The organism is Nocardia sp. NPDC051030, assembly GCF_040683015.1.
Taxonomy (GTDB): Bacteria; Actinomycetota; Actinomycetes; order Mycobacteriales; family Mycobacteriaceae; genus Nocardia.
On record NZ_JBFBCD010000010.1, the window covers coordinates 1 to 57,100 of the forward strand.

Genomic DNA, 57,100 nt, shown 5'->3' on the forward strand with positions numbered 1-57,100 from the left:
ACCGGTCAACAAATCAAAAGCAGGACAGTCGAAGACGTCAGTCTCTAAGCGGGTCAGACCACTCGGATGCCATCAACATCATCCTCACAGTCTCTAAAACGATCGTTTCTGGGAACCATCCCAAGCTCGCCGGATCGCGTAGCGCACTCGCTCTCGAATCTTGGTCTTGGTCTTGGTATCAGCATCTCCGGGAGCGAGAAAAAGCAGCCCTCAGCCATGATTCGTGATCGTCACATAATCGGCATGACAGTGCGTTCGTCGGTTAGCACAGTGGACCCGCGCTGCGGCGGGCCGCGCAACGCGGCGACGGCTGGATGCACGCCGGCGGCGACCCCGCCGAATTGGACCGGCCGCTCACGAAACTGGCTGCGCTGCGGGCCAACGTCACTGACGTAATCGTCGGCTTCCGCAACCTCTGCACCACCGAGCAGGATACTCAGTCGCTGGAGACCAAGATCGAACACTTGGAGGGGTTCGCCGAACGAGTCATCGCTCGAAGCTAGCGATGGACCGCAGCAATAGAGATGGGCAGACGCCTACGTCCCCAACGTCATTGGTGCTCTTGCAGCGGTGGAGCGTTCGCGAGCTGCGGTTCAGCCGCCCAGCTCGACCGCACGACGTAGGTCGTCGACGTAGATCTCGGGCTGTTCCCAGGCCGAGAAGTGGCCGCCGACAGGGTGTTCCAGGTAGTCGCAAACATTCAGGAATACCTCGGCGTAGCTTCGCGGCTCGGGCTTGGTGTCGTGCGCGAACACCGAAAGTACGGTCGGCGTGTCGATTCGGTCGGGGAGGGCGACCGGTTCGACGTAGGTGGCGAACGAAGTGCCGATCGTACCGGTGACCCAATAGGCGGTGACCCAAGTGAGTAGCTCGTCCGGCGTGAAGGCCGACTCATCGGACCAGGATTCCAGTTTCTCGACGATCCACGCCGCAAGGCCCGCGGGTGAATCGCCTAGGGCGACGGCGAGCGTGTTCGGTCGCGTCGACTGCTCGGCGATGTACCCGCCCTCTGTCCGGAACCACTGCGCACACCGGGCGAGGTACGCCGCCGCATCGGGTGCCAGCTCCGCCGGATCCGCCGAAAACGCATGCTGCGGAGCGATATTCGTGAGGTGCAGGGCAGCCACCCGGTCCGGGTGTTCGGCCGCGATGAGTTCCGCAACGGTGCCGCCGATGTCGCCACCGGACACGGTGTACCGCGAGTAACCGAGCTCTTCGAGAGCCTGCGCGACGATCTCGGCGATCCGGTTGGCCGACATACCCGGCACGGTGAGCGGAGCCGCGAAGGGGAATCCGGGCAACGCGGGGACCACCACATGCATATCCGCCAGCAAAGGCAGGACGCGCTCGAACCGCAACACCGAATCCGGCCAGCCGTGCAGCAGCACGACCACCGGGGCGCCGGGATCCGTGGACCGCTGATGGATCACACGCAGGTCGGTATCGCCCGCCCGCACTGTCACCCAAGGGAATTCATCGATGCGGCGCTCATGCACGTCCCAGTCGTACCCGTTCGCCCAGCGGTCGAGCAGTTCGTCGAGACGGGTGCCGCCGAGGCCGCGCGTCCCGTCCTCGCTCCAGGGGGTGGTGACCCGCCGCGTCCGCCGGAGTCGTTCCCGCATCTCGTCGTTCATGTGTACGAGCATATACATGATGTGTATGCTCGTACACATGACAGTTCGCGATGCGGCCGCCACTCGACAGCGGATCCTCGAGCACGCGCAACGCCAGTTCGCCCAGTACGGGTTCGCGGCAATCACGGTCAAAGGTGTCGCCGACGCGGCCGGCGTGTCCCCCAACCTGATCACGCGCTACTTCGGCGGCAAGGACGGCCTGTTCCTGGCGGCGACCCGGGTGGAGATCCCGGTCTCGACCTCCTTCGACGGCGACCGTTCCACACTGGGCGCACGCCTCGCGGCAAGCATCGTCCAACGCTGGTTCGGCACTCCCGGCGAGGATCCGCTGCTCGCGCTGCAACGCGCATCCGGCGAACGCCCGGAGGCGGCGGAGGCGCTGGCCGCCTTCCTCGACACGAATTCACTGGAACCCCTGCACCGCTACCTACGCGACACCGGCCTCGACGACGCGGAAGCCCGCAGCCGAGCCGCCGCGATCGACGCCTTCGTCCTCGGCGTCTCGACCCGCCGCCGAGTCCTACGTTCCGAACTCGGCGCCCCCGCCGACCTCGAGGCCTGGCTCAGCACCACCATCCAACGCCTCGCCGACGGGTGACTCCACAGGTCGCAACTCAGACACACATTCCGAAACGGTCTCTCCCCGTTGACCTTCGGACCCACCGGGAACCCCGCACACATCGGCAGTTCAGTGTGTTCGCCGCGGGGTGCTGCGACCATCCTCGACCGAGCGATATGCGGCATTACAGGATGCTACAAAGTGCAGCGCAACGGGTTCGGTTGTTCCAGGCCGGTTGTGTGAGCATGGAGCGGGGTCAACGACCCGGGCGTCCGGGGAAAGGCGTCTGTTAAGTCGATGAATCTTGCGGTGCTGGGTGGGCTTTACGTGCGTCCTTGTGAGTGGTGTTGGCGGGCCGCTCCCCGAACCCCGACAGGACCGACTCGAGCAGCGGAAGGGCGTGTAGCACCTGGTGGGATCGAATTGCCAGGTTCCACAAAGGTTCGAACTTCTTCCAGCCGCCCGCGTATGCCAGATGCCGCAATCGGCCTCGCATACTTGGCTGGCTGGCTGTTCCACGCCAAATAGAGCCCCATTTGTAGAAATCTCGATAGGCCCGCCAGTAACCGGCCTCGAGTTGCTCGGCAGTGAGGTTGCGAGGTTTGAATACGACGTGCCGAGTGTCGTAGCGGTCCCAGTCGCGGTGCACGATCCGGCCTTGGTCGGCGATCCGGTCGAACAAGGCGGTGCCGGGGTACGGGGTCATGATGTGGAAAGTCGCGGTTTCGATCCCCTGGCGGATCGCCCAGTCCACGGTCTTGTCGAATACATCAGGCCCGTCGTCGTCCATCCCGAACACGAAGCTCGCATTGACCATGACTCCCACATCGTGCAGTCGGCGGACCACGGCGCCGTAGTCCCGGCCGATGTTCTGCCGTTTGCGACTGGTCACGAGGTTGGTGTCATTGATCGTCTCGAAGCCCACGAACAAGCTGCGCAGGCCGGCTTCCACTGCCTGTTCCAGCAGGTCGGGGGCGAGGATGGAATCGACGGTGCTGGCGGCCTGCCACAGTCGGCCCATGCCCCGCATGCCTTCGAACAACTCTGCGGCAAACCGTCGGTTGCCAAATAGGTGATCGTCCAGGAAATACAAATGCCGACCGGGCAGCCGGTCGATCTCGGCGAGCGCGGCGTCCACGGTCTGGGTGTAGAACGACTTCCCGCCCTCGAAAAAGGCGTCCTTGTAACAGAAGTCGCAGTGATGCGGACATCCTCGGGACACCACGATCGAGTTGGGGACCAGATACCGGTGCCGAGCAATGAGGTCTCGGCGCACCGGAGGCAGCCCGGCGAGTGTCCTATCCGTACTGACGTAACGTTTCTGGGCACGACCGCGGCGCCAGTCGGCCAGGAATACCGGCCAGGTGTCCTCACCTGGGCCGCAGAAGATCGTATCCGCGTGCCGGGCCGCCTCCTCTGGCAGTGAGGTAACGTGCAGGCCTCCCAGCACCACGTACGCCCGGTAGTGGTCAGCGAGTTCGTAGGAGCGGCGCGCCGAGGTGATGTACACCTGAATCACCACCAGGTCCGGGATCGGGTCATCATCGGTCCGAAGCCGCTCGACATGCTCGTCATGCAGGCTGATCTCGGCGTCGGCGGGCAGGTAGCCGGCCAGGGTTGCCAGCCCGAGCGGTGGGAACAGCGAGTATTTGATCGGCCGAAACAACGGGCTCGTCGCCTCGGTTAGGGCCGGCAGGATCATCTTCACACGCATGCGCCAACGCTAGATCGCCGTTGTGATGCTGCCGCGCGCACAATGCGGAGATCTTGTGTAGGACTCGGGTACCGAAGCAACTCGATCAGGCCGCCCCACGCCAGTTGGGTGTCCAGGCTGCCTCGGACCGACACCGCCACTTCATCTTTCGCCCCGCTGCGCTAGCCGGATCGGTCAGCGCTCAATGCGGCAGATGAGTGCGTTCCCCACCTGCCTCGGCTCAGTGAGCCAAGGCGGCCCGCAACTGTCCGGCCAACACATTGGCCTGCTCCTGCGTCCACGGCAGAACCCCGTTCTCCGCCATCAGCGCGTGGAACTGCTGCTGGTGATATGGGACGCCCGGAGGCAGCGGCGAGATATGCCAGTGCACATGGGAATTGCCCTGCTGGCTGCCCAAACTCAACAAGTAGGTACGTTCAACCTGAACCGTGGCTTCCACCGCTCTCGCGACCCGATGCACCAACCTCATCAACCGGAGGAAAGCGTCTTCGCTGAAATCGCCCACCACATTCTCATGATGGATCTTTGGGGCAACCAGCACGTGCCCGAGCAAGGTCGGGTACTTAGACAAGAACGCGATGCCGTCCTCGGTCTGGGCGACCACCTCGTGCCATCCATCGCGGTGTGTGCCGGCAACAACCTCGCAGATGAAGCAGGGATTCGACTGGACGCGCTGAGCATAAGCTTCTAGGTCGAACGGAATGCGTTGCATACCAGACGATTCTGCCGACGCTGCTCGATCTCAGGCAGCTATTGTCGCCCTGATGCGTTCCGGATCGCACTCACATCGGCAGTAGCGGACATACCGACAGACTGGGATCAGCTCGGCCCGTCGACCTTTGACAACCCGACGCTAGCCGGTTATGTCAGCGCGGCATCGACATGACCGAATGGTTCAAGCCGCAGCAAGCTCGACCCCGCTCGGGTCTCGCGCCCAGGTGCGATCGCGGGATGTTTTGGCCCTCAGCGGATTTCACTCGATCCCGATTCGTCGCAGTTGTTCGTCGAGTGTGAATGGTTCGCTGCCAGGAGGGTAGATCGGCTCCGGGCGGGTTCCGAACAAGTAGTCACGGAAGGCTCGCAGGTACTCGTCGAGTTCCCGCTGGTCGGCGAACCTGGCTTCGGTCGGATCGAACCATTCGTCGGGTGTCGGACCCCACACGATCATGTAGTCGAGGGCTTCGCGCACCAGGGCTCCGTAGGTCGGATCCGCGGCGCAGGCGGAGCGCAGCACCGGGGCGTAACGCTGCATTCCACCGCCGCGCTCGGCGCGGTGCGCGTCCCTCAGCGGCCAGAGCAGGCCATCGATATGCGGGATCTCGTTCCACCATGCGGTTTTCGTGGGCAGGGTCGCGCCAGCGCGCACTCGAGGGTGTGATGCGGTGACGGGTGTCGGGTAGTCGCGGGGCGCTCCCCTTCGGTCGATGTCGTGGGTCGGCCCGGTTGCGAGGTTCTCCGGTGGATACCACACGCCGCGCCACACCGGGACACCGAAATCGCGGGGATTCACCGGTAGTGGCTCGGCCAGCGAGAGGTCGGCGGTAATTCGACGCACGGGCGGCAACGGTCCATCGGGGAAGAGATCGGCAATCATCGACAAGCAATCCCGCACGTCGAAGCCGGTCACACCGATGCCCTGCCAGAACCGGGCGTCGGGGCAGTCCCGAGGGTCGAATTCGATCCAGAACCGCCGCGCCGTGGTCATCCGCGATTTCCTTCCACCAGCACTGATGTCGAACGCCCGATGATCCCAAAGCTGATCGGCGTCCACCACTCGATTTTCGGCATTACAGGGCGTTGCCAACCGCGCCGGATGAAACGGCCTATTCGGCAACGGGTGTGGTGCGCTGCCGTGCCAGGGCACCGGTCACCCAGGCGTAGAAGGTGGCGGGCCACTCCGGCCGGGACACCAGATCATTGTGCAGGCCACCGGGATAGATGATCAGGCGCTTGGGTTCGGGTGCGGCCTCATAGAGTTCGCGGCCCATTCGCACCGGTAGCAGCTCGTCCATATCGCCGTGCATGATCAGCACCGGGCAGCGCAGGGTGCTGATCCGCTTCAGGCTCGGGTATGCGTTGGGCACGAACGGCTTCGGCAGGTACGGATATACCGCCTTCGCTGCATCCCGCAGGCCCGTGAAGGTGGACATGAGTACCAGTGCCGCGGGCGGGAAGGCCGTCGCCAGCTCCAGCATTACTGCGCCGCCGAGCGATTTACCCAGGTAGACAATTCGATTCGGGTCGACGCCGGGCTGCGCCAGCAGGGCCGCGCGAGCCGCCCGCGCGTCACGGTAGGTTCCCTGCTCGCTCGGCCTTCCGCTGCTGCGGCCGTATCCGCGGTAGTCGAAGACCAGGACATCGAAGCCGACTGCCGACAGCATGGCGAGGATGGGCGAGCGGTCCCCGATATTTCCGCCGTTGCCGTGCGCGAACAGCACATGCCCGCGCGGCTCGCCCGCTGCGCGGACGAACCAGGCGTTGACGGTCTCGCCGTCCGAGGTGAGCAGCGACAGGTCCTCGTACTCGAGCCCGAACTGTCTCGGCGTCATGACGATCTGCCGATCCGGAACATAGGTCAGCACATTCAGAATCGCCCGCGCCGGATGTTGCATACCCCGTTCCTACTCCACCGGAGCTAGGTCGTCGAAGCCCGGGTGGCGCGGCGCGCCGCGATGGAGCCGAAGGTCTCCCGGTCCGCGAGGAAGCCTTCGAGGGCGAAGGCCGCCGCGCCGAGGCTCACCGGATTGTGCGGGAGCGTGGACAACTGGAGGGTGACGGCGGCGAATGGGTCGGACATGGCGTGTTGTGCGGCCACTCGGCGGGTTGCTTCCAGGAGTCGGATGCCGAAGTGTGTCGACACCAGGTCGCTGAGCACCATGGTGCGTGGGTTGAAGAGGTTGACCAGGTTGGCGATTGCCACGCCGAGGTATTCGCCGGTCTTGTCGATTACCGCGAGGGCCACCGAATCGCCCTGTGCCGCAGCCTCGGCAATGGCCGCGATGGTGACCGTGTCGTCTGCGCCGATCAGCGGACTGGACGGTGCGAGCTCGCGCAGGGTCGCCACGATGCCGGGCGCACCCACATATGCCTCGACGCACCCGTGCCGCTCGCACCGGCAGAGGCGGCCGTCGAGTACGAGGTTGGTGTGCCCCCACTCCCCGGCGCTATTGCCGACCCCCCTATACAGCGAACCTTCGATCACGACGCCGATGCCGACGCCCGCGCGCAGCACCACCACGATCAGGTCGTCCACATCCCGCTCCGACCCGAACCACAGATGCGCCGCGGTGCTGGCCTTGAGGGGATTGTCGAGGTAAAGCCGGTGCGGCAGGCGCTGTTCCAGCAGTTCCCGGAATGGGATATCGCGCCAATGCCAGTACGGCGAGAACACCGAGACGCCGCGTTCGGGTTCGACCAGGCCGGGCACGCTGAGTCCGACGCCGAGCAGCCGATCCGGGTCCGGGTCCAATTCCGTTATGCCGCGCCCGATCAGGTCGGCGACATCATCGGGACTGGTCGCGGCCGGATCCAGGGGAATCTCGACCGATCTGATCACCGACATGGCCAGATCGAAAAGGTCGAAGTGGACGCTGGTTTCGGCAATGTCCACGCCGATCAGCAAACCCCGCTCGGCATTGATCGCCAGTCGCGCCCGCGGCCGTCCCACACCCGGTGCGTCATACCCATGTTCGACGAGCACCCCCACATCGAGCAGCTCGGCGATCATATTGCCGACCGTGGCGAAGGACAGGCCGGTGGCCTGGGCGATCTCCTGCCGGTTGGTGTGACCGTCGGCGGCGTAGATCGCCTGTAGTACGGCAAACCGGTTCCGGCGCCTGATATCGCGCGCGGTCAGCTGGTACACGGTGTGGCCACTCCTTCCGCTGGTACTCGCAAACGTTACCGCCGCAGCGCTTTCCGCCGATCACGTCACTTATTACACGAGTATTTACAACCGTTACGCTAAGTCGTACTGTACCCCACATCACAACCCGGCCCCGACTGTGGGGCAGCTCATAGAGGAGTACGCGATGGCCTGGATGACTCGGCAGAGCAGATGGACGAGCGCGGTGCTGTTCGGGACGGCTCTCGCGCTCGCGGCGACGGCCTGCTCATCCGGTAAGGACACCGGGAACCAAACGAACGCACCACAACCGAATACCGGAAAGATCAGCATCGTCTACGCGCAGAAGCAGGGCGACCAGGAGTACTTCATCGACGAGGCCGATGGCGCCAAGGCCAAGGCCGCCGAGCTCGGTGTCGATCTCAAGATCGTGAATCTCGGCAATGACGCCAATAAGGCGGTCACCGAAATCCAGAACGCGGTGAACCAGAAGGCGAATGGCGTGATCGTGGTGGTTCCGGATCCCTCGGTCGGGCCGCAGGTCGTGCAGCTCACCAAGGCGGCGGGCGTCGCACTGCTCACCTCCGACGATCAGATCTGCGTGAACGGCCCGGCCCCGTCCTCGTGCGCCAAGGATCAACTGGTGCCGCGCGTCGGATTCAGCGGTACCCAGATGGGCACCGAGGTCGGCACCCGCGCCGGACAGGACTTCGTGAAGGCCGGATGGAAGGCCGACGAGACCGCCATCATCGACGCCTGGAAACAGGATGTGACCGTCTGCACCGACCGGGTCAAGGCCAATCAGAAGGCGTTCAAGGATGCTTCGGGCGCGGACGTCAAGGTGATCGAGGTCGGCACCGACAACACACCGTCGGATGCGCAGAACAAGATCTCGGCCACGGTGGCGGGCAATCGGTCGGTCAAGAACTGGATTGTCATGGGCTGCAATGACGAGAACGTCAGCGGCGGTGTCGCGGCCATCCAGAACGCCGGATACGGCGCGGACAATGTGCTCGGCGTCGGGCTCGGCGCGTACCTGGCCTGCAAGGAATGGCGCGGCGGTAAGCCGACCGGGTTCAAGGCGGCGCTGTTCATCAATGGGCGCGATGTCGGGTCGCTGTCGGTGCAGACCATCTACGACTACCTGCGCAATGGAAAGGCCATGCCCGCTGAGGCTTTCGCGCCCACGGCGATGGTGGACTCCACCGACTGGCAGTCGAAGGGCGTCAAGTGCAGCTGAACGGACTACGGGTCACCGGAGTCGGGAAAAGCTTCGCCGGGGTGCCGGCCCTGCGCGAAGTGAGCATCGATTTCCCGGCCGGTGCGGTGACCGCCCTCATGGGCGAGAACGGGGCCGGGAAGTCGACGCTCATCCGGATTCTGGGCGGTGATCACCTGCCGGATTCCGGGCGGATCGAACTCGATGGCGTTGCGCTGGAACTGAATACGCCCGCCGATGCGCGGGCGGCCGGAATTCGGGTGATCGCGCAGGAACCGGAGATCGTGCCGCACGTGTCGGTCGCGGAGAACGTGTATCTCGGGTCGCTGCCGCGCCGGGCGGGCAGACTGCTCGACCGGGCGGCGCTGGCCGAGCGGATGCGCTCGGATCTGGCTCGACTCGGCTTCGACCGGGATCTCGACCCGGCCACCCTCGGCTCGAAACTGACTGCGGCACAGCGGCAATTGGTCGAGATCATGCGGGCGCTGACCACCGACGCCAAGGTGATCGCCTTCGACGAACCGACCTCCTCACTGTCCGAGCACGAGACCGAGGCGCTGTTCGCGCTCATCGGCAGGCTGCGCGAACAAGGGCTGACCGTCATCTACGTATCGCATCGGATGCGCGAGATCTTCCAGCTCGCCGATCGGGTCGCCGTGCTGCGGGACGGCGGACTGGTCGGAGTGCGCGAGATCGAGGCGACCACCGACCGCGAAATCGTGAAGATGATGGTCGGGCGGGATATGTCGACGCTGTTCAGCCGCAAGCACAATACGCCCGGGGCGGTCGTGCTCGATGTGGACGCGGTGACCACCGACGACGTGCGGGACATCAGCTTGCAGGTGCGCTCGGGCGAGGTCGTCGCGCTGGCCGGGTTGGTCGGCGCGGGCCGTTCGGAACTGGCCGGGGCGCTCGCCGGGGACCTGCCGATCCGCTCCGGTGAGGTGCGGATCGACGGCAAACGAGTGCGGCTGCGGCAACCGCGCGATGCGGTGCGGGCCGGGCTCGGCTACGCGCCCGAGGAACGCAAGGCGCAGGCGCTGCTCCTGCATCGCGGTGTGCGGGACAATATTTCGCTCGCCATGCTGGATCGGCTGCGGCGCTGGCGGTTCGTGCGACGCGGCGAGGAGACGCGGCTCGTGCAGCAGTATGTGGACTCGCTGCGGGTGCGGACGCCGTCGATCGAGCAGGAGGTGCGCAAGCTCTCCGGCGGCAATCAGCAGAAGGTGGTCCTGGCGCGCTGGCTGGCCCGCAAGCCCAAGGCGCTGATCCTGGACGAGCCCACCCGGGGCGTCGATGTCGGCGCGAAGATCGAGATCTACCGCATTATCGAGGAATTGGCCGATTCCGGCGTCGCCGTACTGGTGATCTCCTCCGAACTTCCCGAAGTACTCGGCCTGGCCGACCGCATCGTGGTCATGCAGGACGGGCGCATCACCGGCGAACTGGATCGCGAACAAGCAGGCGAGGAGGCGATCCTCGCCCTGGCCATGGCCGGGGATCTGGAAACGCAGACATCCGAAGGACTTTCATGACCGAGCAGCAATTGGCACCCGCGGCCGCATCGGCCACTACACCCATCCGGGCCGAAGGGCGCAGCAGTCCATACTCGCCGAAGCGAGTGATACGGGCGATCGGCACCGGGAATCTCAGCCTCATCGGGGCCCTCGTAGTGATCGCCGCGATCTTCGGATCGCTCAATGACGGGTATCTGGATCCGAAGAATCTGGCCGGAATCGGTGAAGCGGTCACGGTTTTCGGGCTACTGGCCGTGGTGCAGACCGTGGTGATCATCTGCGGGGCCTTGGATATCTCCGTCGGCTCGCAGGCCGGGGTCGCCTCGGTGATCAGTGCCATGGCCTTCACCTCGACCTCCGGGAATGCCTTCCTGGGGATTCTGGCCGCGATCGGGTGCGGGCTCGTGCTCGGGGCGGTGAATGGGCTGATCATCGTCTACGGGCGGGTCAATCCGGTGATCGCGACACTGGCCACGCTCGCTGCCTATAAAGGCATCGCGCAGTTGATCTCCGGCGGTAAGGCGCAGGGGTTCGTGCTGGACAATGACGTCTTCATCTTCATCGCACGCGGCAAGATCCTCGGGCTGCCGGTGCCGGTGATCGTGCTCGCGGTGGTCGCCATCGCCATGCATGTACTGCTGAAGTACACCGATATCGGGCGAAACATCTATGCCATCGGCGGGAATGACACGGCGGCACGGCTGTCCGGAATCAATATCAACAAGTATTTGATCGCGGTGTTCGTGCTCGCGGGAGCCGTGGCGGCCATTGCCGGAGTCATCCTGACCGCACGTACCGGATCGGGGCAACCCGTCTCGGGCAGTGAGGGATTGGAGTTGAAGGCCATTACCGCGGCCGCGCTCGGCGGGTGTGCGCTCAAGGGCGGCAAGGGCACCATCGGTGGCACACTGCTCGCGGTCGTACTGCTCGGTGCACTGGACAACGGTCTGAATGTGGTGGGAGTCAACACCTTCTGGCAGAACGTCGCACAGGGGTCGCTGCTGGTGGCGGCCGTGGTCATTCAACAGCGACGCAGTGGGGAACGCGCGGTCGGCCTGCCGACCTAGCGTGAGCCCGAATCAACTGGAGGGGAATATGAAGACTCTTACCGCTCAACCATGTTCGCTGCCACCCGGGCGGCTGTGCGAAGGCCCGGTGTGGGACGACCGGACTCAGGAATTGCTGTGGGTGGATATCCCGGCGGGGCAGATTCATTGCGCCGTAATGGATGTCGACGGTACCGCCGTGGACCTGCGACATCGGTCCACCCGACGCTTCATCGGGCCGGTCAGCGCGGTCTTGCCGAGCGCCTCCGGCGGATTGATCGCGACCATGCGGGATACCGTCGTGCGGATCGACGAATTGGGTGCGGTCACGCCGATCACGGTGCTGCCCCTGCCCGAGGACGGGATTCGGCGGCGCTTGAACGATGCGAAGGTCGACCCGCGCGGACGACTGCTCACCGGGAGCATGTCCGAGGACGAAATCACCGGTACCGCAGCGCTTTACCAGGTGGATTCGCATGGCAGGGCGCGCGAGCTGCGCACCGGCGTGACCATCTCCAATGGACTCGGCTGGAGTCCGGACGGCGGCACGCTCTACTACGCCGATACGCCGACCGGACGCGTCGACGCCTTCGACTACGACGTGGAGACCGGCACGATCAGCAATGGCCGCCCGTTCGTGTCCTTCGATTACGGTCTGCCGGACGGGCTTTCGGTGGCGTCCGATGGTTCGGTGTGGGTCGCCGTGTGGGATGGCGGGCAGGTGCGCGCGTTCAATCCGGACGGAGAGCCCTGCGCAGTAGTCGAAGTCGGCGCGTCACAAGTGACCAGCTGCGCCTTCGCCGGACCGGACCTGGACATTCTGGTGATCACCACCGCCGCACAAGGACCCACCGGTGAACCGGATGCGGGCAGGCTGTTCACCTGCCGACCCGGTCTCACCGGGCTGGCCGTGACGCCGTATGCCGACGCCAGGGCGGTGCGCGCCGGTGACCGCTGATCTCGCTCTCGACACACCGGTCATCGCCATTCTACGGGCGGCGACTGCCGCACGGTTCGCCGAAGTCACGGCCGTGTTGCACGAAACAGGCATCACCACAGTCGAATTCACGCTCAATACCCCCGGTGCCCTGGACGCTATCCGCGAGTGCGCCGGAGCCGCCCACCCGGTCGGGGCGGGTACGGTGCTCACCGCTCGCGATGCCGGGCGGGCCATCGATGCCGGGGCGGCCTACCTGATCACACCGGTCGTCGTCACCGAGGTGATCGAGGAGGGCCGCCGCTCGGGTGTCCCGGTCATCTGCGGCGCGTTCACGCTCACCGAGATCCATACGGCGTGGACGGCGGGCGCGGCCATGGTGAAGGTGTTCCCGGCCTCCGTGGGCGGGCCCGGATACATCAAGTCGATCCTGGCTCCGCTGCCCGATATACCCCTGGTCCCCACCGGTGGCGTCGGAATCACCGATGCCAAGGCGTATTTGGATGCCGGGGCCACCGCGCTCGGCATCGGTTCGCCGCTGCTCGGCGACGCCTGCACGGGTGGCGATCTGGAGGCGCTGCGCGATCGCGCGGCCATGCTGCGGGACCAGGTGCGATGAGGGGCACGCTGGTCACGCTCGGCGAGGCCGTCGGGGTGGTGGCCGCGGTCGAGCCCGGGCCGCTTGCACCCGGGGCGGCCATGCGGATGGATTTCGCGGGGGCGGAGGCCACCGTCGCCATTGGGGTGAGCAGGCTCGGGCATGCCGCCACCTGGATCGGAAGTCTGGGGAGCGATGCGATCGGCACCATGGTGATGGACCGAATGCGTGCCGAGTGTGTCGACGTCTCGCGATGCCGGATCGAACGAGAGTTGCCCAGCGGGTTGATGATTCGCGAGCGGCGTACGGCCGACCGGATTCGGGTCACGTATTACCGCCGCTCACTCGCCGGGGCGCAGCTGTCCCCCGCCGATATCGACCCCGCTGTGATCGCCAGCGCCCAAGTGCTGCATCTGACCGGGATCACCCCGGCCTTGAGCGCGTCGGCGCGCGAGGCCGTGCACGCGGCGCTCGATGCCGCGGTCGACGCCGGGGTGACGGTGTCGTTCGATATCAACTATCGGCGCACGCTGTGGCCGCCCGACGAGGCGGCGAAGGTGCTGGGCGAGTTGGTGACTCGCGCCGATATCGTCTTCGCTGGGGCGGAGGAGGCGGCACTGCTCGTGCCCGCGGCCGAACCAGCCCGCATGGCAACCGATCTCTCGGCGCTGGGACCGTCGCAGGTCGTGATCAAGCTCGGTGCGGACGGTGCGATCGCACTGCACGACGGGCACCTGATCACCGAACCCGCGGTGCCCGTCACCAGTGTCGACCCGGTCGGCGCGGGTGACGCCTTCGTTGCCGGATACCTCGCGGGTGTGCTCGACGACGGCGGACTAGCGGACGCGTCCGTATCGCACTGCCTCCAAATGGCTGCTGTCTGTGGCGCTTTCGCGGTATCGGTCACCGGCGACTGGGAGGGCTTGCCGACCCGGGACGAACTCGACCTCCTCGCCGCCGCCGATATCAACCGCTGATCATGAAGGGGAAGACCATGAATCGCCTGACAGACCGGGTCGCGGTGGTCACCGGAGCCGCGTCCGGCATCGGCGCGGCCATTGCCGAACGCCTGGCCGCGGAGGGAGCCGCGGTGGTGCTCGCCGATATCTCCGAACCGGCGGGCACGGAGGTCGCCGCCAAGATCCGCGCGGCCGGGCATCGCGCCGAATTCGTCCGCTGCGATGTCTCCGACGAGGCCTCCTGGATCGAACTCCGCGACCGGGTCGGAACACTCTACGGACCACTGGATCTGTTGTGCAGCAACGCATCCATGCAAAGCCTCGTCCCCGCCCATCAACTCACCACCCAAGCCTGGAACGACAGCCTCGCCGTCAACCTGACCCCGCTGTTCCTCGGCGTCCGCACCTTCATCGACGACCTGCGCGTCCGGCGCGGCAATATTGTCGCCATCTCGAGCGTGCACGCCCGCTTCGGCCTCCCCGGCTATCCCTCCTACGCGGCCGCCAAAGGCGGATTGACCGCACTGGTAAGGCAATTGGCGGTGGAATACGGCTCCGACCGGGTGCGGGTCAACGCCGTCCTGCCGGGACCGGTACTCACCCGAGTCTGGGACGACGTGGACGAAGAAGGCCGCCGACTCTCGGCCCGCGCCACCGCGTTGGACCGGCTCGGCGCACCCGAGGAAGTCGCCGCCGCCGTCGCCTTCCTGGCCTCCGACGACGCCTCCTTCATCACCGGCGCGGACCTGACCGTCGACGGCGGCTGGAGCGTACGAAAGGAATCCCGGTGAAAATCACCGCTCTCACAACCTATTTGGTGGCCCCGCGCTGGTGCTTCCTGCGCATCGACACCGATGAGGGCATCACCGGCTGGGGCGAACCTGTCATCGAAGGCCGCGCCCACACCGTCGCCGCCGCGGTCGAAGAACTCTCCGACTACCTCATCGGCAAAGACCCGATGTCCATCGAAGCGCACTGGCAAGTCCTCACCAAGGGCGGCTTCTACCGAGGCGGCCCCATCCTCTCCAGCGCGGTCGCGGGCATCGACCAAGCCCTTTGGGACATCACCGGCAAAGCACTGAACGTCCCCGTCTGGCAGCTACTGGGCGGCGCAGTCCGCGACAGAGTCCGCGTCTACAGCTGGATCGGCGGCGACCGCCCCGACGACGTAGCCCAACTGGCCCTGGAACGAAAAGCTCAGGGCTTCACCGCAATCAAAATGAACGCCTCCCCCGAACTGGAACTCATCGACACCCCCCGAGCCACCCTCGCCATAGTCGACCGAGTAGCCGCAGTCCGAGAAACAGTAGGCAACGACTTCGACATAGCCGTCGACTTCCACGGCCGCCTCTCCATCCCCATGGCCCGCCGAGTTCTCCCCCTGCTCGAGCCCTACCTCCCCTTCTTCGTAGAAGAACCCTTGGTTCCTGAGGTAAGCAACCAAATCGGCGAAATCACCCGCAGCACAAGCATCCCCATAGCCACCGGCGAACGCCTCTACTCTCGCTGGGACTTCAACCAGGTCCTCGACCAAGGCATAGCCGTTGTCCAACCGGATCTTTCACACGCGGGCGGCATCTCGGAGGTCCGTCGCATCGCCGCCATGGCGGAATGCCGCGACGTAGCCCTCGCTCCCCATTGCCCCCTGGGCCCCATCGCCCTGGCCGCCAGCCTCCAGGTCGGCTTCGCCACCCCAAACCTGCTCATCCAAGAACAAAGCCTCGGCATCCACTACAACACCGGCTCCGACCTACTCGACTACCTCGTAGACCCAACGGTTTTCACCTACCGAGAAGGTCACGTCGAACTGATGCCCGCCCCGGGCCTAGGAATCGAGGTCGATGTGGACGCAGTGAAACGCGCCGCCGAACTCGGCCACCGCTGGCGCAATCCGGTCTGGCACCGCAAGGACGGATCGCTCGCCGAATGGTGACCGAACGGAGACCGAGCAGTCTCGAAAGTTGTTGCTCCCCAAACCAACCCGAAGAACCATAGCTAACAAGTATGGTGAGTCCACCTCATCCCGAGGGGGGTGGCGACAAGGGCCTGATCCTCGTCGCCCCGCCAGGGAGGAGGTGATGGGTTATGGGGAAACATTCCTCTAAGCAGGAAACCCCGTTCGACTGGGCATCCTTTGCAATGGGAGCTGCCGCAGCCGCCGGGGTCCTGTGCCTGATCCGACTGATTAGTCGGGTTAGGTAGCCCGTCCGGGTGGGGCGCTGTAAACGGCAGCGCTCCATCCTCTCAGCCATCACCGGAGTGATGTCGTTGATCGTACGCGACGACGGCCCACCGCGACACCGTTTGCCGGAGTGTCGAGCGATGGGCCACCGCAACGAATCAGCTGCGCAGAACCGCTCCCACCGCACCAGCCGCCGAGGCAACCGCCGCGTCGCGGGCGGCGCTGGCCTCGTCCTCGGTGAGGGTGCGGTCGGTAGCGCGGAAGCGCAGGGCGTAGGTGAGGGACTTACGGCCCTCACCCGCCTGCGCGCCCTCGTACACGTCGAACAGGGAGATGCCGTCGAGGAGTTCGCCCGCACCGCTGCGCAGGGCGGCTTCGACGGAGGCGGCGGGGACCGTCTTCTCGACGCTCACCGAGACGTCCTGGAGGACCGCCGGGAAGGCGGAAATCACCGGGGCAGGACGGTTTTCGCGCAACGGCAGGGCATCGAGGTCGAGTTCGACGGCGCAGGTGCGCGGCGGCAGCCCGGAGCGTTCCAGCACGGCCGGGTGCAGTTCGCCCGCGTATCCGACGACGACACCGTCGACCAGCAGTTCGGCACAGCGGCCCGGATGCCACGGCAGGTGGGCGGCGGCACGGCGTTCGATGGTCACACCGGCGGCCTCGGCCACGGCATCGGCCAGGGCGAAGGCGTCGGCGGCCTCGACCTGACGGCCCTGACCCCACGGACCACGCGGTTCGCGGCGACCGGTGAGGACGGCCGCGACCCGGATGGGCTGCTCGGGCAAGGAGTCGAGCAGGACCTTGATCTCGGCCTCGGTGGGGCGACGGTCCACCGGCAGCAGGCCGACCGGTGCGGTCTTCGGGGTCGGCAGGACGACCTGGCCGATGGCGTAGATCGCGAGGTCGCGTTCGCCGCGCGAGATATTGCGGGCGGCGATCTCGAACAGACCCGGCAGCAGTGTCGAAACCAGTTCCGCGCGTTCGACATCGAGGGGGTTCAGCACGCGCAGGGTATTGCGGCGCGGGTCGCCCGCGTCCAAGCCCCACGTGTCGAAGACACCGCCGAGCATGAAGGTCGGGGCGGGCACCTCGACGCAACCCTCGAAGGCCAGCGACTTGCTGACCGCGCGGCGGCGGCGCTGCTCGGCGGTCAGGCCGCGACCGGCGGGGGCGGTGGGCAGCACGGACGGAATCTTGTCGAGGCCCTCCAGGCGCAGCACCTCCTCGACCAGGTCGGCGGGCTGGGTGAGGTCGGGACGCCAGCTCGGCGGGGTGACGACGAGCTGGCCGTGACCGGCCTCGCTGACGCCGACATCCACCGCGCAGCCGACCTGCTGCAGGCGGCGAGTGGAGGTGCCGGGGGCGTAGTGGACGCCCGCGATGCGGTCAGCCAGGTCGATATCCATGCTGATCGGCGCGACCGCGGGGACCGATACACGCACGTCGGTGAGCGCGGATTCCACAGTGCCACCGGCGATTTCGGCCAGCAGGGTGGCGGCGCGATCCAGTGCGATCACATTGATCTCGGGATCGACGATGCGCTCGTACCGGCGGCTGGCCTCGGAGGCCAGCTTGTGGCGGCGCGCGGTGCGGGCGATGGCGACCGGGTTCCAGGTCGCCGCCTCCAGCAGCACATCCGTGGTGGCCGAGCCGACCTCGGTGCTCGCGCCGCCCATGACACCGGCGAGCGAGACCACGCCGGAATCGTCGGCGATCACGACATCCTCGGCGTCGAGAGTGCGCTCGACCTCATCCAGGGTGCGCAGGGTTTCGCCCTTATTGGCGCGCCGGGTCACCAGCCCGCCGGACACCTTGTCGGCATCCCAGGCATGCAGGGGCTGACCCAGTTCGAGCATCACGTAGTTGGTGACGTCGACCGCCGGGGAGATCGGGCGCACGCCCGACAGCAGCAGCCGACGCTGCAACCACCACGGGCTCACGGCCTTCGGATCGATACCGGTCACCCGGCGCGCCGCGAACCGCGTGCACAGGGAATCCGGTTCGATCTTGACCGACCACGCCTCGGCGTCGGAGTCGGGCAGCAGCCGCTGCGCCGGATCCGCGTACTCCAGGTCGAAGCCGCACGCCAGCTCGCGCGCCAAACCACGGGCCGAGAAGGCGTACCCGCGGTCGGGGGTGATGGCCAGCTCGATGACGGTGTCGTCCAGGCCGAGCAGCGCATTGGCGTCCGCGCCGGGCTCGGCGGTGCCGGGCTCCAGCACCAGAATGCCATTGTGATCCTTGCCGATGCCGAGTTCGGCGACCGAGCAGATCATGCCATTGGAGGTGTGCCCGTAGGTCTTCCGCGAGGCGATCTTGAAACCGCCCGGCAGCTCGGCACCCGGCAGCACCACGACCACCAGGTCGCCGACCGCGAAGTTCGTTGCGCCGCAGACGATTTCCTGCAACTCGGGATTGCCGACATCGACCTTGCAGAAGCGGATCGGCTTCTTGAACTCGGTCAGCTCGGTGATCTCGGCGACGCGGCCGACGACCAGCGGATGCTCGATATCACCGATCACCCGCTGGAGCGGATCGACCTCTTCCACTTCCAAACCGACCCGGACGAAGCCGGCGTCGAGTTCCTCCGGCGTCACGGACCACTCGGGGGTGGTGCGTTGCAGGATTTCCGTCAGCCAGGACTGCGCTACTCGCACTTGACGTTTCGCTTCCTCGAATTAAGGGATCGGGTCAGGACTGGATGCCGAAGGGCAGCGTGAAGCGGACGTCGCCCTCCACGATGTCCCGCATATCCGGCAGGCCGTTGCGGAATTGCAGGGTCCGCTCGAGACCCATGCCGAACGCGAAACCGCTGTACACCTCGGGATCGATCCCGCTGGCGATGAGCACCTTCGGGTTCACCATGCCGCAGCCGCCCCACTCGACCCAGCCCGGACCGCCCTTCTTGTCCTCGAACCACACGTCCACCTCGGCGGACGGTTCGGTGAAGGGGAAGAAGCTGGGCCGCATGCGCGTGGTGGTGTTCGGGCCGAACAGCGCCCGCGCGAAACCGTCCAGGGTGCCCTTGAGGTGGGCCATGGTCAGGCCCTTGTCGATGGCCAGGCCCTCGACCTGCGAGAACACCGGGGTGTGGGTGGCATCGAGTTCATCGGTGCGGAAGGTCCGGCCGGGGCACACCACATAGATGGGCAGCTCGCGCGACAGCATGGACCGCACCTGCACCGGCGAGGTGTGCGTGCGCAGCACCTGACGGGAACCCTCCGGGGCGATATGGAAGGTGTCCTGCATGGTGCGCGCGGGATGATCCGGCAGGAAGTTCAGGGCGTCGAAATTGAAGTGCTCGGTCTCGACCTCGGGGCCCTCGGCGACCTCCCAGCCCATGGCCACGAACACATCGGCGACTCGCTCGGACAGCGCACCGATGGGGTGCCGCGCGCCGATCGCACCGCGGCGGGCGGGGACGGTCACGTCGATGGCCTCGGCCACCAGCACTGCGGCATCGCGCTCGGCGAGCAGCTCGGCATTGCGTGCCTCGTAGGCCGCGGACACTCGGCCGCGGGCCACGTTCACCCGCTTACCGGCCTCGGCCTTCTCATCCTTGGGCAGCGTGCCCAGCGAGCGCTGCGCCAGCGAGATCGGCGACTTTCCGCCCATGAACTCGGTTTTCGCGGCCGCGAGCTCGTCCAGGGTGGACGCAGACGCGAACGCCTTCTCGGCGGCTTCGGCTGCGGCGGCGAGGGCGTCTTCGGTCAGCGCCGCTTGCTGCTCGGCACGGTCGATATCGTCGGCCACGATGGTTCGTCACTCCCCTGGCTGGTACGGGTCGGGCGGATTGCCTCCCCATTCTTGCTGGTTGAATCGTAGACGTTGCAATCAGCCCGGCTCACCTGCTTTTCCCGCAGGCAGCGCGCACCCCGCCGGGCGTGGCGCGCGCCACCTCGGGCAGCACATCACGCGCTCACGCCGCGCCGTGCTGCTCCCGCCAGACCGTGCGCTCGAGCGCCCGGCGACCCGGGTGCACCCGCTTCTCCGCCGCATAGCCAACCGACATCAACAGCGCGATCGTCAGGTCGTCCCGGCCCTCGATTCCGATGACCTTCTTCACCTTGTCCTCATCCCAGCCGTTCATGGGCGAGGTGGCCAGGCCGAGCTCGGTGGCGGCCAGCATCACGTATGAGGCGGCGATCATCGCGTCCTTCACCGCGTACTCGCGCTCCAGTGCGCGCTCGGCCAGCCCCTGCTGGAATTCCGTTGAGGCGGCGGCGAATCCGGTGATGAACTCCTCACTCCAGGCCTTGTTGCCACGTGCCTGCTCGTACACATCGGACCGATCCTCGCGCCAGGCCTGCGGTTCGGCCACGAATACGAGCATGACGGGGGCTTCCTGCGGCTGCGGCTGTCCACCACTCGCCCAGACCAGTCCCTCTCGTCCCTCCGGATCGGCGACCACCACGATCGATCGATCCTGCAAGTTCCAGCTGGAGGGTGCTTCCATGGCGAGTGCGAGCAAGGTCTCGAGCTGCTCGGCAGGCACCGCGTCCGGCAGGTAGTGCCGCACAGTGCGTCGAGTGCGAATGGCTTCGGCGACAGACATCATCTTGTTCATGCCACTAACTATTGGAGAGTGACACTCTTTTGTGAAGTAGGCACTAATTAGTGCGCTACTCTCCTAGGTGTGACTCTCCTGGTCGAATCCTCAGGCCTCCCCGCCGACGTCTACTCCGCCAAATGCCCCACCCGCCAAGTCCTGGACCACATAGCCGGTAAGTGGACGGTCCTGATCGTCGACGCCCTCCTCCAACAGGGCACCATGCGCTACACCGACCTCAGCCGCCGCATCGAGGGCGTCTCCCAGAAAATGCTCACCCAAACCCTGCGCAGCCTCGAATCAGACGGATTCATCACCCGCACAATGCATCCCACCATCCCCCCACGCGTCGACTACGACCTCACCCCCCTGGGCCGCAGCCTCGCCGAACCCATCACCGCCCTGCGCCGGTGGACCGAAGAACACATCAACGACATCGAACGCGCCCGCAACGCGCAAGCGTCCTGACCGTCCCACACGACAGCCGTCAGCGACGAAAAACCAGCCACCGCATCGCGGTGTACATGAACAAGCCCTCACCAAGTCCGCCAACGATGCGAGCGAGGTGGTACTCGACACCAAGCGCGGACAGCCCGCTGGTCACGCCAAGTATGAACGCCACGTAATTGATCGCGACAACAACGATGTACAAGATCAACTGCGGCCCAACCGGCGCATGAGAGGCAAAGTTGAGCACCCGATTCAACAAATAGCTCATCCCGAACGCAGTGACATAAGCAACGGTGATAGCAATAGGCAACGCCATCCCCAGCCCACCATGCAGCCCCGTGAGCATGAGCAGATCCCCCACAAAGGTCACCGCACTCACCAGCAAATACCCCACGAATGTCGGCACCAGCCAACGCCCCAACCCAAATGGCAGCCGAGCCGTAACCCCTTCACAGAGCGCGCGAAACCACCGAACCGCCTGACCCCGCTCGCTATCGGTGACCTTGTACACGCCCCCGAGACTGCCACCGCAAGATGGCACGCAAGTTAGCGCAGAGCCAACTCGAGACCCACAAGATCCCGCAACGCCCCGATCAGGGGAGCTTGTAGACCACGCTGATGGAGGCTTCCGGTCCCCAATTGGCGAACGGGATGTATCCGCCGGGACGCGACATGGCGCTGACAATGAGAGTCATCGGTCCGGGGGAGGAAATATCGGTCAGATCGGTATCAACGGAGATCGGCGCACCCGGAGCCCGACCACCCTCCAGATAGATGTCCTGCTGGATCCATTTCACCCCTCCCAGATGTTCAGGGATGCCCACGTTGATCCGCACGGTGACCCACTGACCACACCGATCAGCGGGCCCCCACGGAAGCGTGTCGATACCGAGCGCCTGAACCTTCACGGTCCCCCGCCGAGGCGCACCCGGCTCATTCTCGACCCAGATCCGGTAGTTGATCTGGCAGCTGAGGGTGTCGCCGATGACGTGACCGAACTCCGACTGCTCCCCGAACGGCCATACCCCCGGCTCCGGCCGCACGATGTCCGCAGACGCCGTGCCACCAGCAATACCGAAGGTAACTGCGGTCGCTGCGACGACAGCACTGATCCGCGAGATTTTGGCAACCAGCCGCATAACAACCACTCCCCTGTAGACAACTTTCAGCAACAGAGTGATCGACAGAACGAATACCAGTCAAATCAAGTGACCCACGCCATAGCCTCGACCTGATATGCCCCGGCCGAGGCCGATGTACTGGATCAAGCCAACGCGGTAAGGCGGCTCTACCCCGACCCCACCTCGATCTAGCGGATGCCGTCGGCCGGTCATCGACCGCGGTTGCCGCAACTACCGCTCTTGACGTCAGCAGGCCACATCTCCGAGGTGAGTGCGCCTGACCGCACCGGCCGCGCGCACCGCGGCGGCGAGGGCCACCAGTGGCGGCACCCAGCGGGCTTCGCTCGGGGAAATTCCCCAGGCCATCGAGTCGCTCGAGGTGGGGAGGGGGATGCTTGCGCCATCGGTGTGCACGATCGCGCCCGCGCTGCGCAGCACTTCGATCGCCCGCGCGGCTTTGCCTGCACCGGCGACCAGGTGGATCTCGCGGCGTTGCGGGCCTCGCATCTCGATTACGGGGCCGGACAGGTTGTTTGCACGCAGGTAGCGGCGGACTGTGGCGGCGAGGGTTCCGGTGAGTTCGACAGCCGCGATTCGCTCGTCCGTGGTCAGACGGTTTTCGTCGAGCAGAAGCGTTGCGGGCACTGTGTTCTCCCATTCATCAGGTAGATCTAGTTCACGCGTAACCAACCAACACCCTCACATCCGCACCTGAGCGTCAGATGCGCTGCGGCTGAGAGCTTCCTGCAGAAGATCTGTGATCAGCGGCCGCACAAGCGATTCTGGGCCGGAATCCGGGCCCGGCACATCGCCCCGAGGTCGTCGCCCATATCAGCCTTTGGTCGTACCCCAGGTATTCCATGGCCGGAATCGATTCAGGGTTCGCCACCCTTGCGACGCGGCGCGTTGCACCACGAAATCCCTTGTGACCAGCGATAACACAAAGTGAGCCGCACTCGGGGAGATCCCCGAGTGCGGCTCGCTTCGCATCGTGCGATGGGTCAGACGGCCGACACGGCCGCCTTCTCAGGTTCACCGAACCAGCTGGAGAGCGCCTCCCGCAACGCGACAGCGGCGGTGTCGCCGCACTCGTCGATGCCCGCGGCCCAGGCGATATGCGCGTCCGGGCGAATCAGCAGGGCATCGGCCGGACGGTCCTCGGTCTTCGCGGTGCGAATATCGATGCGGTCCGCCCACTCCCGGGCGACCTCGCGGAGCTCCGGTCGATCGGCGAGGTCGAGGAAGACCGGCCGGGCGGCACGCATGAGATACGCGACGGTGGTCGTGCCCTCCTCGGTGTGCAGGGTGAGGTCGGGGGCGAAGCTGCCCGCCAGCCGGTGCGGATTCGCGCCGGGCAGCGGGTAGTGCAGGTTCGCACCCACCAGATCGCCCATGCGGCGCAAGGGCTGCTCGTCGAGAAGCAATTCCTGGAAGAGCTGCCGCAGCGCATCGGCGGCCGGGTCGAGTCCTCGCCGCAGTGCCACCTGCGCGCGGGTCTGCAGCAGCGCCCGCTCACCGGCGTAGTGCCGTTCGTCGTGATAGGTGTCCAGCAGTCCGGCGGGAGCCCAGCCCTGGACCTCGGCGGCCAGCTTCCACGCCAGATTGATCGAATCCTGCATACCGACATTGATCGCGGTGCCGGTGGCGGGGAACAGGTGGGCCGCATCGCCCGCCACCAGAATCCGCCCGTCGCGGTAGCTCTCGACCTGCCGAGCCTGGAACTGGTAGCGGGACAGCCGAAGCGGCTCACCCAGCGGCAGGTCCGCGCCGAGCACGCGGCGGATGCTGTCGCGCAGCTCGTCCATGGTCAGCGGCTCGTCATCATCGACCTCGTCGAGCTCCTCCTCCGTGGTCTGGAAGGACACCACCCCATTGACCAGCGGTCCGAGCGCGAACGTCCCGCCCTCCAGATGATTGAAACCCAAAGGGACCCTGCCCACTCCGGGGACATTCAGGTCGCCGTTCTCGAACGTGGTCACCGAATCGGGCAGGGTAACGGTGGCGAGCCGGTTGACCTCCGGATACAGCGTGCCGGGGAAGGGGATTCCGGCCAGCTCGCGGGTCTTGCTGCGACCGCCGTCGCAGCCGACCAAGTAGCGGGCGGTGATCTCATACGGCCCGTCCGGCCCCTGCACCTCCGCCGTCACCAGATCGGCGTCCTGGCTCAGTCCGACCAGCGCATGTCCGCGGCGAATCTCCGCGCCCAACTCCTCGGCGCGCTCGGTGAGCACGCGCTCGAGCGCCGCCTGCCGGATCGGGTACGCCCGCATGGGCGGCTCGTCCAGCTGCGTGAAGTCCAGGTGCACACCGCCGAACGGGAACCTCGGCGGCGGCACCGGATCGGTGGTGGCCGCGGCCACCTGGTCCAGCAAGCCGCGGTAGCGCAACAGTTGCAGAATCAGCCCGCCGATACCGTGCGCCTTTTGCGTTTCCCGAGGCTGCGGCTGTCGCTCCAGCACCACCGGTCGCACTCCGGCCAGCCGCAATTCGGTGGCCAGCGTCAGACCGGCCGGGCCGGCGCCCACGATGATCACGTCGGTATGCGTCACTCGAACACTCCATTTTCCGCGGGTTCTGGCTTAGGCCAGCGATTCTGCATTATCAACGGGGTCTTGCGGCAAGCCCCCCGGTCCGCTATACCTTGAGAAGGGGAAAGGAACGCATGCGCGCCTTTCCCTTTCGTGTACCCCTTCACCGACCGAATCGCTCAGTCGATCCACAGTCGGGTGTCGTACCCCTCCACCAACTCTCGAACGTGTGCCACCGCGTTACCCACGGGTTGAGCAGCAAGTCTGCGACCGTCCCGAAGCCGCACGGACACTTCCCCGTTCGCGCTCTCGGCCGGACCGAGAATGAACTGATACGGCACCAACCGCGACTCCCGGACCCGAGCCCCCAGACTCCCGCCGTCCGCATCCAGCACCTGCGCTCGCAATCCCATATCGAGAAGCCGGTCACACAACTGGGCGGCAGCCGCATCCTCGGCGCTCGAAATCGGCAGCACCGCAACCTGAACCGGCGCCAGCCACGCGGGAAACGCACCCCCGTGCAGCTCGATCACATGCGCGACCGCCCGCTCGACACTGCCGATAATGCTGCGGTGCACCATGACCGGCCGATGCTTGCCCCCATCCGCACCGACGTAATGCAGATCGAACTGTTCCGGCTGATGGAAATCGACCTGCACGGTGGACAGGGTCGACTCCCGTCCCGCGTGATCTCGCACCTGCACATCGATCTTCGGCCCATAGAACGCGGCCTCCCCCTCGACCGCCTCATAAGCCACCCCGGCCCCGTCGAGCACTTCAGCCAGGATCTTGCTCGCCCGCTGCCACATCTCCGGTGCCGCAACATATTTCCCGCCCGCTCCCGGCAGCGACAGCCGATACCGCGCGCCCTCGATCCCCATGGCCCGATACGCATCCGCGATCAGCGCCAAGGCCCCGGCCGCCTCGTCGGCGACCTGATCCAAGGTGCAGAAAATGTGCGCGTCATTGAGCTGAATACACCGCACCCTGGTCAACCCACCCAGCACACCCGACAACTCGGACCGATACATCGCCCCCAGCTCCGCCATCCGCAATGGCAACTCCCGATAACTATGCGACCGAGCCCGATACATCACCGCATGATGCGGACACAGACTCGGCCGCAACACCACCTGCTCTCCCCCGATATCCATCGGCGGATACATGTCCTCGTCGTAATGCGCCCAGTGCCCGGAGATCTCATACAGTTCCCGCTTGCCCAACACCGGCGAATACACGTGCCGATACCCCGCCCGCCGCTCCGCGCTCCGTATGTACTCCTCGAGGCTGTGCCGCACGATCGCCCCGTCCGGCAACCAGTACGGCAGTCCCGCACCGATCAAGGGGTCGGTGTCGAACAACCCGAGCTCCCGCCCGAGCTTGCGATGGTCATACATGTGGTTTCTCCTCATAGATGAGGGCGGATGACCACACGGAAAAGCCCCGGGCATCCGCCCGGGGCTTTGTCAGAACAAGGTTCAGCGCGCCGGGACGTGTTCCGGCGTCGTGGTGAAGTAAGCGCGCTGCATGCCCGAAACCTACCCCAGCCTCGCTCCCCGCATCAACAGGGTTTCCCACGATCAGTCCGCAAGCGTAGCTTCGGAATTCGGACGCATGGAGGTGATCGCCGTGACTGATCAGCGGTTCTTGTACTGGGCGTACTTCTTCGGCGGGGACACCCAGAGGCCATACCGGGTCGAGTTCGGGCCGGGGTGCGATGGGACCGGCTTCTACACGCGGTATGAAGGCGATCGGGTGACCGGGCTGATCCGATACGACCTGCAGGCGGGAGGTGGGCCCAGCGGAGCTCGGCTGGACCGCGATGGCCGCTGGTATGCGGACGAGAGACCGGAGCGGAATGTGTGGCGGGGTTCGGATTATGGGGACTCGGTGCCGCCGGAGCAGGCCTGCGAGATTGCGGTGGCGCTCGGCCATGATCCGGCAGTGATGAATGACTTCACCGTGCATCCCCGGAAGACGTAGGCCCGACGGCAACGCGCCCCTTCCGATCGAATCGGAAGGGGCGCATCGGCATTCGGGCCTGCGCTAGCGCGAGACCGCCGGGGTGGCCGGGCGGAGGCGGGTCAGGACTCGGCGGAGGGGTTCGAGGCCGAGGGCTGCCCAGAGGGCGATTGCCAGGTAGACGAATTGTTCCGGGATGCGGAACCACAAGGGAGTCGGGGGTTCACCGTTGAACTGGATGTCATTGACGTAGGCGTAGATGTTCACGGGGAGCAGGAAGACGAAGAGGATGGCCAATCCGATTCCGGCGAGGGTGCGGGTCCGGGTGATGACCAGGCCGAGTGCGCCGAGCCATTCGAGGGCCCCCGAGAAGTAGATGGTGAAGTCCGGGAAGGGAATCCAGGACGGGAGCATGGCCAGGGAGTCGGCGTGCGTGGGCATGACGGTCACGCTGTCCGGGGCGAAGTGCGAGGCACCCGTCATGAGGAGCATGAAGGCCAGGCCGTGGGCGGCGGAGACTCGCCAGGTGGCGAAGCGGGTTACGCCGACCGCGCCGAGGACGCGGAACAGGAGGGTCGGGACTGCCATCAGGAGGAGGGTCGTGAGCATGATGCATCTCCGGGGTTTCGTTCGATTCCGGGATCAGAGCGCGAGTGCTGTTGCGCTCGAGGATGTTTCAGCGCCCGCGGCGGGGCGGCCGGGAAGCAGGAGCGCCACCACCGCGCCGACCGCGACAATGGCTGCGCCGACCCAGACCGCGGGGATCAGGCCGTCGACGTAGCTCTGCGGGTCGGTGTAGGAGCCGTGCGAGGAGAAGACCGAAGCCAGGATGGCGACACCCATGGCCACGCCGACCTCACGGATGGTGCTGCTGCTACCCGAGGCGATGCCCTGCTCGGTCGGATCCGCGCTGGCCATGACGACCGAGGACGCGGGTGCGAAGGTCAGGCCCATGCCGACGCCGCCGAGGATGAACGGGAGCACGAAGGAGCCGTACGACGCGTCGACGGCGGTGGTCAGGGCCATCCAGCCGAGAGCCGCGGCCAGCAGAACCTGTCCGACGGACACCAGGACGCGCGGGCCGACCTTGTCGACGACCAAGCCCGCCAGCGGTGCGACCACCATCGGAGCCATGGTCCAGGGGAGCGTGCGAATTCCGGAGGCGAGCGGCGAATAGCCCTGCACCACCTGGAAGTACTGCGCCAGCAGGAAGATCGAGCCGAAGACGCCCACCGAGAAGGTGAACAGGGTGACGCTGATGGCGCTGAAACTGCGCACCCGGAAAAGCCGCATCGGCAGCATCGGGTCGGCAGTCCGCCGCTCCCAGGCGACGAACGCGGCGAGCAATGCTCCGCCGCCGAGCAGTCCGCCCAGCACGACGCCCGAGGTCCACCCGTCGTCCGCGCCGTGAATGACACCCCACACCACGGCGAGCACGCCACCGGCCGACAGCAGCAGTCCGACAATGTCCAACCGTCGTGCGCCACCGAAAGATTCGCTCAGCACGCGGGCCGCGAACGGCAATGCGAGGATGCCGATCGGCACATTGAGCCAGAAGATCCACTGCCAGCTCAGTCCATCGACGACCGCGCCGCCGACCACCGGGCCGAGCGCGACGCCGAGACCCGAGATGCCGCCCCAGATTCCGATGGCCGCACTGCGCATCTTCTCCGGCACCGCGGCCGTCAGCAGCGTCAGCGATAGCGGCATGACCGCCGCCCCGCCGAAGCCCTGAATGGCGCGGAAAAGGATGAGCATCCACGGTTCGGTGGCCATGGCGCAGGCCGCCGAGGCCACGGTGAACAGTGCGATACCGGCGAGATAGATCCGGCGACGGCCCAGGCGGTCGCCGAGGGCGGAGGCGGTGAGCAGCATCGACGCGAACGACAGCGTGTAGGCGTTGATGAACCACTGCAAGTCCGACAGTGAGGCATTGAGTTCGGTCTTGATGACCGGCAACGCGTTCGTCACCACCAGGTTGTCCAAGAGCACCATGAACATCGGAATGCCCACGGCCGCAAGCACTGCGGCGATCGGTCGCTGCCGTGCGGCGTCGGCGACCTTGCGGGCCGCGGAGGAGTCTTCGAGAGTCTGAGTCATTGTCCAGTCCCTTGTTGTTATCGACTGATAACTTGAGAGTATGCATTGACTGATAACATGTCAATGGCAAGCCCGATTCCCCGATGACGAGGAGGCGCGAGAGCAATGACCAAGACCCGGATGACCGCGAGCGAACGCAGCGAGGAAGTACTGCGGGCCGCCATCTCCGCCTTCGCCGAATCGGGTTACGCGGCAACCAAAACCGATGAGATCGCGCGCCGCGCCGGGGTCTCGCAGCCCTACGTCATCCGCCTGTTCGGCACCAAACAGCAACTGTTCCTCGCCGTCCTGCAACGCGTCTGCGACGGCATCGAGGGACTCTTCCGCGCCGGAGCCGCCCAGGCCGCCCCCGACGCCACCCCCAAGCAGCGGCTCGACGCCATGGGCGAGCGCTTCGGCGGCGACTTCCTCGCCGAACCCGATCTACCGCGGGTCTTCCTGCAAGGCATGGCGGCAGCCTCCGATCCGGCCATCGGCGACGCGATCCGCACCCGATTCGGCAATATGCACGCACTGGTCAAGGAACTCACCGACGCCTCCCCCTCGGAGGTCCGCCGTTTCATGGCCACCGGCATGCTGCTCACCGACCTGACCGCCATGGGGGTCATCGGCCCCGACGCCTTCGCCGCCCCGTGGGCCGACGAGATCATTCAGTGCCTCGAGGAGGACGGGATCTGATTCAGCTGTGCACGGATTCGTCCGGCTCGGCATCGGCCTCGATAATGCTCTCGGTCGGCTCGGGTAGCTTGCGCGCCAACACTTCTCCGCGGAAGAACGGCGGCATGACGCGCGCCAGGATCAGGTACAGCGGAATCCCGATGAGCAGCGTGCCCACACCCAGCACGAAGATCGCGCTGAACCAGGACGTCACCGCCGTCCACCCCGCCGCGAACAGCAGCGCGAACCCGCCCAGCGCCGGAAGAATGCCCTTCATCACGAGAGTGCGTGGGCTGGAAGCGAATCGGTCGCGGTACAACCACGCGCAACTGATCCCGGTGAGCCCGTAGTACAGCCCGATCGAAATGCCGATCGCCGTCACGGCCTCGGCGATCAAGCGCCCGCCCGAGGCGAAGTTGAGCCCCACATACAGCACCACCGACACCCCGCCGAACACGATGGTCGAGAACACCGGCGTCCGGAAGCGCGGATCGATCCGCCCGAACGCGGCGGGCAGGGCATGGTGCAGCGCCATCGAATACGTGGTCCGCGCCGTCGGCAGAATCGTGGTCTGGGTGGACGCCGCCGCCGAGGTGAGCACCATCAGGAACAGCAGGTGCACCAGCACGGTCCCGATCGGCCCGTCGCCGAACACCGCGCTGCCCAGCGCGCCCAGCACATCGTCGACATGCTCCGGATTGGCGAGCCCGAGCCCGTCGGTCCCGGTCCCCGCGAACGCCTGCCCCGCCACCGTCACCAGCAGATACAGCGCGACCAGCATGATCGTCGAGAGCACCGCGGCCCGCCCCGGCGTATGCCGCGGATCCACGGTCTCCTGATTCACCGCGACCGCCGAATCCCAGCCCCAATAGATGAACACCATGAGCAGCAGCGCATTCACGAAATCGGAGAACGACCCGATCTCGAAGGGGTTGAACCACGACCACTCCGGTGTCATCGCCCCGGCCGAGGCGTGCCCGAGCGCCACCCGCACCAGCGCGACCACCGCGAACACCACCAGCATGGCGAACTCGACCGTCAGCAGCACCGACTGCAATCGCGCCGACACGTCGATCCCGTACACCGCGACCAGCGTCATCACAATGAGGTAGCAGATCCCCAGCAACAGCACCCATCCATTGGTGGCGTCCGACCCGATCCCGTCGGCCCCGAGCAACAGGAACGTGTACTGCGAGCTGATCTGCGCCAGGCTCGCCATCACCAGCAGATCCGACACCACGATCGCCCACCCGGCCATCCAGCCGGTGAACGGCCCGAACGCGCGCGTGGCCCAGACGAAGGTGGTCCCCGGATCCGGTTCCACCGCATTGAGATCCCGATACCCGATGGCCACCAACAGCATCGGCACGAAGGCCAGCAGCACGATGACCGGCGACTGCAGTCCCACGGCGGCCACGACCAGTCCGAGGGTCGCGGTAATGCTGTAGGCAGGTCCGGCCGACGCGACCCCGATCACCACACTGGATGCCAGGGACAGCGCACCGGAACGCAGGGTGCTGGGCGAAGTCACCGGGAAAGAATAAGGGCAAATCACCAGCACACCGAATTGCCCCGCCTCACCCCGCAACCGGGTCGAAACAACGAAGGCGCACGGGCTCGAAGCCCGTGCGCCTTCTCGTTCTTCACCAGGCCCTCAGCCGACCTGAATGGCCGCCCTAATTCGCGTGTTGCACGCGAGAACTGGCGTAGAGGCAGATCGCCGCGGCGGCGGCGAGATTGAGGCTCTCGGCGCGGCCGTGGATCGGGATGCGAATGCGATGGGTGGCCCGCTCGGCCACCGCGCGGTCCAGGCCGTGCGCCTCATTGCCGAACAGCCAGGCGACCGGACCGGCCAGCAGCTCATCGGCCTCATCGAGGTCGACCTCGCCGCGGGCGGTGGTGGCGAGGATGGCGATCCCCGCGTCTTCCAGGGCGGTCAGCGTGCCGTCGATATCCCGCGACCGGGCGACCGGTACGTGAAAGAGGCTTCCGGCGCAGGCGCGCACGGTCTTGCCATTGTGCGGGTCGACCGAATCCCCGGCCAGCACAACACCGTTCGCGCCGACCGCGTCGGCGACCCGGATGAGCGTGCCCGCATTGCCGGGATCGGCGATCTCCACCGGAACGGCCAAGAGCTGCGGGGACGCGCCCAGGATGTCGCTCAACGGCACATCGACCTGACGGCACACCGCCACCAGCCCGGGCGGAGTCACGGTCTCCCCCAGCGATTCCGCGGCCCGCTCGTTCACCAGCGTGGTGCGCACGCCCATGGCGGCGGCACCCGACACCAGCTCATGCTCACGCTCGGCGGCGCGCAGCGAATAGAACAGCTCCTCCACGCGCCCGGTTTCCAGCGCGGACTCGACCGAGTTCGCGCCCTCGGCGAGGAACAGGCCGGATTTGCGCCGCGTCTGAGTGCGATGGAGTTTGACAGCCGAAACGACCCGCGGATTGCGCTCGGAGAGCGCTTCCACGGGTCGTTCCGAATGCTGTTGCGTTGTCACGCAGTCCTGGCTACGCGGCCGGGGCGTTCACGTCGGCCGGCAGCGCGGCCTTCGCGATGGCCACCAGGCCGGCGAACGCCTCGGCGTCGGAGACGGCCAGCTCGGCGAGGATCTTGCGGTCGACCTCGACACCCGCGGCCTTGAGGCCCTGGATGAAGCGGTTGTAGGTCATGTCGTTCAGACGCGCACCGGCGTTGATACGAGCGATCCACAGCTTGCGGAAGTCACCCTTGCGCGCCTTGCGGTCCCGGTAGGCGTACTGCAGCGAGTGCAGCTGCTGTTCCTTGGCCTTGCGGTACAGGCGCGACCGCTGACCGCGGTAGCCCTTGGAGGCCTCGAGTACGGAACGGCGCTTCTTCTGAGCGTTGACAGCCCTTTTGACGCGTGCCACTTGTCAGTCCTTGATCGTGATGGGGCGCTTGCGGTCAGCGCCCGGAGGTGGTCGGTTATGGCGTCCGCGGAACGGATCGCGAGGAGGCCCTGAGCCTCAGAGGCCGAGGAGCTTCTTGACGCGAGCGGTGTCCGCCTTCGCGACGACCTCCACGCCGTCCAGACGACGAGTCCGGGTCGACGGCTTGTGCTCCAGGAGGTGGCGACGGTTCGCCTGCTGGCGCAGCAGCTTGCCCGAGCCGGTCACCTTGAATCGCTTCGAGGCACCGGAGTGCTTCTTCATCTTCGGCATGGATTCCTCTATCTGTCTCGTGCCGGAGGCGCGCGTGAGCACGCCTCCGCCAGTGCTGTCCGTTATTACTGCTGCGGGGTGGCCGCTGCCTGAGCCTCGACTGCCGGAACTTCGGCGGCCGGAGCTTCAGGAGCCGGAGCCGACTCGGCCGGCGCGCTGGCACGCTGCGGCGTCGAGCTGGCGTCGTTCTGCGCCTTCACCCGCGTCTTCGCGCCCTTGTGCGGGGCGAGGACCATGGTCATGTTTCGGCCGTCCTGCTTGGCCGAGGTTTCGACGAAACCGAGATCGGCGACGTCGGAGGCCAGCCGCTGCAAGAGCCGGAAACCGAGCTCCGGTCGCGACTGCTCGCGACCACGGAACATGATGGTTACCTTGACCTTGGATCCGGCATCGAGGAAGCGAACGACATTGCGCTTCTTGGTCTCGTAGTCGTGATCGTCGATCTTCGGGCGGAGCTTCTGCTCCTTGATCACGGTCTGCACTTGGTTCTTCCGGGACTCACGCGCCTTCTGCGCGGTCTCGTACTTGAACTTGCCGTAATCCATGATCTTGCAAACCGGCGGACGCGCGTCCGGGGCGACCTCGACCAGATCGAGATCCGCCTCCATGGCAACGCGTAGTGCATCTTCAACACGCACGATCCCAACCTGTTCGCCTCCGGGTCCGATGAGGCGGACCTCGGGTACGCGGATGCGATCGTTGATGCGGGTCTCAGTGCTGATGGGGCCTCCTAGGTCAAGCGGTTCGTCAACGACCGCTAGCAATAACTGCAACCCCAATTTCAACACGAAAGCCCCGCGTTGGTATTTCTCCAACACGGGGCCCGAGTCGACCGATCTACGACGCAAACTATGCGCATCGCACCTGTGCAGGAAAAATCCCGCACAGAACCCATCTGGAAAAAGATGGGCGACCGGACCGTCGAGCCTGAGGCTGACGGTGGGAGTCGGGCTCCACTTAGTGCCCCGAGTCGGTCGCGTGAACCTGTCCGGGACGGTCGTCGCAGAAGAGTCTAACAGCTATGCCCGCGAGCTCTAAATCGGCTGCCCCGTCGACCAGGGACAACCCGGTCGATGCGATGCTCTACCCCATGAGCGAGGTGTCTGTGAACGAGGAATCGGCACTCATCGAGGGCGAATTGGTCCGCGAGCTGGCCGAGATTCCCGCGGTGGAGGTTATCAGCCGCGCGGCCGTCATGCTGATGAGTTCGGCGGCGGAGAAGCTCGGCCTGGGCGAGGCCGACCCGTCCGCCAGCCCGCATCTCGACCTGGACGAGGCGCGTCGCGTCATTACAGCCCTCGCCGGACTGGTCACCGCCTCGGTCGAATACCTCGGCCCGCACGCCGGTCCGATCCGCGATGGCTTGCAGTCCTTGCAGCGCGCGTTCCGCGAAGCGTCGTCGCATCCGGACGCGCCGGGCGCGGGACCGGGCGAGAAGTACACCGGTCCCGTCTACTGACGAACCGCCTCCACCCGATAGAACGGACCGCTTCCACCCGATCGATCTTCCCGCGGCGAATCCGGACCCGGGGAGATCAGCGCGGCCCGATGCCGTCGAGAAGGGTCGTGACGACCGATTCGATGGCGGCCGGGGCACGCGGTATGCCGGGCAGCACGGCCGACAGCACCTCGTCGTGGCACACGCCGACGAGCACCGCGACCGCGGCGGCAATGTCCGCGTCGGCGGCCAGGCGGCCCCGATCGCGTTCCGCGCGCAGATAATTCGCCAGGTCATCACGCCAATGCGATTCGCCCTCCCCGGGTTCGCCGATGCGGGCCAGCACCGCCGGAGTGGCGATCAGACCGGCGAAGACCGGCACCACACTGCGGTGCAGCGCCAATCCTGCACGCAGATAGGCGCTCAGGTTCGCTTCGAGGGTCGCGGTGCCGGGGGCGGGCAACGGACCCATGTCCCGATGCGCGGCGGCCACGTGCGCCCGGACGGCTTCGGCGAGGAGTTCCTCCTTGTCCGCGAAGTGGTTGTAGAGAACACCGTCGGCGACACCCGCCGCGCGGGCGATGGCGCGGACGGTGAGCCCGGCCGCGCCCTGCTCGGCGATCAGGCGCTGCGCGGTGATGACGAGGTGGTCGCGCAGACCGCGCTCGCCGTCGCTATCCCGCAGCGCCGCTGCCTTTCTCGGTGACATGGCTGGTTACGGTAGCGGCGCGGCGGCCGTGACCAGCCAGGCGGTACCGCGCAGCCGGACACCCGCCGGGGTGGCGAAGGGTTCCAGGGCCGTCGCGATCGCGGCGCGCACCTTGTCATCGGTCGCGAAGTCGGCCAGCGAGCGGTGGTAGCGCACCGGGCCCCAGCCCATGATGAATTCCGTTGCGTCGGCGACATCCCGGCCCCGGTGGCCGTCGGATTCCAGATGACGGGCGGTGATATCGGTGAATCCGGCGGCGGTCAGCAGCTCGCGGATGCGGTCCGGATCGGCGAAGGGACCGCTGGTGTGGCCGATCTCCAGGCTGTCGAGATGGTCTGCGGCCGCGCCGAATACCGATCCCAGGTCGGTGCCGGTCATGGGCGGCATGGTGACGAAGGCGAGACGTCCGCCGGGGCGCAGGGCGCGGGCGATATTGGCGAAGGCCGCGACCGGATCGGCGAAGAACATGATGCCGAAGCGACTCAGGGCGGCATCGAAGGAAGCCGGGTCGAAGGGATGGATCTGCGCATCGCCCTGTTCGAAGGTGACATTGCCCAGTCCCTCGGCGGCCGCGCGCTCGCGAGCACGGCCCAGCATCGGACCCGAGAGGTCGATGCCCTGCGCCGAGCCGGACGCCGCTCGACGGGCCGCGAGACGCGTCAATTGGCCATTGCCGCAACCGATGTCGAGAACCCTCGAGAACTCCGCGATATTCGCGGCGGCCAGCAGGGGTTCGTTGAAGCCGCTGTTCACCGCGTCGTAGCGGTCGTAATGACCGGCCCAGTGCTCGCCTTCGTAGCCGTTCCACGCCTCGGACTGTGCGGTATTGACGATCTCGGTCATCAGGATCTCCTTTATGAACAATCGTTCATGAACATGTGTTCATAATGCCATCGCCCGGGAACCGGGGCAAGGGCCATGTCCCGAAACAGATTTCGTTGTCGGTGGGCTGTGCCATGCTCTGGATATGGCACGAATGCTGCTGGTTCCGGGGTTCTGGCTCGGGGCGTGGGCGTGGGATGAAGTGGCCGCGGATTTGCGGCAGCGCGGGGACGAGGTACTGGCAATCACCTTGCCGGGGTTGGACGCCGACGATCCCGAGCGCTTGTCGGCGACGCTGGAGACGCAGGCCCAGGCCATTGTCGAGGCCGCCGACGAGCCGACGGTATTGGTGGCGCACTCGGGTGGCGGCGCGGCCGCCTATCTGGCGACCGACCTTGCGCAGGAACGGTTCTCCCGGGTCATCTACATCGACAGCGCTCCGGTACCGGAGGGCCACGCCCTCATCCCCAAGCTGGGCGCGCGGCCCGACTTCCCGCTACCGGACACCTGGGAAGAGGTGGAAGCCACGGGTAATAGCCTCGCGGGGCTGGACGAGGCGGATCTCGCGCGGTTCCGGGAGCGGGCGGTGAGCGAGCCCGCGGGCGTGGCCGGTGCGGCGCTGAAGCTGAGCGATTCGCCTGCGCGGCTGTCCATCCCGACCACGGTCATCTGCACCAGCTACCCGTCGGATCTGGTCAAGCAGCTCCGAGATTCGGGTGAGGAGCCCTTTTTCCGGGAGCTGCGCCGGATCGACGCCGAATATCTCGACCTACCCACCGGGCACTGGCCGATGTGGTCGAAGACGGCCGAATTGGCGGAGTTGCTACACGATGTCGCCAACCGTTGAAACGGCTCGGCAACCGTCGAACGGCAAGCTGTTCCATACGGAATATTCTCGGACAGCAGATAATCGGCGGATTGTCAGCGAATAAATAGCAAATATTGCGCGACTGTTGATGGACCCGCAGCAACCTGCGATAGATCAGAACGAGGCGCGTAATCCCTTGCGCGACCTTGTTATCGGCAATCCAGGCGACACCACCGGTGTGGTGCTGGTTGAATGCCGAAGTCTCGCCCGATCGAGCGAGACATGGCCGAAGTACTGCATACTACGACGCGGGCTGCGACAGTGGCCCACCAACAGAACGTTGTAGTCCGAACTCCACGGGGGTTGAAAGTATGACTGATTCGATAACGCGAGGACGGGGCCTGCGCCTTCGTCGGGGCCTCGTCCCGGCCGTGATGGCGGCTTCCGTTTTCGCCGCGCTGGTCACCGGTTGCTCGTCCAGCAGCGACGACTCCAAGACCACGTCCGCGCCTGCTCCCACCGGTGCGCTGCCCGATGGCGCGCAGATCGTCTCGGAGAGCGCGAAGACCACACAGACTTTGCAGTCGGTCCACCTGGCTCTGGCCGTGAAGAACGTCCCGAACCTCCCGGTGGAGAGCGTCAAGGCCGACGTCACCAACCAGCCGCAGGGCAATGGCCAGGCGATCGGTGAGGCCTCGGTCCGCATGAAGCAGGACGCTCCCTTCACCTCGACCAAGTTCCTGGTCGTGGACAAGACCCTGTACATCGGTGACGGCTCCTCGTACGCCCCGGCCGGTCCGGCCGAGAAGGTCTACGATCCGGGCGTCATCCTGGACAAGGACAAGGGCCTCGCCAATGTCATTGCCAATGTGCAGAACCCGAAGGTCGAGGGCCGCGAGAAGGTCGACGGCGTCGACACCGTGAAGGTGTCCGGCACCATCGACGCCTCGGTCATCGACCCGATCGTGCCGCAGGCGGGCAAGGATGCCGGCACCATGCCGATCACCCTGTGGATCAAGGATGTCGCGCCGCCGACCGGTAGCGCGACCACGCTGCCGTCCACTGCCGCCTCGCCGGGCAATGGACCGAACCTGGTTCAGGCCGTGGTCAAGAAGGACTCCGGCACCATCACGGTGACGCTGTCCGACTGGGCCAAGCCCGTCACGGTCACCAAGCCCGGCGGCTAAATCGCTCACCCCTGCGCTCGAGTCGCACGCCCCGAGAGATAAGGGCGTGCGCACCGCAGGCCCGCGCGGTCATAATTCTGACGTGTGAGTTCGGAACCGGTCCGGGAAAGTGGAACGGCCCCAACGGCTGTCGCCACGGACCCGGACCGGATTTCGTCATTGGGGCGGGGAGCTCCAGGGGGTCGGGGGAAGACTATCGGCGCGTCGACACACCGCGTGTCCAGCCGATTCGAAACACTCGATGCCCGCCAGCCGACACCCTTGATGTGTAGCGGCCCGGCTCGGCGGCGGGGTTGCCAGAGATAACGAAGCTACTGGTTTAAGAGATTGTTCAGTGGAATGCAAGGCGCGGCACGCAAGATTTGGTTCCAACGCTCGAACGCTGTGTGTGCGTGTGACATTGATCGGCGAACAGCGAGCAATGCACCACCGATCGGCAGCGCTGTTTCAAGACTTGGAGGAATGAGATGACGACGAACGACCGCCCGGAAGTCGAGGAGCGGGACTTCCGTCGACCTCCCGGTCCTGACGGACCGCCTCCGATCTCCAATGTCTGGGTGTACAACGGCAAAGCCTACGACTTGAGCGACTGGATTTCCAAGCATCCGGGCGGCGAGTTCTTCATCGGGCGAACGAAAAATCGGGATATCACCTCCATTATCGGGTCATACCACCGGAATCCGGAGGGAATCGAACGAGTTCTGAAGAAGTACTCGCTCGATCGCGATGCTCTCCCGGAGGACATCCACCCCAAGGCCAATGCACCGGACTTCCTGTTCAAGGAGGGTTTCGACAGCTGGCGCGACACCCCGAAGTACCGCTTCGACAATAAGGAGGACCTCCTCCACAAGGTCAAGGCGCGACTGAAGGACCCCGACCTGGCGGCGCGAATCCGGCGCATGGACAAGACCTTCAATGTCGTGGTGGCGCTGCTGGCCATCTCGTACTTCGCGGTCCAGGGCCTGCGGTTGTTCGAGCGCAGCTGGATGCCGCTGCCGGTATTCGTCATCGCCATGGTTCTACTGCGCAGCTCCCTCGCGGGGTTCGGTCACTACGCGATCCACCGCGCGCAGAAGGGCTGGAACAAGATCTTCGTGAATGCCTTCGACTTCAACTACGTCGCACTGGCATTCGTGACCGCGGACGGACACGCACTACTGCACCACCCGCACACCCAGAGTGAAGTCGACATCAAGAAGAACGTCTTCACCATGATGGTGCGAGTGCCCCGGCTGTTCCGGATCCCGGTGCACACCGTGCACAAGTTCGGGCACACGGTCACAGGCATGATCTTCCGGTTGCTCGATGTCTGCCGGCTCACCCGCAAGGTGGGCATCAAGGACATGTACGGCACCTGGGGCGGTGCGCTGCCGCACTTCATCGGCTCGTTCGGGGTGCGCTTCCTGCTGCTGGGCGAGCTCATCGCCTTCACCCTCGCGGGCGACTTCTGGGCCTGGGCACTGCAATTCGTGCTCTCGCTCTGGATCAGCACCTTCCTGGTCGTGGCCAGCCACGACTTCGAGGTGGAGACCGAGCACATCGAGACCAACACCGAAGACTGGGGCGTCAACCAGCTCGAACAGGCCTACGACCTGAAGGTGGTCGGCAACCGCTATGTCGACTGCTTCCTCTCGGCCGGACTGAGTTCACACCGTGTGCACCATGTCCTGCCTTACCAGCGGAGTGGCTTCGCCAATATCGCCACCGAGGACGTATTGCGCGAAGAAGCGGCGAAATTCGGGGTGGAGTGGATTCCGGCGAAGAGCTTCTTCACCGATCGATTCCCGAAGCAGATTCAGACCTACCTGCTGTCGCCTTCGGACGATGCGGTGGAGCGGAATTGGGGCTTCGCTCGGGAACACTTCTCGCCGCTGGCATTGAAGACCTGCGTCGTGTACATGGCTCAGGGCTTCACCGGAATCGGAACGGTCTGAACCCGTTTCGTTGATTGCTCGGTGATCGGGCCTTCCGCAGGCAGTGCTGCCCGATCACCTTTTGAAAGAATGGGGAGAGCTTCAAAATGTCTATTACCATCGATGAGGGCACTCAGTCCTGGGGGGCATCGCACAAGGGGACCCAGCGTGGCTACGGCTCGGCTGATCACGTACACAGCCTGACCGAGACCGTGCTGCCCCCGACCCCGCCGACCACGGTCGGCGTGATCGAAAGCATTGCCACCGGTTCGCCGCTGCAGATCTTCGACCAGTCCGAGGCCGCCGATCAGGTGGCCGCGCTGTTCACCGATCCGGCGCAGCAGACCCGCATTCCGCGGATCTACCAGAAGACGAAGATCACCAACCGGCACCTGGCCGTCAACCCGGTCGATCCCGACTTCCTGGAGTTCTCCCGCGAGAAGGCGACCATCCGGGAACGGATGAATCTGTTCATGGAGCACGCCGCACCGCTCGCGGTCGACGTGGCCGGGCGCGCCATCGCCGGTATCGAGGATCCGGCCGCCGAGATCGGCATGCTGGTCTTCGCGACCAGCACCGGCTTCATCGCGCCCGGCGTGGATGTGGCCGTGGTCAAGCAGCTCGGCCTGTCGCCGCGGGTGAACCGGGTCGTGGTCAACTTCATGGGCTGTGCGGCCGCGATGAACGCCATGCGCACCGCCGTGGATTACGTTCGGGCGCACCCGGACAAGAAGGCCATGGTCATCTGCATCGAGATCAGCTCGGCGAACGCGGTGTTCGACGACAACATCAATGATGTGATCATCCACAGCCTCTTCGGTGACGGCTGCGGCGCGGTCGTGATCGGCGCGGGCAATGTGCAGGAGCAGCTCGCCCCCGGCAAGATCGTGATCCGGGACAGCTTCAGCTACCTGTTCGACGATGCGGAGGACGGCATCGTCCTGGGCGTCAATGACAATGGCATCACCTGCGAGCTGTCGGCGAACCTGCCGCAGTACATCTACAAGGGTGTCGATCCGGTCATCGTGGACGTGCTGGACCGCAATGGGCTCAGCAAGGGCGATGTCGATCTGTGGGCGATCCACCCGGGTGGCCCGAAGATCATCGAGGAATCGGTCAACTCGCTGGGTATTCCCGCCGAACGCGCGGCCACGAGCTGGGATGTGCTGGCCGAGTACGGCAATATGCTCAGCGTTTCGCTGATCTTCGTGCTGGAGAAGATGATTCAGCAGGCGGAGACCGTGGAGCCGATTTCCACCGGTGTGGCGTTCTCCTTCGCGCCGGGCGTCACACTCGAAGGCATCGTCTTCGACATCATCCGCCGATAATCGAGCTACCGCCCGATTCGAAAGAGCGCAGCAATCATGCAACTCATCAGATTTCTAGTCTCGATCTCGTGGATGCGGATCTCGGTAATCATTGCCGCCGGTCTCATCTGCGGTGTGGCGAACACCTACCTGGTGACACTCATTCGGGGAGTCGTGTCACCGGAACCGAGTCCGAACGCCACCTTCGGTCACTTCGCGGTGACCGCACTGGTCATCGTGGTCGGTGGTGTGCTGTCGCAGGTGTTGCTGATCCGCCTGGCTCAGGACGCCATCTACCGGCTGCGCTCGGAGCTCAGCTCCGGCATCGTGTCCGCGCCGCTCGAGCACCTCGAGCGGCTCGGCATGCACCGGCTGATGGCGACCCTCACCGAGGATGTCCGGTCACTGTCGCAGGCAGTGACCGCCATCCCGAGCATCTGCGTCGACGTGGCCACCATCATCGGCTGCTTCGTCTACCTGCTGATCATCTCGGGTCCGATCTTCGCGGTCACCGCGGCGGGGACCGTACTCGGAATCTCCTGTGTCGAACTGGTTCTCAAGCGGGTGCGGCGGATCTACCACGAGGCCCGCGAGAACGAGGACGCACTGCTGCGCTCCTTCCAGGCCGTGACGCTGGGTATCAAGGAGCTCAAGCTGCACCGCGGCCGGCGCCAGGACTTCATGGACCGGCACCTGCTTGGCACGGCCGACAAACTGCGGACGCAGAATACCGACGCCGGATCCAAGTTCTCGGTGGCACAGGGCTTCGGGCAGCTGTTGCAGCTCGGCACCATGGCGCTCATCCTGTTCGGGATCGCCTCGGCGTGGAATGTGCCGCGCGACGTCATGTTCGGCTACATCCTGGTGACCACGTTCCTGTCCATGCCGATGCAGAACTTCATGCATCGCATTCCGGACCTGCTGCGCGGTGATGTGGCGCTGGCCAAGATTCGCGGCATGGAGTTCTCCATGGAGACCATGCACAACGAGAACGAGCTGCCCTACACCGAGCGCCCGCAGGCCACCGAAGCCCGGCTGGAACTGGCCGGTGTGAGTTACCACTACCAGTCCGAAGCGCCCTCGCCGTTCCCACCGCCGCCCGGTGGCGAGCAGCCGGGACCTGTTGCGGCACAGGGTCCGGCGCAGAGTCCGGGCGGACATCCGGTACCGGGACAGGGTGCGCCCCCGGCCGGACGGCCCGGGCATCCGGGTGCGGGTGGACGGCCCGCACCCGGTCAGCATCACGCGCCGCCGCCGGATGGCCGTCCCGCACCGCACGGTGCGCCGATGGGTCCGGCCGGTCGCCCGGATGTCAATGGACACAAGCGAATCAGCCATGGCTCGCCGAATATGCGACCTGCTCCGATGGGTCCGCCGCCCGCCGCGGACGACGTCACCGGATTCACCCTCGGCCCGATCGACCTGACCTTCGAGTCCGGGCAGATCACCTTCATCGTGGGTGGCAATGGCAGCGGCAAGTCCACCCTCGCCAAGCTGATCACGGGCCTGTACGTGCCGCGCACCGGCCAGGTCTCGCTCAATGGCGAGGCGATCGACCACGAGAACATCGAGTGGTTCCGCCAGAACTCGTCGGCCATCTTCACCGACTTCCACCTGTTCGAGGACTACCTGGGCTTCGAACCCGGCATCGATGTCGAGGTGCGCCGCTACCTCGAGGAGTTGCAGATCGCGCACAAGGTAACCGTCCAAGACGGCCGCCTCTCCACGATCAACCTCTCCCAGGGCCAGCGCAAGCGCCTAGCCCTGCTCACCGCACTCCTCGAAGACCGCCAGATCTACCTCTTCGACGAGTGGGCCGCCGACCAGGAACCCAAGTTCCGCGACGTCTTCTACAAGGAGATCCTCACCGATCTCAAACGCCGCGGTAAGACGGTCATCGTCATCACCCACGACGACCGCTACTTCCACCTCGCCGACCAACTGGTCAAGCTCGACTTCGGCAAGGTCGCGGAGGCCAAGGCGGTCGCCGCACCGTCAGCCTGATCCGACCGAACAGAATGCCCCGCACCGAATCCGGTGCGGGGCATTCTTTTTGAAATCAGTTGGTGCGGTTGAATTCTCCGTCATTGACGCCCGCGGTGAAGGCGCTCCATTCGCCGGGCGTGAAGACTAGCGCGGGGCCGGTCGGGTTCTTGGAGTCGCGGACGCCGACCATGCCACCGTCCAGGTAGGCGACCTCCACGCATTCGCCACCACCCTGGCTGTAGCTGCTCTTGAACCAGTGCGCGCCGGACAGGTCAGTGTCCACTCTCATACTCCCTTGCTATCTGCCTGAGCAACTGTCGGCTGTCTGAACAGTCGAGCGATGCGTTCCTCAGGCGATCGTACGATCGCAAGAAGCTCGCCACGTCGTCCGCGTCCTCGATGTACATGTTGCCCACGATGCCCTCCAGGAATACAACAGGAGGCTCTACGGGTTCACCGGGTGCCGATTCCCCATATTGCAGCACTACGAATGGAGGCATCGAGATACCGCCCGGAAAGCCTGCGGCGGACGGAAGTACCCGTAGCTCAACGTTGTCTTCTGTTGATCGGTCGGCCAGATGTCGGAGCTGAGTGGTCATGATGGCCGAGCTGCCCGCGACTCGGCGTAACGCTGCTTCGCCGACCACGACATCGAGCGTCACGGGTTGCGTCTTACGGGTAACAATCCTCTGACGCTGCATCTTCAACTGCACGCGCCGCTCCCATTCCTCAGGGGAATCGGCTGGCCAAATCTGGCTGACCAGTGATCGATCGTAGTCGGCGATCTGAAGTAGGCCAGGCACCAGATCGGGTTGGTACGTAATGATTTTGAATGCGGCGGCTTCGAGACCTACGTAGACATCGAAGTCTTTGGGGATCAAGTCGCCGTATTGGTGCCACCAGTTCTTGACGTTGGCTTGCTTTGCGAGGCCGACCAGCGCGGCGGTGAGATCCTCAGGCACTCCGTACAAATCGGACACGGCCTGTATGTCGCGCGTTTTGATTCGAGAGTTCTCGCCCTTCTCCAGCCGACCGAGACTGGATGCGCCCATCTCCAGAAGCTGAGCGGCCTTCGTCTGTGTGTATCCGGCGCGGGTGCGCCATTCAAGGAGGTAGCGGCCGAGTTGGCGACGCGGCAGCGTCGAACCCGCATCGCTGGTTGGCTGTGTCATTGCATCCTCCGATTCGGGGAGGGTGAATCACCATGTCGGGGTAATCATTCCACCTGCGGCGGGGGCTGTTCAGGGGTTTCGAGGAACTTTTTTCGGTCCCACCGATTCGATGGAAACCATCACAGGGAGGGGTGTGTCATTGGAAGTGCCCGGCGAGTTGTGTTCCCGCAATCGCGATCTTCACGCCCGGCGCTTTCTGCATCGACCGTCGAACTACCGGGAGCTGCCGGACATGGAACCCATTCTTGCCATCACGCTCGTGTCGCTAGGGGTGTTCGCGGCGGCCGTGGTCGGGCGCATCGCCGGGTCCATGGACCGCGACGTCCCCCGGCTGACGGTCGCCGATATCCAGGCGCGTCTGGCGGCCGAGCCGCCGCGCACCTACGTGCCAGTCAGTCGGAGGTGGTGACCGATGGCGTTCACCGAGCCAGAGGCGAAAGTCCTTGGCACACTGTCGAATTTGGAACCAGCCAGGACGCTCACCGCGCGCCAGCTCTGCTGCGCCACCGGGCTGCCCGAGGCGTCGGTTCACCGGGCGTTGCTGCGCCTGTCTCGAACCGGGCTGGTGATGGGAACCCTGCAAGGCCCCGCGCGGTGGCGTTCGACCAATCGGGGCCGTGTGGCGATCACCCGGCCCGTCTATCGCGATTACCTCGGAGCGTGACCATGACACAGTACGCGATCGGATTTCTGCGCCGCGAGATCTCCGGTCTCCAGAAACCAGTGCATGAGAGCGAGATGCACTCTGCCGCAAATCAATATGGATACGAGATCTGTCTCATGGTCTTGATAGCACCCGAGCGCGACGCCGTCGTGCAACGGCTGATGACTCTCGTGTGGAACGAGGACGTCAACGCGATCATCGTGCCCAGCCACGATCACCTCGAACCCGCCGACATCGAGGCACTCGTCAAGTTCGCCGACGTGATCTGCGCAGACACGGGTAACCGGTTCACCATCGCCACAGACGCAGAAGAGCCCGACTACCCCAAGCGCATCATGGCCGGAGCGCCACCGCTGCGGGAACTCCCACCCGTCAGCACCGAGAGCGGCTGACCGTCAACGACCATTCCGGTAGCTCGGGTGAGCCACGGAAAGGGGTCTGCATTCGAACCGCTTCCATGAATTGAAAGTATTTACACCACAATTTGCACGAGAGCGCTCTTCGAACCATCGTGGGCACACCGCGTGTTACGGCCGCTCAGCCGCGGCACGTCACGGCTGTTCTCTTGGGGTCACCGGGGTCCGAAGCGGTTCAGCCAGAGGTTTGAGCAGTTCACCGGTCTTCGCGGCACCTAACGCGAATCACGACAGGTGTCGGCGGTGACCCAGCACAGCGGTACCCGCGATTGCCGGGGAGCCGCTACAACTCGACTTCGACGCCCGCTGTCACGCAATACAATTCGGTAGGTGATCACAGCCTCACCCGGTACCCGTCGCCTCCTCCTCATCGCCGCGGCGGCCTGCCTCTTCGGCGCTTCCCTCGGCTTCTCCGCGGGCCTGACCCTCAACGTCTACGGCGACCGAATTCCGCGCATCCAGCAGTACACCGCCGACGAGAAGCGGTTCCTCGAAGGGCTCGACTCCTACGACGGCCAACTCCGCGTCATGGCGTGGAAATACCGGCGAGAAAGCGTGGACCTCGCCAAAGCCGTTGTCGCCGACCTGCGAACCGAAATCGCCGCCCATCCCAACAGCGACCGCGGCCCGCAACAAGTCTTCGTGGCCCGCCGCGTCACCTACGAATACGCCGTATCGCAGGAGGAGGCCAAGACCTTCGTCGCCCTGGCCGCCACCTATTTCGCACCAGAATTGCTGTAGGCCGCGGCTAGGTTGCCGCGGCGCGCAACGCCTCGTCGATGGTGTCGAAGACTTAGGTCGACGGACAGTCACGGCACCCAGCCACCTGAACTGCAACACCCCAGAGAACTGTCGCAAAACTCCGCCGGAGTGTCTGCGACACAACATCACGCCACAGGCTGAATCCCCAAGAGAACCGGCGACCAGGTGAACGAAGTAGAGAAATGGGAGGCAACCCATGAGTGACACCTTCGACGACATGACCCCCGACGAGGTCGCCGCCATGACCGAGCGCCTCGAGTACACCGGCGAAGAGGCGACGATCGAAGAGTTGGGGATCGACCTCGACCCCGAGACGACCCTGGTCCCACGATCGGTGAAGCTTCCCGCCCCACTGGATCGGGCGTGCAAAGCGCGCGCCAAAGCGGCCGGATTGACCAGTCCGCGTACATTCGCCAGTTGATCGAGCGAGATCTGGCCGAAAATGACACCGGTGCAACACGTCCCGCATGGGTGACAGAGCTACTGTCGGTGATCGCCCACCATGAACACGACGGGGAGCACCGCCGCGCATCCTGAGCCATGCCGACAAGGACGAGCGGGGCGTTTCGGCTAGAGGAACAGAAACCATTCTCATGGAGTACCGGCGGGCTCGGCGTTGTTGTCCCCGGACATGGTCAGCACTTTCGCAGCAGTTAAACAGCAACAGCGGGAACAGCTCCGCGATTTTCTGCGCACTCGGCGGGCTCGGGTCACGCCCGGCGAGGTCGGATTGGTTACCACTGGTGCCCGCCGGACTCCCGGGCTGCGGCGGGAGGAAGTGGCGCTGCTCGCCGGGGTTGGGGTGTCTTGGTACACCTGGCTGGAGCAGGGGCGCGATATCAATGTTTCCGAAGACATTCTCGATGCCGTGAGCCGGGCGCTGCGGCTTACCGAACCCGAACGCGCACATTTGTTTCTGCTGGCGGGACCGCCGCGACCGCAACCCGGGGTTCCCGCTGCGACGGTCGCGCCGGAGTTGCGCGAACTGCTCGACTCGTGGGGGCCGCGACCGGCGGGGCTGCGGGATCGGCACTGGAATCTGCTCGCCGTGAATGCCGGGACGCGGTGGGTATTCGGCCACGACGAAGGCGATTTCAACTGCTTGATCTCGTTCTTCACCAACCCCCGCTTCCGAGAGTTGCACAGTGAGTGGTCGGCCGTCGCACCGGATATGGTCGCCGCCTTCCGGGCCGACGCGGCGCATACACCGGGCGATCCGGCCTTCGAGCGGATGATCACCGAACTCCGGGACGCCAGTGCGGAATTCGACGAACTGTGGGATCGCCACGATGTGGCCGCACCCACCCGGGCCGTCAAGACCATTCGCCACCCCGAAGCCGGTGAACTGACCTTCGACAAGACCACCCTGGCCGTGATCGACCAGCCGGACTGGTTCCTGGAGCTCTACAACCCGCGCGCCGGCACCGGCACCGGGGAACGCCTCGACCGGCTGGCACAGGACATGCGCGTCACCGTCGGCTGAAGCGTGAGCCTGGTGGTGGTGGACCCAGGTTGAACACGCACTGTTTGCGGCCTCCGCCGGTCGGAATGCTGAATCCCATGACGGACAGCACTTCTCGATTCGACGACAAGGTCGCGCTCATTACCGGCGGCAGCAGCGGCATGGGTCTGGCCACCGCCCGCACGCTGCTGGCCCGGGGCGCGCATGTGATCATCACCGGACGCGACAAGAACCGGCTCGATGAGGCCTCCGACCAACTCCGGGGCACGGGATCCGATGCGGCCGAACGCCTCCTGCCCGTGCGCGGCGATGTGGCCAATCGCGCCGACCTCGATGACCTGACCGATCTCATCCGGACTCGGCATGGACGACTGGATGTGGTCTTCGCCAATGCGGGCGTCGCCTCGTTCGCGCCGATCGCGGAGTTCGGCGAGGACGAGTTCGACCGGGTCGTGGACATCAACTTCAAGGGCGTCTACTTCACCATTCAACAGGCACTCCCCCTGCTGGCCGACGGTTCCTCGATCATCATCAATGCCTCGGTCACGCTGCATCGCGGAATTCCGGGCGCGACGGTGTACTCGGCGACCAAGGCGGCCGTGCACAATCTGGCCCGCACCCTCGCGGCGGACCTGGCCCCCAGGCGGATTCGGGTCAATTCGGTGAGCCCCGGCTATATCGAGACGCCCATGTTCCACGCGAACGTCTCCCCCACCGCACAGGCCGATGTCATCGCCGGTGTGCCCGCCGCTCGCATCGGCACCGCCGAGGATGTGGCCGAGGCGGTCGCCTTCCTCGCCTCCGATGCGGCGTCCTACATCAATGGCCAGGATCTGCTCATCGACGGCGGCATGACCACCGCCATCCCATCGGCCATGCTCTAGCACGACACACACGCCGAAGCCTCGCACCGGAATCCGGTGCGGGGCTTTCTGTTTCGGACGTCGCGCTTCAGACCAGGGCGGGTTCGGACTGGCCGATGATCGTGCGGACCTCGGCGATCATGCGGGCGATGAGTTGTGCGGGGGCGCGGTCGGTCCAGACCAGGGCGAGCTCGGAGGGTTCGGCGTCGGTGACCGTTCGCCAGACCACAGCGGTGGCAGGGATCCAGCGGCTCAAGGGTTCCGGGGCCAGCCAGACGCCCTTGCGGCGGGCGACCATCATGAGGGCGTCCTCGACCTTCTCGACCTCCGGGCCACGCTGGGCGGCGGTGCCGTCGGGACGGGGATCGGCCATCCAATGGCGCAGGTTCTCCTCGGAGAGGTAGATGTCCGGGCGCAGCACCGGTTCGTCGGCGAGGTCGGCGAGGGTCACCGACTCCTGTTCGGCGAGGGGATGTTTCGGGGAGAGTGCGACGACGCGCGGGTCGGTGCGCACCACGGCGTGCTGAAAACGATCGTCACCGAGGGGCAGCCAGATGAAGGCGGCGTCGGCCTCACCCGAGAGCAGCAGTTCGCGTTCGGCCGGGGGTGTGTGGACGGTGGTCAGGTCGACCTCGAGGCCGGGCACGGCCGCCTCCATGGCATCGGCGACCTCGGTGGCGAAAAGCGATGTGGCGTAGGGACACACGGCCAGTTGCAGCTTGCCGAGATTGCCACGGTCCGCGGCCTGCACGCGTTCGGTGAGTGCGCCGAGATCCGCCACCACCGCATTGCCGCCGCGCGCGAGCTCCTCCCCGGCGGGCGTGAGCAGTACCCCGCGCGAGGTCCGAACCAGCAGTGTCACAGCCAAAGCGCGTTCCAGCTGCTGGATTTGGGTGGAGAGCGTCTGCTGGCTGAGATGCAGCCGGGCCGAGGCGCGGGTGATATTCAGTTCGGCCGCCACCACCAGAAACGATTGCAGCTGGCGAATATCCAGATCGATCACGCCGCTGACCCTACCGGGGCTGGAAGCCTTGCGCGCCTTCGCAGTTATCTGCGGCCACCGGAATCACCGGTGGCCGCTACCAAGATCTTTTGTTTCCGCTTCGGCGTCCATTCCAGCAAGCTTGGTGACAGCAAAGCACCTGCGACGAAAGGACTTCCGATGCCACACGCCTCGGCCGACTGGGTGCGGTGGCAGAACTCCCTCACCACCGGAAACCACGATCTCGCGGGCCGCGTCGCCCTTGTTGTCGGTGGCACCCGCAATCTGGGAGCAGCCTGCGCTGAACAGTTCGCCGCCCGCGGCGCGACCACGGTGATCAGCTACGCCCACGGCGAGCACGCCGCCGCCCGCACCCTCGCGGCCCTGGAACGCTTCGGCGTGCGCGCCGAGGCCATCCGGTCGGACGCGACCCAATCCTGCGATGTGAACACGCTTTTCACGGGAGTCCTCGCCCGGCACGGTCGCCTCGATATTGTCGTGCACACGGTCGGCGCGGTCCTGGACAAGCCCCTCACCGAGCACACCGACGCCGATTTCGACCTGCTGCTCGACCACAACACCCGCAGCGCCTTCAATACCCTGCGGGCCGCCGCCCGGCATCTCACCGAGCACGGCCGCTACGTCGCCCTCACCAGCGCACTCACCGGATCCCACGGTGCGTCGGCGGCCGTGAAGGCCGCAGTCGAGGCGCTGGTGGTCACCGCCGCACGGGAACTCGCGGTGCGGGACATCACCGTCAATGCGGTCGCCCCGGGCCCGGTCACCGACGCGGTCCCGCCCGAGCCGCCGCGCCGCGACCGCCTCGGCCAGCCCGAGGACATCGCCCGGGTCGTCGCCTGGCTGACCAGCCCGGCCGCCGACTGGGTCTCCGGTCAGACCATCCGGGTCGACGGCAGCCCGGCCTGAACCACCGAACACCACTTCCGGCGCTCTGACCTGCGCGAAATAAATCTCAATATTCAGATACTTAACACTGGCATACTTGCTAGAAGGAGCTCGCCATGATCACCACAGCTGAAACAGCGACCACCACAACCGAATCCGAGCGGGTACCCGTCAAGCGCTGGCTCGGTGTCGCGGCCGTGGCCGTCGGCACCTTCTCGGTCGTCACCTCCGAGCAACTGCCCGTGGGTCTGCTCTCCTCGGTCAGCGAAGCGCTCGGTGTCTCCGAAGGCACTGCGGGACTGATGGTTACGGTTCCCGGCCTGGTCGCCTCGGCCACCGCGCCGCTGCTACCGGTGGCGATCGGCCGCCTGGATCGCCGCATCGTGCTGCTCGGCCTGATCACCCTCATGGTCGCCGCCAATGTCATGTCGGCCACCGCCCCGAACTTCGCGGTACTGCTCGTCTCCCGACTGCTGGTCGGCATTGCCATCGGCGGATTCTGGTCGCTCGCAGCCGGTATCGCGGTGCGCATGGTGCCGAGCAAGTTCGTGCCGCAGGCCACCGCCATCGCCTTCGGCGGCGCGACGGCCGCCAATGTGCTCGGCATTCCGGCGGGCACCCTGATCGGTCAGCTCACCGATTGGCGCATCGCCTTCGGAGTGCTCGGCGGACTGGGCCTGCTCGTGGTGACCGCACTACTGCTACTGCTACCGCAGATGCCCGCCGATAAGCCCGTGCACCTGCGCACCCTGGCCGAGCAGTTCCGCAATCCGGTCGTCCGCACCGGCGTGCTGGTCACCTTCCTGCTGGTCAGCGGTCACTTCGCGGCCTTCACCTTCGTCAGCCCGATCATCGAATCGCATATCGGCATCGACAAGAACCTGATCGGCCCGGTGCTGCTGGCCTACGGTGTGGCGGGCATTGTCGGCAACTTCCTCACCGGCGCGGCGGGTGGCCGCAATATTCACGCCACCATTGTCGCCATCAGCATTGTCCTGGCCTCGGTCCTGACCCTCGTCGCCCTGATCGGCACCACCCCGATCTCCGGCATCATCCTGCTGATCGCCTGGGGCCTGGCCTTCGGCGGCATTCCGGTCGGCGTGCAGACCTGGATCCTGCAAGCCGCCCCCGATTCCGCCGAGGCGGCAACCGCGCTGAACACCGCCATGTTCAATCTGGCCATCGCGCTGGGAGCCCTGTTCGGCGGCATCATCACCGACTCGGTGGCCCTCACCGCCGTGCTGTGGTTCGGCGCGGCGCTGAGTGTGCTTGCCTCCGTGGCGGTCTGGACCACCCGCTCCGCCAAGAACTGACCCGTCGATTCGCCCGAGAGGAGCAGCGCATGAACACCGCACCCACCACCATCGACGAAGCCCGCCCCACTCGCCCCAGGTCCGGCGGCTGGAGGTCCCGGCCCTGCACCGCAGCGGCGACAACCACGGCAGAGACCCGAGAGGTCGAACAGCCGGACCGCGACTCTCCGGCGATATCGACCAGGTAGTCACGCGGCAGTGAATCGAATGAGGCCCCGCACCGGAATCCGGTGCGGGGCCTCATCTTTGGCTGTGCGGCTACTCCTAGGCGGAGACTTCGCTGCGGTCACCGCTCCACAGGGTGTGGTACTTGCCCGGGGCGTCGATGCGCTCGTAGGTGTGCGCGCCGAAGAAGTCGCGCTGGCCCTGGGTGAGGGCGGCCGGGAGGCGCTCGGCGCGGAGGGCGTCGTAGTAGGAGAGCGAGGAGGCGAAGGCCGGGACCGGGATGCCCAGCAGGGTGGCGGTGGCCACCACGCGACGCCAGCTGTCGATGGCGGTCTCGATCGCCTCGCGGAAGTACGGGGCCAGGATCAGGCTCGGGAGGGCCGGGTCCTGCTCGTAGGCGTCCTTGATGCGATTCAGGAAGCGGGCGCGAATGATGCAGCCGCCACGCCAGATGGTGGCCATATCACCGGGATTCAGGTCCCAGTTGTATTCCACGCTGCCCGCGGCGATCTGGTCGAAGCCCTGCGCGTAGGCGACGATCTTGGAGGCGTACAGGGCCTGGCGGATGTCCTCGGTGAACTGCTCGACATCGGTGGGCTTGGCGGCCAGGGTGCCCGAGGCCAGACCGGTGGCGGCCTTGCGCTGCTCACGCGAACCCGACAGGGCGCGGGCGAACACGGCCTCGGCGATACCCGTGACCGGGATGCCCAGATCCAGCGCGGACTTGACGGTCCAGCGGCCGGTGCCCTTCTGCTCGGCGGCGTCCACGATCACGTCCACGAGCGGCTTGCCGGTCTTGGCGTCGACCTGGTTGAGCACCTCGGCGGTGATCTCGACCAGGTAGCTCTCCAGATCACCGGAGTTCCACTGGGTGAACACATCCGCGATCTGCTTCGCACCGAAGCCGAGGGCGTCGCGGAACAGGTGGTAGGCCTCGCCGATGAGCTGCATATCGGCGTACTCGATGCCGTTGTGCACCATCTTCACGAAGTGGCCGGAACCGTCGGGGCCGATATGCGTGCAGCACGGAGTGCCGTCGACCTGCGCCGCAATCGATTCCAGCATGGGGCCGAGCGACTCGTAGGACTCCTTCGGGCCGCCGGGCATGATGGCCGGGCCATTGAGCGCGCCCTCCTCACCACCGGAGATGCCCGCGCCGACGAAGTTCAGCCCGCGCGCCTTCATGGCCGCCTCGCGCCGGATGGTGTCGGTGTAGAGGGCGTTGCCGCCGTCGATGATGATGTCGCCCGGCTCCATGGCGTCGGCGAGCTCCCCGATGACGGCATCGGTCGGGTCACCGGCCTTCACCATGATCAGCACGCGGCGCGGCTTCTCCAGCGCGGCCACGAACTCCTCGATGGTCTCGGTGCGCACGAAATCACCCTCGGAACCGTGAGCCTCGAGCAGAGCGTCGGTCTTGGCGACGCTGCGATTGTGCAGCGCGACCGTGTAGCCGTGATTGGCGAAGTTGCGGGCGATATTGCTGCCCATCACTGCCAGGCCGGTGACCCCGATCTGTGCGCGCGCTGTGGAGGACGCCATGAATCAGTCTCTCTTCGTTCGACAGGGTTGCTTGGGTGACCGCGCGAAGCCGTGCGGCGGGCCCCGGAATTTCTTCCGAAGGCACCGTCACATTTCTACCTGGTCGATATCACCGGCGAGTCGTCAGGTCACAGGAGCTTCTCGAACCAGTGGTCCGCGAATGGGCTGTTGTTGTAGGCGGGGATCTCGCGGTAGCCGTGCCGGGCGTAGAGCGCCCGTGCCTCGACCAGGTCCGCGCGGGTGTCCAGGCGCAGGACGGTGAGTCCCAGTTCGAGCGCCGCGGTCTCCACCGCGGCGATCAACTGCGCTCCCCCGCCCTCGCCGCGCGCCCCGGGGCGAATGAATACCTTTGTCAGTTCACCCATTTCGGGGCCGAGACGGCGCAGCCCGACACAGCCGACCGGCTTGCCCTGCCACAGGGCCACCAGGAAGACCGCCACACCGTCCGCGGGCTCCTCGGCCAGATACTCGTCCAACTCCGGATCCGAAATGGTGCGGCCGTAATAGCGCCCCGCCACCTCCGCCGTATAGTCCCGCAACAGCCCGACTGCATCGGGATGGTCAACCCCCAAAGCCTTGACGCTCCAATGGTTCACACTCACCCGCCCATCCTCACCGCCAACGGCCCCCACAGCATCTGAATTTCCGGCCGCACACGGACGAGCATGCAATGGCGGGGGCATCTTCTCGGGCGATTCCCCCGCCATTGCATGGTGATCTTGGTTTCGGGACGGATCAGCGGAGGGCGGCTGCCTTGCGGCGGGCTGCCGTGGCCTTCTTGGCGGCGGCCGTTTGCTCCGTGGTCTTCGTGGCCGCCGTGGTCTTCGTGGCAGCGGCCTTCTTCGCGGGAGCCGCCTTCTTGGCCGCGGGGGTCTTGGCCGCCTTCGCCTTGGCGGGCTTGGATTCGAGAGCGGGCTGGGCGTCCAGGACGGTCTTCAGGAACTGGCCGGTGTAGCTGTCGGCCACGGCCGCAACGTCTTCCGGGGTGCCCTCGGCAATGACCATGCCGCCGCCGGAGCCACCCTCGGGGCCCATATCGATCACGTAGTCGGAGGTCTTGATGACATCCAGGTTGTGTTCGATGACGATGACGGTATTGCCCTTGTCGACCAGGCCATTGATGACGATCAGCAGTTTGCGGATGTCCTCGAAGTGCAGGCCGGTGGTGGGCTCGTCCAGGACATAGACCGTGCGGCCGGTGGAACGCTTCTGGAGTTCGGCGGAGAGCTTGACGCGCTGCGCCTCACCACCCGACAGCGTGGGCGCGGATTGGCCCAGGCGGACATAGCCGAGGCCGACCTCGACCAGGGTCTTGAGGTAGCGGTGGATGGAGGTCACCGGTTCGAAGAACTCGGCCGCCTCCTCGATGGGCATATCCAGGACCTCGGCAATGGTCTTGCCCTTGTAATGCACTTCCAGGGTTTCGCGGTTGTAGCGCGCACCGTGGCAGACCTCGCACGGGACATACACGTCCGGGAGGAAGTTCATCTCGATCTTCAAAGTGCCGTCGCCCGAGCAGGCTTCGCAGCGGCCGCCCTTCACATTGAAGGAGAACCGGCCTGGCTGATAGCCGCGCACCTTGGCCTCGGTGGTCGCCGCGAACAGGGTGCGGATCTTGTCGAAGACGCCCGTGTACGTGGCCGGATTCGAGCGCGGGGTGCGGCCGATCGGCGACTGATCCACCTGCACCAGCTTGTCCAGGTGATCGAGACCATTGATGCGGGTGTGGCGGCCCGGGACCTGGCGTGCGCCATTGAGCTTATTGGCCAGCACGGTCGCCAGAATGTCATTGACCAGCGTCGACTTTCCGGAACCCGAGACGCCGGTGACCGCGGTGAGCACGCCCAGCGGGAAGGTCACGTCGATATTGCGCAGATTGTGCTCGACCGCGCCGACGACGGTGAGCTGCTTCTTCTTGTCGACCGGCCGCCGGACCAGCGGCAACTCGATGCGCTCGCGGCCGGAAAGGTATGCGCCCGTAATGGATCGCTTGTCCTTCAGCAGCCCGTCATACGGACCGGAGTACACCACCTGACCGCCGTGCTCACCGGCCAGCGGGCCGATGTCCACCACCCAGTCCGAGGCGTGAATGGTGTCCTCGTCGTGCTCCACCACGATCAGGGTGTTGCCCAAAGACTTGAGGCGCGTGAGGGTTTCGATGAGGCGGCGATTATCTCGCTGATGCAGGCCGATGGATGGCTCGTCCAGCACATACAGCACGCCGACCAGTCCGGAACCGATCTGCGTCGCGAGCCGGATGCGCTGCGCCTCACCACCGGACAGCGTGGCCGCCGCCCGGGACAGGCTCAGATATTGCAGGCCCACGTCCAGGAGGAAGCCGAGCCGCGCCTGAATCTCCTTGACCACCTGCGCGGCGATCGCGGCCTGGCGTTCATCCAGGGTGAGCGCGTTCAGGAATCCGGCCGCCTCGCCGATGGACAGTTCGGAGATATCGGCGATCGACTTGATCTCCCCGCCCGCTTGCAGCGTGACCGCGAGGATCTCCGGCCGCAACCGCGCGCCATTACACACCGGGCACGGAATATCCCGCATGTACCCGTCGTAATGCTCCTTCATCGTCTCCGATTCGGTGCTCTCCATGCGCCGCTGCAGGAACGGCATCACACCCTCGAAATCGGCGTAGTACGAACGCTTCCGGCCGTACCGGTTGGTATAGGAGACATGCACCTGTTCGGAGCTGCCCTCCAGGACCGCCTTGCGGGCCTTGGGCGGCAGGTCCTGCCACGCCGTGTCCATGGAGAAGCCGAGCCCCTCGGCCAGGCCGGACAGTAGGCGGGTGAAGTATTCGGCGGTCTGCCCGCGCGACCACGGCGCGATCGCGCCCTCGGCCAGGCTCAATTCCGGGTCGGGCACAACGAGATCCGGATCGACCTCCTTGCGGATGCCGAGACCCGTGCAGTCCGGGCACGCGCCGTAGGGCGAGTTGAACGAGAAGGACCGCGGTTCCAGATCCTCGATATCCAGGGGGTGCCCATTGGGGCAGGCCAGCCGCTCGGAGAAGCGCCGCTCACGATCGTGCGCGTGCTCATCGCGATCCACGAAGTCCAGCACCACGATGCCGTCGGCCAGCCGCAGCGCGGTCTCGATCGAATCGGTCAGGCGCTGTTTGGAAGTGGGCTTCACGGAGAGGCGGTCGACGACCACCTCCACATCGTGCTTCTCCTGCTTCTTCAGCTTCGGCGGATCGGTCAGCGGATACACCACACCATCCACCCGAACACGCGAATAGCCCTGCGAGTTCAAGGACTCGAACAGATCCACGAATTCGCCCTTGCGGGTACGCACCACCGGCGCGAGCACCTGGAACTTGATGCCCTCCTCCATGGCGAGCACCTGGTCCACGATCTGCTGCGGCGACTGCTTCTCGATCAGATGACCGCAGACCGGGCAGTGCGGGGTGCCCGCGCGCGCGAACAGCAGGCGCAGATAGTCGTAGACCTCGGTGATGGTGCCGACCGTGGACCGCGGGTTGCGGTTGGTCGACTTCTGGTCGATCGACACCGCGGGCGAGAGGCCCTCGATGAAGTCCACATCCGGTTTGTCCATCTGCCCGAGGAATTGCCGGGCATACGCCGACAGCGATTCCACATACCGGCGTTGTCCCTCGGCGAAGATGGTGTCGAACGCCAGCGAAGACTTGCCGGACCCGGACAGCCCGGTGAACACGATGAGGCTGTCACGGGGTAGGTCGAGATCGACCCCTTTCAGGTTGTGCTCCCGCGCACCACGCACCGTCAGGCGATCCGCCACCGGCCATCCTTCCAACGTTTCGGCATCCAGAGTTACCCCCGACGCCATGCTAGGCGCGCCCACCGACAAGTTCGGCCGCGCACACTGAAACGCTGGTCACAGTGCCGACATCAATACAGGTCAAGCCAAGTTCTCGACCACGCCAAC

The 57,100-nt window shown here is 65.7% G+C and carries 57 protein-coding genes and 1 pseudogene (1 of these 58 cut by a window edge); 28 read left to right on the forward strand and 30 right to left on the reverse strand.

Annotated features, from left to right (window positions below):
• Positions 1–257 precede the first annotated feature (257 nt).
• Positions 258–503 (forward strand): annotated as a pseudogene (locus AB0N05_RS30290) (LLM class F420-dependent oxidoreductase); the annotation flags it as partial.
• Positions 504–593: 90 nt separating this feature from the next.
• Here AB0N05_RS30290 and AB0N05_RS30295 read toward each other — a convergent pair.
• The gene (locus AB0N05_RS30295) at positions 594–1,634 is read right to left on the reverse strand and encodes an epoxide hydrolase family protein (protein ID WP_364700156.1); all 1,041 of its coding nucleotides are present in this window, start codon (positions 1,632–1,634) and stop codon (positions 594–596) included.
• A 37-nt stretch (positions 1,635–1,671) separates the two neighbouring features.
• On the opposite strand from AB0N05_RS30295, the gene AB0N05_RS30300 reads away from it, so the two are divergent.
• Positions 1,672–2,232 (forward strand): TetR family transcriptional regulator, encoded by a 561-nt coding sequence (locus AB0N05_RS30300; RefSeq protein WP_364700158.1) that lies wholly within the window; start codon positions 1,672–1,674, stop codon positions 2,230–2,232.
• Positions 2,233–2,482: 250 nt separating this feature from the next.
• Here the strand turns inward: AB0N05_RS30300 and AB0N05_RS30305 are convergent, their stop codons facing one another.
• From AB0N05_RS30305 to AB0N05_RS30325, 5 genes are all read right to left on the reverse strand, one after another.
• Positions 2,483–3,907 (reverse strand): radical SAM protein, encoded by a 1,425-nt coding sequence (locus AB0N05_RS30305; protein ID WP_364700160.1) that lies wholly within the window; start codon positions 3,905–3,907, stop codon positions 2,483–2,485.
• Between the two features lie 220 nt (positions 3,908–4,127).
• Entirely contained in the window at positions 4,128–4,619 is a 492-nt protein-coding gene (locus tag AB0N05_RS30310) for an HIT family protein (protein ID WP_364700162.1), read from the reverse strand.
• Between the two features lie 261 nt (positions 4,620–4,880).
• Entirely contained in the window at positions 4,881–5,612 is a 732-nt protein-coding gene (locus tag AB0N05_RS30315) for a hypothetical protein (RefSeq protein ID WP_364700164.1), read from the reverse strand.
• Positions 5,613–5,730: 118 nt separating this feature from the next.
• On the reverse strand, positions 5,731–6,519 hold the full coding sequence (locus tag AB0N05_RS30320) for an alpha/beta hydrolase (protein WP_364700166.1): 789 nt from the start codon (positions 6,517–6,519) through the stop codon (positions 5,731–5,733).
• 23 nt (positions 6,520–6,542) lie between these two features.
• Positions 6,543–7,772: an ROK family protein gene (locus AB0N05_RS30325; protein WP_364700168.1), complete on the reverse strand. Its 1,230-nt coding sequence runs from the start codon at positions 7,770–7,772 to the stop codon at positions 6,543–6,545.
• 166 nt (positions 7,773–7,938) lie between these two features.
• Between AB0N05_RS30325 and AB0N05_RS30330 the strand changes: the two genes are divergently transcribed.
• Genes AB0N05_RS30330 through dgoD form a run of 8 tightly spaced genes read left to right on the forward strand, consistent with a single transcriptional unit; the run spans position 7,939 to position 15,960 of the window.
• Positions 7,939–8,991 carry a substrate-binding domain-containing protein gene (locus AB0N05_RS30330; RefSeq protein WP_364700170.1) on the forward strand — a complete coding sequence of 351 codons (1,053 nt, stop codon included), beginning with the start codon at positions 7,939–7,941 and terminating at the stop codon, positions 8,989–8,991.
• A complete protein-coding gene (locus AB0N05_RS30335) occupies positions 8,982–10,505 on the forward strand; it encodes a sugar ABC transporter ATP-binding protein (protein ID WP_364700172.1) in 1,524 nt (507 codons plus the stop codon). The genes AB0N05_RS30330 and AB0N05_RS30335 overlap by 10 nt, the downstream gene beginning before the upstream one ends.
• Positions 10,502–11,554 (forward strand): ABC transporter permease, encoded by a 1,053-nt coding sequence (locus AB0N05_RS30340; RefSeq protein ID WP_364700174.1) that lies wholly within the window; start codon positions 10,502–10,504, stop codon positions 11,552–11,554. The genes AB0N05_RS30335 and AB0N05_RS30340 overlap by 4 nt, the downstream gene beginning before the upstream one ends.
• Before the next feature lie 28 nt (positions 11,555–11,582).
• A complete protein-coding gene (locus AB0N05_RS30345; protein ID WP_364700176.1) occupies positions 11,583–12,491 on the forward strand; it encodes an SMP-30/gluconolactonase/LRE family protein in 909 nt (302 codons plus the stop codon).
• Complete coding sequence (locus tag AB0N05_RS30350) at positions 12,481–13,089, forward strand: bifunctional 4-hydroxy-2-oxoglutarate aldolase/2-dehydro-3-deoxy-phosphogluconate aldolase (RefSeq protein ID WP_364700178.1); 609 nt, start codon at positions 12,481–12,483, stop codon at positions 13,087–13,089. Before AB0N05_RS30345 ends, AB0N05_RS30350 begins: the two co-directional genes overlap by 11 nt.
• On the forward strand, positions 13,086–14,045 hold the full coding sequence (locus tag AB0N05_RS30355; RefSeq protein ID WP_364700180.1) for a sugar kinase: 960 nt from the start codon (positions 13,086–13,088) through the stop codon (positions 14,043–14,045). Before AB0N05_RS30350 ends, AB0N05_RS30355 begins: the two co-directional genes overlap by 4 nt.
• Before the next feature lie 17 nt (positions 14,046–14,062).
• Positions 14,063–14,818, forward strand: coding sequence for an SDR family oxidoreductase (locus tag AB0N05_RS30360; protein WP_364700182.1), 756 nt, complete (start codon positions 14,063–14,065; stop codon positions 14,816–14,818).
• Positions 14,815–15,960: a galactonate dehydratase gene (gene dgoD / locus AB0N05_RS30365; RefSeq protein ID WP_364700184.1), complete on the forward strand. Its 1,146-nt coding sequence runs from the start codon at positions 14,815–14,817 to the stop codon at positions 15,958–15,960. Before AB0N05_RS30360 ends, dgoD begins: the two co-directional genes overlap by 4 nt.
• Before the next feature lie 407 nt (positions 15,961–16,367).
• On the opposite strand, the gene pheT is transcribed toward dgoD, so the two are convergent.
• From pheT to AB0N05_RS30380, 3 genes are all read right to left on the reverse strand, one after another.
• Positions 16,368–18,869 carry a phenylalanine--tRNA ligase subunit beta gene (gene pheT / locus AB0N05_RS30370; protein ID WP_364700186.1) on the reverse strand — a complete coding sequence of 834 codons (2,502 nt, stop codon included), beginning with the start codon at positions 18,867–18,869 and terminating at the stop codon, positions 16,368–16,370.
• A gap of 34 nt (positions 18,870–18,903) precedes the next feature.
• On the reverse strand, positions 18,904–19,965 hold the full coding sequence (pheS, locus tag AB0N05_RS30375; RefSeq protein WP_364700188.1) for a phenylalanine--tRNA ligase subunit alpha: 1,062 nt from the start codon (positions 19,963–19,965) through the stop codon (positions 18,904–18,906).
• 166 nt (positions 19,966–20,131) lie between these two features.
• Complete coding sequence (locus AB0N05_RS30380; RefSeq protein ID WP_364700190.1) at positions 20,132–20,779, reverse strand: nitroreductase family protein; 648 nt, start codon at positions 20,777–20,779, stop codon at positions 20,132–20,134.
• Between the two features lie 69 nt (positions 20,780–20,848).
• Between AB0N05_RS30380 and AB0N05_RS30385 the strand changes: the two genes are divergently transcribed.
• A complete protein-coding gene (locus tag AB0N05_RS30385) occupies positions 20,849–21,229 on the forward strand; it encodes a helix-turn-helix domain-containing protein (protein ID WP_364700192.1) in 381 nt (126 codons plus the stop codon).
• Between the two features lie 19 nt (positions 21,230–21,248).
• Here the strand turns inward: AB0N05_RS30385 and AB0N05_RS30390 are convergent, their stop codons facing one another.
• The 5 genes from AB0N05_RS30390 to thrS all read right to left on the reverse strand — a co-directional run bounded on the left by AB0N05_RS30390 (position 21,249) and on the right by thrS (position 26,257).
• Complete coding sequence (locus AB0N05_RS30390) at positions 21,249–21,722, reverse strand: GtrA family protein (protein ID WP_364700194.1); 474 nt, start codon at positions 21,720–21,722, stop codon at positions 21,249–21,251.
• Positions 21,723–21,804: 82 nt separating this feature from the next.
• On the reverse strand, positions 21,805–22,350 hold the full coding sequence (locus AB0N05_RS30395) for a hypothetical protein (RefSeq protein ID WP_364700197.1): 546 nt from the start codon (positions 22,348–22,350) through the stop codon (positions 21,805–21,807).
• 228 nt (positions 22,351–22,578) lie between these two features.
• Positions 22,579–22,977, reverse strand: coding sequence for a hypothetical protein (locus AB0N05_RS30400; RefSeq protein ID WP_364700198.1), 399 nt, complete (start codon positions 22,975–22,977; stop codon positions 22,579–22,581).
• Positions 22,978–23,333: 356 nt separating this feature from the next.
• Positions 23,334–24,881 carry an FAD-dependent monooxygenase gene (locus AB0N05_RS30405; RefSeq protein ID WP_364700199.1) on the reverse strand — a complete coding sequence of 516 codons (1,548 nt, stop codon included), beginning with the start codon at positions 24,879–24,881 and terminating at the stop codon, positions 23,334–23,336.
• Positions 24,882–25,039: 158 nt separating this feature from the next.
• Positions 25,040–26,257, reverse strand: a complete 1,218-nt coding sequence (gene thrS, locus AB0N05_RS30410) for a threonine--tRNA ligase (RefSeq protein ID WP_364700200.1) — start codon at positions 26,255–26,257, stop codon at positions 25,040–25,042.
• Between the two features lie 232 nt (positions 26,258–26,489).
• On the opposite strand from thrS, the gene AB0N05_RS30415 reads away from it, so the two are divergent.
• A complete protein-coding gene (locus AB0N05_RS30415) occupies positions 26,490–26,843 on the forward strand; it encodes a hypothetical protein (protein ID WP_364700201.1) in 354 nt (117 codons plus the stop codon).
• Positions 26,844–26,906: 63 nt separating this feature from the next.
• Here the strand turns inward: AB0N05_RS30415 and AB0N05_RS30420 are convergent, their stop codons facing one another.
• Positions 26,907–27,431 (reverse strand): hypothetical protein, encoded by a 525-nt coding sequence (locus AB0N05_RS30420; RefSeq protein WP_364700202.1) that lies wholly within the window; start codon positions 27,429–27,431, stop codon positions 26,907–26,909.
• Positions 27,432–27,464: 33 nt separating this feature from the next.
• Positions 27,465–28,922: an MFS transporter gene (locus tag AB0N05_RS30425; protein ID WP_364700204.1), complete on the reverse strand. Its 1,458-nt coding sequence runs from the start codon at positions 28,920–28,922 to the stop codon at positions 27,465–27,467.
• Positions 28,923–29,027: 105 nt separating this feature from the next.
• Between AB0N05_RS30425 and AB0N05_RS30430 the strand changes: the two genes are divergently transcribed.
• A complete protein-coding gene (locus AB0N05_RS30430) occupies positions 29,028–29,600 on the forward strand; it encodes a TetR/AcrR family transcriptional regulator (protein ID WP_364700206.1) in 573 nt (190 codons plus the stop codon).
• Position 29,601: 1 nt separating this feature from the next.
• Here the strand turns inward: AB0N05_RS30430 and AB0N05_RS30435 are convergent, their stop codons facing one another.
• The 5 genes from AB0N05_RS30435 to infC all read right to left on the reverse strand — a co-directional run bounded on the left by AB0N05_RS30435 (position 29,602) and on the right by infC (position 33,538).
• Positions 29,602–31,110: an APC family permease gene (locus AB0N05_RS30435; RefSeq protein WP_364700208.1), complete on the reverse strand. Its 1,509-nt coding sequence runs from the start codon at positions 31,108–31,110 to the stop codon at positions 29,602–29,604.
• Between the two features lie 145 nt (positions 31,111–31,255).
• Entirely contained in the window at positions 31,256–32,053 is a 798-nt protein-coding gene (locus AB0N05_RS30440; protein WP_364700860.1) for an RNA methyltransferase, read from the reverse strand.
• A 40-nt stretch (positions 32,054–32,093) separates the two neighbouring features.
• Complete coding sequence (gene rplT, locus AB0N05_RS30445; RefSeq protein WP_364700210.1) at positions 32,094–32,474, reverse strand: 50S ribosomal protein L20; 381 nt, start codon at positions 32,472–32,474, stop codon at positions 32,094–32,096.
• Positions 32,475–32,570: 96 nt separating this feature from the next.
• Positions 32,571–32,765: a 50S ribosomal protein L35 gene (gene rpmI, locus AB0N05_RS30450; protein ID WP_364700212.1), complete on the reverse strand. Its 195-nt coding sequence runs from the start codon at positions 32,763–32,765 to the stop codon at positions 32,571–32,573.
• Between the two features lie 65 nt (positions 32,766–32,830).
• The gene (infC, locus tag AB0N05_RS30455; RefSeq protein ID WP_364700862.1) at positions 32,831–33,538 is read right to left on the reverse strand and encodes a translation initiation factor IF-3; all 708 of its coding nucleotides are present in this window, start codon (positions 33,536–33,538) and stop codon (positions 32,831–32,833) included.
• A gap of 317 nt (positions 33,539–33,855) precedes the next feature.
• On the opposite strand from infC, the gene AB0N05_RS30460 reads away from it, so the two are divergent.
• A complete protein-coding gene (locus AB0N05_RS30460) occupies positions 33,856–34,224 on the forward strand; it encodes a DUF1844 domain-containing protein (protein ID WP_364700214.1) in 369 nt (122 codons plus the stop codon).
• 76 nt (positions 34,225–34,300) lie between these two features.
• On the opposite strand, the gene AB0N05_RS30465 is transcribed toward AB0N05_RS30460, so the two are convergent.
• Both AB0N05_RS30465 and AB0N05_RS30470 read right to left on the reverse strand, forming a co-directional pair.
• Positions 34,301–34,912: a helix-turn-helix domain-containing protein gene (locus tag AB0N05_RS30465; RefSeq protein WP_364700216.1), complete on the reverse strand. Its 612-nt coding sequence runs from the start codon at positions 34,910–34,912 to the stop codon at positions 34,301–34,303.
• 6 nt (positions 34,913–34,918) lie between these two features.
• A complete protein-coding gene (locus AB0N05_RS30470) occupies positions 34,919–35,755 on the reverse strand; it encodes a methyltransferase domain-containing protein (RefSeq protein WP_364700218.1) in 837 nt (278 codons plus the stop codon).
• 124 nt (positions 35,756–35,879) lie between these two features.
• Between AB0N05_RS30470 and AB0N05_RS30475 the strand changes: the two genes are divergently transcribed.
• The 5 genes from AB0N05_RS30475 to AB0N05_RS30495 all read left to right on the forward strand — a co-directional run bounded on the left by AB0N05_RS30475 (position 35,880) and on the right by AB0N05_RS30495 (position 42,953).
• Positions 35,880–36,581 (forward strand): alpha/beta hydrolase, encoded by a 702-nt coding sequence (locus tag AB0N05_RS30475; RefSeq protein WP_364700220.1) that lies wholly within the window; start codon positions 35,880–35,882, stop codon positions 36,579–36,581.
• A 395-nt stretch (positions 36,582–36,976) separates the two neighbouring features.
• Positions 36,977–37,729, forward strand: a complete 753-nt coding sequence (locus AB0N05_RS30480; protein ID WP_364700223.1) for an LppX_LprAFG lipoprotein — start codon at positions 36,977–36,979, stop codon at positions 37,727–37,729.
• 467 nt (positions 37,730–38,196) lie between these two features.
• Positions 38,197–39,663, forward strand: a complete 1,467-nt coding sequence (locus AB0N05_RS30485) for a fatty acid desaturase (protein WP_364700225.1) — start codon at positions 38,197–38,199, stop codon at positions 39,661–39,663.
• Positions 39,664–39,749: 86 nt separating this feature from the next.
• A complete protein-coding gene (locus AB0N05_RS30490) occupies positions 39,750–40,970 on the forward strand; it encodes a 3-oxoacyl-[acyl-carrier-protein] synthase III C-terminal domain-containing protein (protein WP_364700227.1) in 1,221 nt (406 codons plus the stop codon).
• Between the two features lie 36 nt (positions 40,971–41,006).
• Positions 41,007–42,953 (forward strand): ATP-binding cassette domain-containing protein, encoded by a 1,947-nt coding sequence (locus AB0N05_RS30495; RefSeq protein ID WP_364700229.1) that lies wholly within the window; start codon positions 41,007–41,009, stop codon positions 42,951–42,953.
• Between the two features lie 55 nt (positions 42,954–43,008).
• On the opposite strand, the gene AB0N05_RS30500 is transcribed toward AB0N05_RS30495, so the two are convergent.
• Entirely contained in the window at positions 43,009–43,218 is a 210-nt protein-coding gene (locus tag AB0N05_RS30500) for a DUF397 domain-containing protein (RefSeq protein ID WP_364700864.1), read from the reverse strand.
• On the reverse strand, positions 43,208–44,107 hold the full coding sequence (locus AB0N05_RS30505; RefSeq protein ID WP_364700231.1) for a helix-turn-helix transcriptional regulator: 900 nt from the start codon (positions 44,105–44,107) through the stop codon (positions 43,208–43,210). The genes AB0N05_RS30500 and AB0N05_RS30505 overlap by 11 nt, the downstream gene beginning before the upstream one ends.
• Before the next feature lie 133 nt (positions 44,108–44,240).
• On the opposite strand from AB0N05_RS30505, the gene AB0N05_RS30510 reads away from it, so the two are divergent.
• The 7 genes from AB0N05_RS30510 to AB0N05_RS30540 all read left to right on the forward strand — a co-directional run bounded on the left by AB0N05_RS30510 (position 44,241) and on the right by AB0N05_RS30540 (position 48,295).
• Entirely contained in the window at positions 44,241–44,516 is a 276-nt protein-coding gene (locus tag AB0N05_RS30510) for a hypothetical protein (protein WP_364700233.1), read from the forward strand.
• 3 nt (positions 44,517–44,519) lie between these two features.
• Positions 44,520–44,771: a helix-turn-helix domain-containing protein gene (locus AB0N05_RS30515; protein ID WP_364700235.1), complete on the forward strand. Its 252-nt coding sequence runs from the start codon at positions 44,520–44,522 to the stop codon at positions 44,769–44,771.
• Between the two features lie 116 nt (positions 44,772–44,887).
• Positions 44,888–45,163, forward strand: a complete 276-nt coding sequence (locus tag AB0N05_RS30520) for a hypothetical protein (protein ID WP_364700237.1) — start codon at positions 44,888–44,890, stop codon at positions 45,161–45,163.
• A 354-nt stretch (positions 45,164–45,517) separates the two neighbouring features.
• On the forward strand, positions 45,518–45,928 hold the full coding sequence (locus AB0N05_RS30525; protein ID WP_364700239.1) for a hypothetical protein: 411 nt from the start codon (positions 45,518–45,520) through the stop codon (positions 45,926–45,928).
• Positions 45,929–46,145: 217 nt separating this feature from the next.
• Positions 46,146–46,370, forward strand: a complete 225-nt coding sequence (locus AB0N05_RS30530) for a hypothetical protein (protein ID WP_364700241.1) — start codon at positions 46,146–46,148, stop codon at positions 46,368–46,370.
• A 210-nt stretch (positions 46,371–46,580) separates the two neighbouring features.
• On the forward strand, positions 46,581–47,432 hold the full coding sequence (locus tag AB0N05_RS30535; RefSeq protein ID WP_364700243.1) for a helix-turn-helix transcriptional regulator: 852 nt from the start codon (positions 46,581–46,583) through the stop codon (positions 47,430–47,432).
• Positions 47,433–47,509: 77 nt separating this feature from the next.
• Positions 47,510–48,295 carry a glucose 1-dehydrogenase gene (locus tag AB0N05_RS30540; protein ID WP_364700245.1) on the forward strand — a complete coding sequence of 262 codons (786 nt, stop codon included), beginning with the start codon at positions 47,510–47,512 and terminating at the stop codon, positions 48,293–48,295.
• Between the two features lie 67 nt (positions 48,296–48,362).
• On the opposite strand, the gene AB0N05_RS30545 is transcribed toward AB0N05_RS30540, so the two are convergent.
• On the reverse strand, positions 48,363–49,277 hold the full coding sequence (locus AB0N05_RS30545) for a LysR family transcriptional regulator (protein WP_364700247.1): 915 nt from the start codon (positions 49,275–49,277) through the stop codon (positions 48,363–48,365).
• A 159-nt stretch (positions 49,278–49,436) separates the two neighbouring features.
• Here AB0N05_RS30545 and AB0N05_RS30550 point away from each other — a divergent pair, with 159 nt between their 5' ends.
• Both AB0N05_RS30550 and AB0N05_RS30555 read left to right on the forward strand, forming a co-directional pair.
• Positions 49,437–50,183 carry an SDR family oxidoreductase gene (locus AB0N05_RS30550; protein WP_364700249.1) on the forward strand — a complete coding sequence of 249 codons (747 nt, stop codon included), beginning with the start codon at positions 49,437–49,439 and terminating at the stop codon, positions 50,181–50,183.
• 95 nt (positions 50,184–50,278) lie between these two features.
• Positions 50,279–51,475: an MFS transporter gene (locus AB0N05_RS30555; protein WP_364700251.1), complete on the forward strand. Its 1,197-nt coding sequence runs from the start codon at positions 50,279–50,281 to the stop codon at positions 51,473–51,475.
• A 264-nt stretch (positions 51,476–51,739) separates the two neighbouring features.
• On the opposite strand, the gene gndA is transcribed toward AB0N05_RS30555, so the two are convergent.
• The 4 genes from gndA to AB0N05_RS30575 all read right to left on the reverse strand — a co-directional run.
• Entirely contained in the window at positions 51,740–53,182 is a 1,443-nt protein-coding gene (gndA, locus tag AB0N05_RS30560; protein ID WP_364700253.1) for an NADP-dependent phosphogluconate dehydrogenase, read from the reverse strand.
• A 128-nt stretch (positions 53,183–53,310) separates the two neighbouring features.
• Complete coding sequence (locus AB0N05_RS30565) at positions 53,311–53,784, reverse strand: GNAT family N-acetyltransferase (RefSeq protein WP_364700255.1); 474 nt, start codon at positions 53,782–53,784, stop codon at positions 53,311–53,313.
• A gap of 133 nt (positions 53,785–53,917) precedes the next feature.
• Complete coding sequence (gene uvrA / locus AB0N05_RS30570) at positions 53,918–56,953, reverse strand: excinuclease ABC subunit UvrA (RefSeq protein ID WP_364700257.1); 3,036 nt, start codon at positions 56,951–56,953, stop codon at positions 53,918–53,920.
• A 120-nt stretch (positions 56,954–57,073) separates the two neighbouring features.
• Positions 57,074–57,100: the 3' portion of a sigma 54 modulation/S30EA ribosomal C-terminal domain-containing protein gene (locus AB0N05_RS30575; RefSeq protein ID WP_364700260.1), read on the reverse strand. Its footprint extends 810 nt past the window's final position; only the last 27 of its 837 coding nucleotides appear in the window; its start codon lies off the right edge, out of view; its stop codon occupies positions 57,074–57,076.

Excerpts from the sequence above, each read along its gene's own strand:
- AB0N05_RS30295 (WP_364700156.1), bottom strand. The coding sequence starts at position 1,634 with ATGAACGACGAGATGCGGGAACGACTCCGGCGGACGCGGCGGGTCACC.
- AB0N05_RS30300 (WP_364700158.1), top strand. The coding sequence starts at position 1,672 with ATGACAGTTCGCGATGCGGCCGCCACTCGACAGCGGATCCTCGAGCAC.
- AB0N05_RS30305 (WP_364700160.1), bottom strand. The coding sequence starts at position 3,907 with ATGCGTGTGAAGATGATCCTGCCGGCCCTAACCGAGGCGACGAGCCCG.
- AB0N05_RS30310 (WP_364700162.1), bottom strand. The coding sequence starts at position 4,619 with ATGCAACGCATTCCGTTCGACCTAGAAGCTTATGCTCAGCGCGTCCAG.
- AB0N05_RS30315 (WP_364700164.1), bottom strand. The coding sequence starts at position 5,612 with ATGACCACGGCGCGGCGGTTCTGGATCGAATTCGACCCTCGGGACTGC.
- AB0N05_RS30320 (WP_364700166.1), bottom strand. The coding sequence starts at position 6,519 with ATGCAACATCCGGCGCGGGCGATTCTGAATGTGCTGACCTATGTTCCG.
- AB0N05_RS30330 (WP_364700170.1), top strand. The coding sequence starts at position 7,939 with ATGGCCTGGATGACTCGGCAGAGCAGATGGACGAGCGCGGTGCTGTTC.
- AB0N05_RS30340 (WP_364700174.1), top strand. The coding sequence starts at position 10,502 with ATGACCGAGCAGCAATTGGCACCCGCGGCCGCATCGGCCACTACACCC.
- AB0N05_RS30345 (WP_364700176.1), top strand. The coding sequence starts at position 11,583 with ATGAAGACTCTTACCGCTCAACCATGTTCGCTGCCACCCGGGCGGCTG.
- AB0N05_RS30355 (WP_364700180.1), top strand. The coding sequence starts at position 13,086 with ATGAGGGGCACGCTGGTCACGCTCGGCGAGGCCGTCGGGGTGGTGGCC.
- AB0N05_RS30360 (WP_364700182.1), top strand. The coding sequence starts at position 14,063 with ATGAATCGCCTGACAGACCGGGTCGCGGTGGTCACCGGAGCCGCGTCC.
- AB0N05_RS30380 (WP_364700190.1), bottom strand. The coding sequence starts at position 20,779 with ATGAACAAGATGATGTCTGTCGCCGAAGCCATTCGCACTCGACGCACT.
- AB0N05_RS30395 (WP_364700197.1), bottom strand. The coding sequence starts at position 22,350 with ATGCGGCTGGTTGCCAAAATCTCGCGGATCAGTGCTGTCGTCGCAGCG.
- thrS (WP_364700200.1), bottom strand. The coding sequence starts at position 26,257 with ATGTATGACCATCGCAAGCTCGGGCGGGAGCTCGGGTTGTTCGACACC.
- AB0N05_RS30420 (WP_364700202.1), bottom strand. The coding sequence starts at position 27,431 with ATGCTCACGACCCTCCTCCTGATGGCAGTCCCGACCCTCCTGTTCCGC.
- AB0N05_RS30425 (WP_364700204.1), bottom strand. The coding sequence starts at position 28,922 with ATGACTCAGACTCTCGAAGACTCCTCCGCGGCCCGCAAGGTCGCCGAC.
- AB0N05_RS30430 (WP_364700206.1), top strand. The coding sequence starts at position 29,028 with ATGACCAAGACCCGGATGACCGCGAGCGAACGCAGCGAGGAAGTACTG.
- rpmI (WP_364700212.1), bottom strand. The coding sequence starts at position 32,765 with ATGCCGAAGATGAAGAAGCACTCCGGTGCCTCGAAGCGATTCAAGGTG.
- AB0N05_RS30460 (WP_364700214.1), top strand. The coding sequence starts at position 33,856 with ATGAGCGAGGTGTCTGTGAACGAGGAATCGGCACTCATCGAGGGCGAA.
- AB0N05_RS30465 (WP_364700216.1), bottom strand. The coding sequence starts at position 34,912 with ATGTCACCGAGAAAGGCAGCGGCGCTGCGGGATAGCGACGGCGAGCGC.
- AB0N05_RS30470 (WP_364700218.1), bottom strand. The coding sequence starts at position 35,755 with ATGACCGAGATCGTCAATACCGCACAGTCCGAGGCGTGGAACGGCTAC.
- AB0N05_RS30475 (WP_364700220.1), top strand. The coding sequence starts at position 35,880 with ATGGCACGAATGCTGCTGGTTCCGGGGTTCTGGCTCGGGGCGTGGGCG.
- AB0N05_RS30480 (WP_364700223.1), top strand. The coding sequence starts at position 36,977 with ATGGCGGCTTCCGTTTTCGCCGCGCTGGTCACCGGTTGCTCGTCCAGC.
- AB0N05_RS30485 (WP_364700225.1), top strand. The coding sequence starts at position 38,197 with ATGACGACGAACGACCGCCCGGAAGTCGAGGAGCGGGACTTCCGTCGA.
- AB0N05_RS30490 (WP_364700227.1), top strand. The coding sequence starts at position 39,750 with ATGTCTATTACCATCGATGAGGGCACTCAGTCCTGGGGGGCATCGCAC.
- AB0N05_RS30495 (WP_364700229.1), top strand. The coding sequence starts at position 41,007 with ATGCAACTCATCAGATTTCTAGTCTCGATCTCGTGGATGCGGATCTCG.
- AB0N05_RS30505 (WP_364700231.1), bottom strand. The coding sequence starts at position 44,107 with ATGACACAGCCAACCAGCGATGCGGGTTCGACGCTGCCGCGTCGCCAA.
- AB0N05_RS30515 (WP_364700235.1), top strand. The coding sequence starts at position 44,520 with ATGGCGTTCACCGAGCCAGAGGCGAAAGTCCTTGGCACACTGTCGAAT.
- AB0N05_RS30520 (WP_364700237.1), top strand. The coding sequence starts at position 44,888 with ATGGTCTTGATAGCACCCGAGCGCGACGCCGTCGTGCAACGGCTGATG.
- AB0N05_RS30530 (WP_364700241.1), top strand. The coding sequence starts at position 46,146 with ATGAGTGACACCTTCGACGACATGACCCCCGACGAGGTCGCCGCCATG.
- AB0N05_RS30535 (WP_364700243.1), top strand. The coding sequence starts at position 46,581 with ATGGTCAGCACTTTCGCAGCAGTTAAACAGCAACAGCGGGAACAGCTC.
- AB0N05_RS30540 (WP_364700245.1), top strand. The coding sequence starts at position 47,510 with ATGACGGACAGCACTTCTCGATTCGACGACAAGGTCGCGCTCATTACC.
- AB0N05_RS30550 (WP_364700249.1), top strand. The coding sequence starts at position 49,437 with ATGCCACACGCCTCGGCCGACTGGGTGCGGTGGCAGAACTCCCTCACC.
- AB0N05_RS30555 (WP_364700251.1), top strand. The coding sequence starts at position 50,279 with ATGATCACCACAGCTGAAACAGCGACCACCACAACCGAATCCGAGCGG.
- gndA (WP_364700253.1), bottom strand. The coding sequence starts at position 53,182 with ATGGCGTCCTCCACAGCGCGCGCACAGATCGGGGTCACCGGCCTGGCA.